At 71.0% G+C, this 56,878-nt stretch carries 51 protein-coding genes, 3 tRNA genes and 1 pseudogene (1 of these 55 cut by a window edge); 20 read left to right on the top strand and 35 right to left on the bottom strand.

The genetic code is table 11. From position 1 onward, the window contains the following. Both V6V89_RS24380 and V6V89_RS24375 read left to right on the top strand, forming a co-directional pair. Nucleotides 1–867 carry the 3' portion of a carbohydrate ABC transporter permease gene (locus V6V89_RS24380; protein ID WP_334621621.1) on the top strand. It extends 57 nt beyond the left edge of the window, so the window shows 867 of its 924 coding nt (coding positions 58–924); its start codon lies beyond the left edge, outside the window; the stop codon is at nt 865–867. Further along, the gene (locus V6V89_RS24375; protein WP_334621620.1) at nt 864–3,473 is read left to right on the top strand and encodes a beta-galactosidase; all 2,610 of its coding nucleotides are present in this window, start codon (nt 864–866) and stop codon (nt 3,471–3,473) included. The genes V6V89_RS24380 and V6V89_RS24375 overlap by 4 nt, the downstream gene beginning before the upstream one ends. A gap of 65 nt (nt 3,474–3,538) precedes the next feature. On the opposite strand, the gene V6V89_RS24370 is transcribed toward V6V89_RS24375, so the two are convergent. From V6V89_RS24370 to V6V89_RS24360, 3 genes are all read right to left on the bottom strand, one after another. Next, on the bottom strand, nt 3,539–3,964 hold the full coding sequence (locus tag V6V89_RS24370; protein ID WP_334621618.1) for a hypothetical protein: 426 nt from the start codon (nt 3,962–3,964) through the stop codon (nt 3,539–3,541). 97 nt (nt 3,965–4,061) lie between these two features. Then, nucleotides 4,062–4,205 carry a hypothetical protein gene (locus V6V89_RS24365; protein WP_334621617.1) on the bottom strand — a complete coding sequence of 48 codons (144 nt, stop codon included), beginning with the start codon at nt 4,203–4,205 and terminating at the stop codon, nt 4,062–4,064. A gap of 137 nt (nt 4,206–4,342) precedes the next feature. Next, on the bottom strand, nt 4,343–4,636 hold the full coding sequence (locus V6V89_RS24360; protein ID WP_334621616.1) for a sigma factor-like helix-turn-helix DNA-binding protein: 294 nt from the start codon (nt 4,634–4,636) through the stop codon (nt 4,343–4,345). Between V6V89_RS24360 and V6V89_RS41805 the strand changes: the two genes are divergently transcribed. Beyond that, nucleotides 4,574–4,918 carry a hypothetical protein gene (locus tag V6V89_RS41805; RefSeq protein ID WP_442935206.1) on the top strand — a complete coding sequence of 115 codons (345 nt, stop codon included), beginning with the start codon at nt 4,574–4,576 and terminating at the stop codon, nt 4,916–4,918. The genes V6V89_RS24360 and V6V89_RS41805 overlap by 63 nt on opposite strands. Nucleotides 4,919–5,469: 551 nt before the next feature. Here the strand turns inward: V6V89_RS41805 and V6V89_RS24355 are convergent. The 7 genes from V6V89_RS24355 to V6V89_RS24325 all read right to left on the bottom strand — a co-directional run bounded on the left by V6V89_RS24355 (nt 5,470) and on the right by V6V89_RS24325 (nt 11,390). Beyond that, nucleotides 5,470–5,544 (bottom strand) — tRNA-Val (locus V6V89_RS24355). Nucleotides 5,545–5,557: 13 nt separating this feature from the next. Further along, nucleotides 5,558–5,628, bottom strand: a tRNA-Cys gene (locus tag V6V89_RS24350). Between the two features lie 39 nt (nt 5,629–5,667). Further along, nucleotides 5,668–5,740: transfer RNA gene (locus V6V89_RS24345), tRNA-Gly, on the bottom strand. Nucleotides 5,741–5,848: 108 nt separating this feature from the next. After that, the gene (locus tag V6V89_RS24340; RefSeq protein WP_334621615.1) at nt 5,849–6,772 is read right to left on the bottom strand and encodes a CapA family protein; all 924 of its coding nucleotides are present in this window, start codon (nt 6,770–6,772) and stop codon (nt 5,849–5,851) included. 120 nt (nt 6,773–6,892) lie between these two features. Beyond that, nucleotides 6,893–8,230, bottom strand: a complete 1,338-nt coding sequence (locus V6V89_RS24335) for a sensor histidine kinase (protein ID WP_334621613.1) — start codon at nt 8,228–8,230, stop codon at nt 6,893–6,895. A gap of 158 nt (nt 8,231–8,388) precedes the next feature. Beyond that, complete coding sequence (locus V6V89_RS24330; RefSeq protein ID WP_334621612.1) at nt 8,389–9,399, bottom strand: TAXI family TRAP transporter solute-binding subunit; 1,011 nt, start codon at nt 9,397–9,399, stop codon at nt 8,389–8,391. Next, a complete protein-coding gene (locus V6V89_RS24325; protein WP_334621611.1) occupies nt 9,396–11,390 on the bottom strand; it encodes a TRAP transporter permease in 1,995 nt (664 codons plus the stop codon). Before V6V89_RS24325 ends, V6V89_RS24330 begins: the two co-directional genes overlap by 4 nt. Before the next feature lie 134 nt (nt 11,391–11,524). On the opposite strand from V6V89_RS24325, the gene V6V89_RS24320 reads away from it, so the two are divergent. Next, a complete protein-coding gene (locus V6V89_RS24320; protein ID WP_334621610.1) occupies nt 11,525–12,133 on the top strand; it encodes a TetR/AcrR family transcriptional regulator in 609 nt (202 codons plus the stop codon). Nucleotides 12,134–12,184: 51 nt separating this feature from the next. Here V6V89_RS24320 and tuf read toward each other — a convergent pair whose 3' ends face one another. Together tuf and V6V89_RS24310 are read right to left on the bottom strand one after the other, a co-directional pair. Continuing rightward, entirely contained in the window at nt 12,185–13,372 is a 1,188-nt protein-coding gene (gene tuf / locus V6V89_RS24315; protein ID WP_334621609.1) for an elongation factor Tu, read from the bottom strand. A 248-nt stretch (nt 13,373–13,620) separates the two neighbouring features. Beyond that, on the bottom strand, nt 13,621–15,225 hold the full coding sequence (locus V6V89_RS24310; protein WP_334621607.1) for a glycosyl hydrolase family 18 protein: 1,605 nt from the start codon (nt 15,223–15,225) through the stop codon (nt 13,621–13,623). A 186-nt stretch (nt 15,226–15,411) separates the two neighbouring features. Here V6V89_RS24310 and V6V89_RS24305 point away from each other — a divergent pair, with 186 nt between their 5' ends. Continuing rightward, complete coding sequence (locus tag V6V89_RS24305) at nt 15,412–16,317, top strand: hypothetical protein (RefSeq protein WP_334621606.1); 906 nt, start codon at nt 15,412–15,414, stop codon at nt 16,315–16,317. Nucleotides 16,318–16,502: 185 nt separating this feature from the next. After that, nucleotides 16,503–16,868, top strand: coding sequence for a VOC family protein (locus tag V6V89_RS24300; RefSeq protein WP_334621605.1), 366 nt, complete (start codon nt 16,503–16,505; stop codon nt 16,866–16,868). Between the two features lie 131 nt (nt 16,869–16,999). Here the strand turns inward: V6V89_RS24300 and V6V89_RS24295 are convergent, their stop codons facing one another. Next, on the bottom strand, nt 17,000–17,350 hold the full coding sequence (locus V6V89_RS24295) for a DUF2203 domain-containing protein (protein WP_334621604.1): 351 nt from the start codon (nt 17,348–17,350) through the stop codon (nt 17,000–17,002). A gap of 71 nt (nt 17,351–17,421) precedes the next feature. Between V6V89_RS24295 and V6V89_RS24290 the strand changes: the two genes are divergently transcribed. Then, complete coding sequence (locus tag V6V89_RS24290; RefSeq protein ID WP_334621603.1) at nt 17,422–17,862, top strand: hypothetical protein; 441 nt, start codon at nt 17,422–17,424, stop codon at nt 17,860–17,862. Between the two features lie 21 nt (nt 17,863–17,883). On the opposite strand, the gene V6V89_RS24285 is transcribed toward V6V89_RS24290, so the two are convergent. The 5 genes from V6V89_RS24285 to V6V89_RS24265 form a co-directional block, all read right to left on the bottom strand. Then, entirely contained in the window at nt 17,884–18,258 is a 375-nt protein-coding gene (locus tag V6V89_RS24285; RefSeq protein WP_334621602.1) for a hypothetical protein, read from the bottom strand. Between the two features lie 95 nt (nt 18,259–18,353). Beyond that, nucleotides 18,354–19,172, bottom strand: a complete 819-nt coding sequence (gene proC, locus V6V89_RS24280; protein WP_334621642.1) for a pyrroline-5-carboxylate reductase — start codon at nt 19,170–19,172, stop codon at nt 18,354–18,356. A 55-nt stretch (nt 19,173–19,227) separates the two neighbouring features. After that, a complete protein-coding gene (locus tag V6V89_RS24275; protein WP_334621601.1) occupies nt 19,228–20,256 on the bottom strand; it encodes a 6-phosphofructokinase in 1,029 nt (342 codons plus the stop codon). 144 nt (nt 20,257–20,400) lie between these two features. Then, nucleotides 20,401–20,892, bottom strand: a complete 492-nt coding sequence (locus V6V89_RS24270; protein ID WP_334621599.1) for a polyadenylate-specific 3'-exoribonuclease AS — start codon at nt 20,890–20,892, stop codon at nt 20,401–20,403. A 7-nt stretch (nt 20,893–20,899) separates the two neighbouring features. After that, the gene (locus V6V89_RS24265; protein ID WP_334621598.1) at nt 20,900–21,769 is read right to left on the bottom strand and encodes a phosphotransferase enzyme family protein; all 870 of its coding nucleotides are present in this window, start codon (nt 21,767–21,769) and stop codon (nt 20,900–20,902) included. A gap of 355 nt (nt 21,770–22,124) precedes the next feature. Here V6V89_RS24265 and V6V89_RS24260 point away from each other — a divergent pair, with 355 nt between their 5' ends. Next, nucleotides 22,125–22,817, top strand: a complete 693-nt coding sequence (locus tag V6V89_RS24260) for a Crp/Fnr family transcriptional regulator (protein ID WP_334621596.1) — start codon at nt 22,125–22,127, stop codon at nt 22,815–22,817. Nucleotides 22,818–22,904: 87 nt separating this feature from the next. Continuing rightward, nucleotides 22,905–26,408, top strand: a complete 3,504-nt coding sequence (locus V6V89_RS24255; protein ID WP_334621595.1) for an ATP-binding protein — start codon at nt 22,905–22,907, stop codon at nt 26,406–26,408. On the opposite strand, the gene V6V89_RS24250 is transcribed toward V6V89_RS24255, so the two are convergent. Together V6V89_RS24250 and V6V89_RS24245 are read right to left on the bottom strand one after the other, a co-directional pair. Continuing rightward, nucleotides 26,397–26,555 (bottom strand): hypothetical protein, encoded by a 159-nt coding sequence (locus V6V89_RS24250; protein WP_334621594.1) that lies wholly within the window; start codon nt 26,553–26,555, stop codon nt 26,397–26,399. The genes V6V89_RS24255 and V6V89_RS24250 overlap by 12 nt on opposite strands. Nucleotides 26,556–26,729: 174 nt before the next feature. Beyond that, the gene (locus V6V89_RS24245; RefSeq protein ID WP_334621592.1) at nt 26,730–27,434 is read right to left on the bottom strand and encodes a lysophospholipid acyltransferase family protein; all 705 of its coding nucleotides are present in this window, start codon (nt 27,432–27,434) and stop codon (nt 26,730–26,732) included. A 171-nt stretch (nt 27,435–27,605) separates the two neighbouring features. On the opposite strand from V6V89_RS24245, the gene V6V89_RS24240 reads away from it, so the two are divergent. Both V6V89_RS24240 and V6V89_RS24235 read left to right on the top strand, forming a co-directional pair. Then, on the top strand, nt 27,606–28,397 hold the full coding sequence (locus V6V89_RS24240; protein ID WP_334621591.1) for a DUF308 domain-containing protein: 792 nt from the start codon (nt 27,606–27,608) through the stop codon (nt 28,395–28,397). A gap of 125 nt (nt 28,398–28,522) precedes the next feature. Continuing rightward, nucleotides 28,523–29,935: an alpha,alpha-trehalose-phosphate synthase (UDP-forming) gene (locus tag V6V89_RS24235; RefSeq protein WP_334621590.1), complete on the top strand. Its 1,413-nt coding sequence runs from the start codon at nt 28,523–28,525 to the stop codon at nt 29,933–29,935. Here V6V89_RS24235 and V6V89_RS24230 read toward each other — a convergent pair. The 8 genes and pseudogenes from V6V89_RS24230 to V6V89_RS24195 all read right to left on the bottom strand — a co-directional run bounded on the left by V6V89_RS24230 (nt 29,925) and on the right by V6V89_RS24195 (nt 36,833). After that, nucleotides 29,925–30,422, bottom strand: a complete 498-nt coding sequence (locus V6V89_RS24230; RefSeq protein ID WP_334621589.1) for a winged helix-turn-helix domain-containing protein — start codon at nt 30,420–30,422, stop codon at nt 29,925–29,927. The two genes, V6V89_RS24235 and V6V89_RS24230, sit on opposite strands and share 11 nt — an antisense overlap. A gap of 46 nt (nt 30,423–30,468) precedes the next feature. Further along, nucleotides 30,469–31,275: an alpha/beta hydrolase gene (locus V6V89_RS24225; protein ID WP_334621588.1), complete on the bottom strand. Its 807-nt coding sequence runs from the start codon at nt 31,273–31,275 to the stop codon at nt 30,469–30,471. A 220-nt stretch (nt 31,276–31,495) separates the two neighbouring features. Further along, nucleotides 31,496–32,884, bottom strand: coding sequence for a flavin-containing monooxygenase (locus V6V89_RS24220; protein WP_334621587.1), 1,389 nt, complete (start codon nt 32,882–32,884; stop codon nt 31,496–31,498). 813 nt (nt 32,885–33,697) lie between these two features. Continuing rightward, a complete protein-coding gene (locus tag V6V89_RS24215; RefSeq protein ID WP_334621586.1) occupies nt 33,698–34,324 on the bottom strand; it encodes a hypothetical protein in 627 nt (208 codons plus the stop codon). Between the two features lie 49 nt (nt 34,325–34,373). Next, entirely contained in the window at nt 34,374–35,051 is a 678-nt protein-coding gene (locus tag V6V89_RS24210; protein ID WP_334621585.1) for an endonuclease/exonuclease/phosphatase family protein, read from the bottom strand. A gap of 10 nt (nt 35,052–35,061) precedes the next feature. Further along, nucleotides 35,062–36,009 carry an ROK family glucokinase gene (locus tag V6V89_RS24205; RefSeq protein WP_334621584.1) on the bottom strand — a complete coding sequence of 316 codons (948 nt, stop codon included), beginning with the start codon at nt 36,007–36,009 and terminating at the stop codon, nt 35,062–35,064. Nucleotides 36,010–36,132: 123 nt separating this feature from the next. Further along, nucleotides 36,133–36,379 (bottom strand): annotated as a pseudogene (locus V6V89_RS24200) (hypothetical protein); the annotation flags it as partial. Between the two features lie 10 nt (nt 36,380–36,389). Continuing rightward, nucleotides 36,390–36,833, bottom strand: coding sequence for an SRPBCC family protein (locus V6V89_RS24195; RefSeq protein ID WP_334621583.1), 444 nt, complete (start codon nt 36,831–36,833; stop codon nt 36,390–36,392). 94 nt (nt 36,834–36,927) lie between these two features. On the opposite strand from V6V89_RS24195, the gene V6V89_RS24190 reads away from it, so the two are divergent. From V6V89_RS24190 to V6V89_RS24180, 3 genes are read left to right on the top strand one after another with little or no spacing between them, the layout of a single operon-like run. Beyond that, complete coding sequence (locus tag V6V89_RS24190; RefSeq protein ID WP_334621641.1) at nt 36,928–38,724, top strand: AMP-dependent synthetase/ligase; 1,797 nt, start codon at nt 36,928–36,930, stop codon at nt 38,722–38,724. Nucleotides 38,725–38,755: 31 nt separating this feature from the next. Next, nucleotides 38,756–40,396 carry a sensor histidine kinase gene (locus V6V89_RS24185; protein ID WP_334621640.1) on the top strand — a complete coding sequence of 547 codons (1,641 nt, stop codon included), beginning with the start codon at nt 38,756–38,758 and terminating at the stop codon, nt 40,394–40,396. Nucleotides 40,397–40,403: 7 nt separating this feature from the next. Then, nucleotides 40,404–41,078, top strand: a complete 675-nt coding sequence (locus tag V6V89_RS24180) for a response regulator transcription factor (protein ID WP_334621582.1) — start codon at nt 40,404–40,406, stop codon at nt 41,076–41,078. 58 nt (nt 41,079–41,136) lie between these two features. On the opposite strand, the gene V6V89_RS24175 is transcribed toward V6V89_RS24180, so the two are convergent. Continuing rightward, complete coding sequence (locus V6V89_RS24175) at nt 41,137–41,538, bottom strand: DUF4395 domain-containing protein (protein ID WP_334621581.1); 402 nt, start codon at nt 41,536–41,538, stop codon at nt 41,137–41,139. Nucleotides 41,539–41,654: 116 nt separating this feature from the next. Beyond that, entirely contained in the window at nt 41,655–42,104 is a 450-nt protein-coding gene (locus V6V89_RS24170; RefSeq protein WP_334621580.1) for a TlpA family protein disulfide reductase, read from the bottom strand. Nucleotides 42,105–42,315: 211 nt separating this feature from the next. On the opposite strand from V6V89_RS24170, the gene V6V89_RS24165 reads away from it, so the two are divergent. Both V6V89_RS24165 and V6V89_RS24160 read left to right on the top strand, forming a co-directional pair. Next, a complete protein-coding gene (locus V6V89_RS24165) occupies nt 42,316–43,122 on the top strand; it encodes an SAM-dependent methyltransferase (protein WP_334621578.1) in 807 nt (268 codons plus the stop codon). A 104-nt stretch (nt 43,123–43,226) separates the two neighbouring features. Continuing rightward, entirely contained in the window at nt 43,227–44,897 is a 1,671-nt protein-coding gene (locus V6V89_RS24160) for a putative bifunctional diguanylate cyclase/phosphodiesterase (RefSeq protein WP_334621639.1), read from the top strand. Here the strand turns inward: V6V89_RS24160 and V6V89_RS24155 are convergent. From V6V89_RS24155 to V6V89_RS24135, 5 genes are all read right to left on the bottom strand, one after another. Continuing rightward, nucleotides 44,871–46,769, bottom strand: coding sequence for an ABC transporter ATP-binding protein (locus V6V89_RS24155; RefSeq protein ID WP_334621577.1), 1,899 nt, complete (start codon nt 46,767–46,769; stop codon nt 44,871–44,873). The two genes, V6V89_RS24160 and V6V89_RS24155, sit on opposite strands and share 27 nt — an antisense overlap. A 246-nt stretch (nt 46,770–47,015) precedes the next feature. Next, nucleotides 47,016–48,122 (bottom strand): glycosyltransferase family 4 protein, encoded by a 1,107-nt coding sequence (locus V6V89_RS24150; protein WP_334621576.1) that lies wholly within the window; start codon nt 48,120–48,122, stop codon nt 47,016–47,018. 10 nt (nt 48,123–48,132) lie between these two features. Next, on the bottom strand, nt 48,133–49,389 hold the full coding sequence (locus V6V89_RS24145) for a M48 family metallopeptidase (protein ID WP_334621574.1): 1,257 nt from the start codon (nt 49,387–49,389) through the stop codon (nt 48,133–48,135). 18 nt (nt 49,390–49,407) lie between these two features. Further along, nucleotides 49,408–49,635, bottom strand: coding sequence for a hypothetical protein (locus V6V89_RS24140; protein WP_334621572.1), 228 nt, complete (start codon nt 49,633–49,635; stop codon nt 49,408–49,410). A 457-nt stretch (nt 49,636–50,092) separates the two neighbouring features. Then, nucleotides 50,093–51,451, bottom strand: coding sequence for an NYN domain-containing protein (locus V6V89_RS24135; RefSeq protein WP_334621571.1), 1,359 nt, complete (start codon nt 51,449–51,451; stop codon nt 50,093–50,095). A gap of 149 nt (nt 51,452–51,600) precedes the next feature. Between V6V89_RS24135 and V6V89_RS24130 the strand changes: the two genes are divergently transcribed. The 4 genes from V6V89_RS24130 to V6V89_RS24115 all read left to right on the top strand — a co-directional run bounded on the left by V6V89_RS24130 (nt 51,601) and on the right by V6V89_RS24115 (nt 56,652). Continuing rightward, entirely contained in the window at nt 51,601–53,343 is a 1,743-nt protein-coding gene (locus V6V89_RS24130; RefSeq protein WP_442935205.1) for a DEDD exonuclease domain-containing protein, read from the top strand. Nucleotides 53,344–53,447: 104 nt separating this feature from the next. Continuing rightward, entirely contained in the window at nt 53,448–55,208 is a 1,761-nt protein-coding gene (locus V6V89_RS24125; RefSeq protein ID WP_334621569.1) for a RelA/SpoT family protein, read from the top strand. A gap of 59 nt (nt 55,209–55,267) precedes the next feature. Next, nucleotides 55,268–55,771 (top strand): NUDIX hydrolase, encoded by a 504-nt coding sequence (locus V6V89_RS24120; protein WP_334621638.1) that lies wholly within the window; start codon nt 55,268–55,270, stop codon nt 55,769–55,771. Beyond that, nucleotides 55,768–56,652: a nucleotidyltransferase family protein gene (locus tag V6V89_RS24115; RefSeq protein ID WP_334621568.1), complete on the top strand. Its 885-nt coding sequence runs from the start codon at nt 55,768–55,770 to the stop codon at nt 56,650–56,652. Before V6V89_RS24120 ends, V6V89_RS24115 begins: the two co-directional genes overlap by 4 nt. Nucleotides 56,653–56,878: the final 226 nt, after the last annotated feature.

Below are 56,878 nucleotides of genomic sequence, written 5' to 3'. Positions count from 1 at the left end.
CCCGGTAAGAACACGCGCACCCCCCGGGCCTTCCGGGCCACACCCTTCACGTACGCGACGCTGATGATCGTGTCGGCGCTGCTCTCCGTGCCGCTGGTGCTCGTCGTGTCCATCGCGCTGTCGTCGGACCAGACGGTAAACGCGAACACGTTCAGCATCATCCCGCGCGAGTTTCACTGGGATAACTTCACCCGGGTCTTCGACACCAGCTTGCCGATGGGCCGCTTCCTGCTGAACTCCGTGATCATCTCGGTCTTCGCGGTGATCGGGCAGATGCTGTCCAGCGGGCTGATCGGCTACGCCTTCGCGCGCCTGCGCGCACCGGGAAAGAACGTGCTCTTTATGGTGGTCATCGCGACGATGATGATCCCGACGCAGATCACCATGATCCCGCAGTTCATCCTGTTCAAGGAGCTCGGCTGGATCAACACGTTCCTGCCGCTGATCATCCCGAACTTCTTCTCGAACGGGTTCAACGTCTTCCTGGTGCGGCAGTTCGTGTCTCGGCTGCCGCGGGAGATCGACGAAGCGGCCATGATCGACGGGCTCGGCTTCTTCGGCGTCTACCGCCGGATCATGCTGCCGATGCTGATGCCGGCGCTCATCGCGATCGGCATCTTCACCCTGACGTACACGTGGGGTGATTTCATGGGTCCGCTGATCTACTTGAACGACGAGTCGAAGATGCCGCTGGCCCTCGGCATCCAGTACATCAGCAGCACATCGGCGGCGATGCAGGCGCCACCATGGAACCTGGTGATGGTGGGTTCGATCCTGCTCACGCTGCCCATGATCGTCGTGTACTACCTGGGCCAGCGGTACCTGTACGAGATGGACATCAGCGGTGGAAGCGCGGGGGTCAAGTGAGCGTTCAGACCATTGTCAGGAGCGGCGTCGAACTCGACGCCCGCGGCATCAGGATCGGCGGCCAGCCCAAGCTGCTGCTCTGCGCCTCGTTGTTCTACTTCCGCCTGCCGCGCGAGGAGTGGGTTGCGCGGCTGGCGCAGGTGCGGGCGTCCGGCTACACGTGCGTCGACGTGTATCTGCCATGGAACTTTCACGAGACGGCGCCCGGCGAGTGGTCGTTCGAGGGCCGGCGGGACGTCGCCACATTCCTGGATCTGGCGCACGCCGCCGGGTTGTACGTCATCGCGCGGCCCGGCCCGTACATCTGCTCCGAATGGGACGGTGGCGCGCTGCCGGCCTGGCTTGGCCTCGACCCGCAGCTACGGGTGCGGCAGAGCGAGCCGCGATACCTCGCCCAGGTGCGCGCCTGGTACGACCAGGTGCTCCCGCTGATCGCCGAACGGCAGTACGCCAATGGCGGCCCGGTCATCATGGTGCAGCTCGAAAACGAGCTGGACTTCTTCGACTGCGCCGACCGCACGGGGTACATCACCGCGCTGCGCGACCAGTCGGTCGGCTACGGCATCACCGTGCCGATGATCGCGTGTGCGGGGCAGGGCGACCTGACCGGGGCCACCGGTGACGTGGCCGGTGTCGTACCGGCCTGCAACTTCTACCCGGACGACGACTCGCCGCACATCGAGGGCGAGGTGCGACGGTACGCGGGGCTGCTCGCCGACCGCGGGCTGCCGCTGCTGGTCACCGAGACCAACCGGCGGCACCGCACGCTGCGGCGGCTGCTGGCCAGCGGCGCGTCACTGATCGCGCCGTACCTCCAGTCGTCCGGCTGGAACTTCGGGTACACGCCGTCGAGCGGCAACTGGGGCGCGCCGGGCAACCTGATGAGCCACGGGTACGACTTCGGCGGATACGTCTCGTCGACCGGTGTCGAGCGGCCGGAGTTCGTCGAGGCACAGGTGCTGGCGCGGGTCATCGACGCTCTCGGTCCCCGGCTGGCACTCGCCACGTCGGGCGTGCCGCGCCTCGATGTCACGGCCGACTTCCCGACCAGCACCTCGCTGGCGGCGCTGGACCTCGACGGCGGCGGGCAGCTGCTTGCCCTGCCCAACCTGGGCACCGAGTCCGGCACGGCAACGCTGGACGGGGTGACGATCGACGTGCCCGATGACGCGTGCCCGCTGGTCCTGCTCGATGTCCCGCTGCAACAGTGGGGCGCCGACCTGACGCTGTCCATGGCCTCCGCCGACCTCGTGGCGGTGGCCACCGAAGGCGGCCGCCTGGCGCTGGCGTTCTCCTCCACGGTGCCGGTGACGGTCGTCCTAGATGGACTCCCGCCGCTCGTCATTCCAGTGGGGACCGTCATCGAGGTGCCCGGCACAGCCGTCACGCTTGTGGTGCTGCCGCCGGCCGACGCGGCCCGGCTCACCGCGCTGCACGCCGACGGCGTCACCGACCTGGCTCCCGCACAGGGCGTGGGTCACCGCACCACCGCCACCGACGTGCTGTCGGGACAGCGGCGCTCCGGCGCGCCAGCGGGCTCGGCTGGTCCGGTGCACGAGCTGCCGCCAACGCTGGAGGCGCTGGGTGTCTACCGTGGACGCGGCACCTACACCACGACCGCCGACCTGACGGGGGTCGACGAGTTGCTCATCGTCGGCGCCGCCGACATGGTAGATCTGTCGATCGCGGGCCAGGCCAGGCCGACGATCGCCGGCTTCGGCGCCACCGAGCGGATCGACGTGCGCGACGTGTCGGGTACCGCCGACGTGCGGGCCACGGTCGAGATCTGGGGACACGCCAACTTCGACGATGACCGCCTGCCCGCGCTGAGGCTCGGCGGCCTGCGCGGTCTCGGCACCGTTTGGACGGTCGAGGCGGTGCGTGACCTGTCCGCCCTGTGGACCGTGAGCGGCGACGAGCAGTGGGCCGGCCAGCCCGCACCGACGCGCACGCTTGGCGGCTGGAGCAGCACCCGGGTGGGGCTTCCCACTACGTACACCCGAGTGATCCCTGGTGTTGGTGACTCGGCCCTGCACCTGGTCGGCTTGGCCGAGCCGGCGCGGGTCGCGGTCGACGGCGGCGAAGCGGTGACCGTCCACCCCGAAAACCCCTGGCTGCTGCTGCCGGCGGGCACCGATCGCGTGTCGGTGACGATGCCGCACAACCCCAGCGGTCCGGGCGTCCAGGCGGAACTGCTCGCCCTGCGGCCGGTGACCGGCTGGTCGTGCACGGTCGAGGACGACGCGGCGCTGACGGAATACGCCACGGCCGCTGGTTCGACGGGGACGCCGGTCGAGTTGCCGCTCGCCCTCGCGGCGGGCGCGGAAGCCTGGCTCGACGTCGACCTGCCACCGTCCACTGTGGGCTGGGTCATCCGGCTGGAGGGCGAGCAGGTACGGGCAACCGGCTGGGCCGCGGGCGAGTGCGTCGGGCGGGTGTGGCTCGACGACCCGCAGCGGCCGCGGTTCTCCGGCGGCGACGCCGAGATCCTTTGGGTGCCGGGCGCCTGGGCTGCCGCCGGCACCCGGCTGACCCTGCTGCTGCGCGGCACGGCCGGCCCGGTGGCGCCCGCGCTGCGCGCCATCCACCTGGAACCGAGCCTGTGAGCGCCGGTCACGGCCCAACGCTGTGAGCCTCGGTCACGGCCGCAATGCCGTGACCGAGGCCAGCTTCAGCCGTCGCTGCTCGTGCGGTAGATCACGCTGCCGCAGTCGTACGGCGTGCCGTACGTCCCGTTCTGCGAGCAGATCTGGATGCCGACTCGCTCGCCGGGAAGGACGTTTCCGAACGGGTCCCAGACCATGAACTCGTCGAAGCCCCGCCCGTTGTACTTGGGACCGTGCTTCACGCCCTTGTGCCACGCGTACGCGGCCACGCCGTCGCCGTCGGCACAGGTGTCCCGGATCGAGACGTAGTCGTCGTTCTTCGCCGGGTTGCTCAGGTCACCCTCGCCGTAGTCCACGAAGTAGACGTAGCCAGCGGGATCGTCGTCGTCCGGGCAGTTGCTCGGGGTGGCGCTGGTTGTGTAGAAGCTGTCGTCGACGGCCAGTGCCGGGGCACCGGTCGCGCCGATCATTGCCGCCACAGCCGCGAGCACCGTAAGAACTCTACGAAGCTTGATCATGGCCGCAGACGATAGATGATCACGCTCTCGTCCGGCCACTCCCCCGCCATCGCACCGCCGACGTGGATCGCTAGGGCGGGTTGACGCCCGCCGGCGACGCGGGCTCGTTGATGCGGGTACGGTCGTCGAAGATGACCGGGGTCCGGTCCTGCGTCTGGTTCAGCGCCCACAGCCCGATCAGGTCGGCCACAGCGAAGACGATCGCGATCAGCACGGCGAGGATGTGGCGGCGCCGGCGCTCCCACCGCCGCCACCGCGCGTGCGCAGGCCCCTACGCGGGTGGCGCCGCGTCGGCCTGCGCGGCGAGCGCGTCCAGCGTCTCCCGCAACCGCTCCTCGGTACTGCCGGTTGTCATCGCCTTTCCTCCAGCACGCGCGTGAGGGCAGCCATCCCGCGCGAGGTGTGTGACTTCACGGCGCCGCAGGAAATGCCCATCGCGGCGGCGATTTCGGCTTCCCGCAGGCCCAACCAGTGTCGCAGGACGAGCGCCTCCCGCTGCCGGGTGGGCAGTTCCTTGAGCGCCGCGACCAGCGCGCGCTGGTCGTCGTCGAGCGGCACCGGCGCCTCCACCCGGAGGAGCCGGTGCTGTCCCGGCGCGACTTCGAACGCCAACGCTGCGACCGCCGCGACGAAAACCCCCGACACCCGCTGCTGCTAACCCAACGCACCCCGCCCCGTCACCCCGCCCCGTCACCCGCCCGTCGCCCGCCCCGGCACCCCGCCCCGGCACCCCGCTCGGTCGCCCGCCCCGGCACCCCGCTCGGTCGCCCGCCCCGGCACCCCGCTCGGTCGCCCGCCCCGGCACCCCGCTCGGTCGCCCGCGCCGGCACCCCGCTCGTCGATCAAGGGCAAACGCACGTGGTTCGATCTCTTTTCCACGTGCGTTTGCCCTTGATCGATGCAGATCTCCTTGATCGACGCCGTTGAGTTGGGCGGTTCGGCGTCGCGTCACGGGTCCATCGCCGCAGTCGGGCGGGCGCCCGATCCCCCGACCGGATTGCACCGTTCCGCGCTGCCGCCGCTCGGCCATGCCGCACCGCGAACGTGGTCGCCACCCAGCAGCGCGGAGGACGCGCGCCGGCGCGTGGCCGACGGGGCGGCGGCAAGGCGGCGGCAGGGTCGTCGATCAAGGCGATCCGCATCGATCAAGGGCAAATGCACGCGGATCTGAGATCAAACCACGTGCATTTGCCCTTGATCGGCGGGGAGAGCGGAGGGCGCGGAGAGCGGAGGGCGCGGAGAGCGGAGGGCGCGGAGAGCGGAGGGCGCGGAGAGCGCGGAGAGCGGAGGGCGCGGAGAGCGGAGGGCGCGGAGAGCGGAGAGCGCGGAGAGCGCGGAGAGCGGAGGGCGCGGAGAGCGGAGGGCGCGGAGAGCGCGGAGAGCGGAGGGCGCGGAGAGCGGAGGGCGCGGAGAGCGGAGAGAGGGCAAGAGGAAGGCCCGGGCGAGAATCTCGACCGGGCCTTAGCGTGCTTTATAGATGGTGGGCGATACTGGGTTTGAACCAGTGACCTCTTCCGTGTCAAGGAAGCGCGCTCCCACTGCGCCAATCGCCCGAGCGTGGTGCCGAGGTGGAGACGGGATTTGAACCCGTGTACACGGCTTTGCAGGCCGTTGCCTCGCCTCTCGGCCACTCCACCGAGGTGACCCCCGACGTGTTGTGTCGCGGCCTCACTCCGAGCGGACGACGGGACTCGAACCCGCGACCCTCACCTTGGCAAGGTGATGCGCTACCAACTGCGCTACGTCCGCACTGGCCCCCAGTTTTGTTCCTGGCGACGGATGAGAACTTTAGCCCAGTCCCGAAGCAACTGCCAACTCGGTTCCCCTCCGGCGCGTCGTGCCGACAAAACGGGCAACTCACGCAACGCACTCAGCCAGGGCGGCATAGGCGGCGAGGATCCGGGTGCGGGCCGTCCCCGTGGCCAAGCGGGGCTGCCCGGTTTGGCGGGAGATGACCGCCGGCACCAGCTCGGTCCCGGCCACGCGGCCGCCGCGCAGGGTCACGCGCAGCACACCCGTGTCGTTGCTGAACGCGTCGTCGCGCCACCAGAGGAAGTTTCCCAGCCCGTACTGCACGTACGTGCGCCCCAGCCATGTCTCACCTAGGAGCAGGTGCGCGTGGGTACCGACCACGATGTCCGCTCCCGCGTCCGCGAGCGCCGCCGCGAACCCCCGCATTTCACCCGTCGGGCACTCGTTGCCCTCGAGGCCCCAGTGCACGTACACGACCACCGTGTCGGCGATCTGACGCGCGGCACGCACGGCGGCCACGGCGCGGTCGCGGTCGTGGGCCATCGCGATGCCGGGCCGGGTGTCGGTCGCGCGCCAACGCTGCCACAGCTCGTGGACCTGGCTGAACCCCAGAAAGGCGATGGTCGTGCCGCGCACCGTCGTGGTCCAGGCGGCGTTGGCGGCCGCGGCGTCCGCGCCCGCTCCGACGGTTGGTACGCCGGCGGCGCGGGCCGCCTCGACGGTGTCTGCCAGGCCCTGCTGGCCGTAGTCCAGGGCGTGGTTGTTCGCCAGGGAGACGACGTCGACGCCCGCCGCTTTCACGGCCGCGTACGTGCTCGGCGGGGCCCGGAAGAGGAACTGCTTCGGCTCGGGCTGGCCGCGCGTGGTGACGGCGGTCTCAAGGTTGATCATCGTCACGTCCGCCTCGGCGAGCGTGGTCGCGACCTCCCCGAAGGCGGTCTCCGGATCGTCGAGGAGGCGCTCGGTGCGGCCGGCGAAGTGGACGTCGCCCGCGAAGGCGAGGGTGATCTCAGCCGGCGTCGGTGCCACGGCGGGAGAGGCGGATGGCGGCGCTGCCACCCAATCGGGTGAAGCGGGCGGCGACCCGCAAGCAGTAAGCAAAACGACAAAAAGGGCATAGACCAGGAAACGCACCCACGCAGGGTACGGTCAGCGCAGCCGCCGAGGCCGCTGTTCGGGAACCTGTGGCACGACCGGTGCGGGGCGCGCCCCGGCCACCGGGCCGCTGGGCAGGGCGGCGGGGCGGGCAGCGGGGAGTGCGGCCGGCCGGCGAGGGCGGCCAGCGGGCTCGGGGACCGCCGGAAGTGACATCGGGGCGGGGACGGCCGGCAGGGCGTGCTGCTCGTACCGACCGCGACGTACCCGGTCGAGCGTGGGCAGGGGTGCTAGCACCGAATGCGGCAGCGCCACGAACGCGGCCGTGCCGCCGTCGGGCACGCTCGTCAGCTTGACGGTGATGCCGTGCCGCCGGGCCAGCCGCCCGATCACCAGCAGGCCCATCGTGCCGACCAGCGCGCTGGTCAGGGCAGACGGCTCCGCGAGCCGGCGGTTGGCCTCGGCGAGCTTGGTGGCCGCCATCCCGATGCCCTCGTCGAAGATCGTCAGGGTCACCTGGTCGACGTCCTGGTGGGTGTCGACGCGCACGTGGTTGGCTGGGTGCGAGAAGTTGGCGGCGTTTTCCAGGAGCTCGGCGAGCACGTGGATCACGTCGGCGACCGCGTCGGCGGCGATCGCCACCAGCGGCGTGGCCACCACCTTCACCCGATCGGGGTCGTCGAGCTCAGCCGCCGCCGTGCGGACCACCTCGCGCAGCGACACCGGCTCGGTCGGGCGGCGGCCAGGGTCACCACCGGCGAGCACCAGCAGGTTTTCCTCGTTGCGGCGCATCCGGCTGGCCAGCCGGTCGAGCGCGAGCAGCCGGCCACGGGCGGCCCGGTCGGTCTCCAGCCGCACGAACTCCTCGATCAGCCGGAGCTGCCGCTGGATCAGCGCCTGCCCGCGCCGCGAGAGGGCGGCCAGCGTCGCCTCGCTCTCCATGCGGGTGAGCGCCTCGTCGGCGGCGAGCCGCAGCGCCTGCCTGTGCACGGTGGCGAAGGCGCGGGCCAGCGCGCCGACCTCGCCGGCGCGCGCGGTGAGCAGAGCGTCGACCCTCGCGGTCGACTCGTCGACGGCGGCGCCGACGGCTTCCGCGTCGGTCGCTTTCGCGGCGCCGCTGACGGCCGTCGGGAGTTGGTGGTATGCCACGTCGAGGGCCACCGCGCGGAGCCTGCGCAGGTGCCGGCTGACCCGGATCGCGATGACCGTCATGCCCACTAGCGCCAGCCCCGTCGCGGCCAGCGCGGCATCGGCCCCGGTGATCAGGGCCGTCACCAGCCCGCCCGCGCCGAGAAGCGCGAAGAGAAGGCTGTGCAGCCCGATGGAGCGCGACAGGCCGCGGTGGCTTTCGTGGGCGGCGACGGCCGCCGTGAGGCCATCGACTGTCGCCATTGCCACGCTCCGTTCACCACGGCGGAGCGGACCGGCCGGCACGCCCCGACGTTCAACGCACAACGTTGCCTACAATCGACCCGTTCGGCCGTTTGCGACATCCGCCGCGCAGTCACCTCGGGCAAGCCGATCGTGCCAGCCGGTCGATGCGATGTTTTCTACTGTGGAGCGTTCAGCTTGTCGAGCGCGGCGACGGCGCCCCGGTGCAGCGTCACGGGATCGGTCTTGCGGGCGGTCTCCAGCGTGATGCCCTTGGCGGCGGCGTTCGCCTGCTCCAGCTGCGGCTTGCGGTCGAAGAGGGCCTTGGTCAGGGCGCACACGAGGTTGGCGTCGAGGTCGTCCTTTACGAGCAGCAGGTTCGGTACCACGATCGTCTTCGCGTCAGCCGCCATCCCGTACGTGGCAGCGGGGATCACGCTCTCCTCGTACACGGGATTGATCTTCTTCATCTCGGCGAGCAGCGGCGTGATGTCGACGAACGCGACCTTGTCTTTCGCCGTGGTGAACAGGTCGGTGATGCCCGGCGTGGGCAGGCCGCCCGACCAGAACATCGCGTCGATCGAGCCGTCCTTCATGCCGTCGACGGTCTTGGTCAGGTCGAGGCGCTGCGCCGAGATGTCCTTGGCCGGGTCGAGGCCGGCGGACTGGAGCAGCCGGTTGGCGATGACCTCGGTGCCCGACTTCGGGGAGCCGGTGGAGACCCGCTTGCCCTTCATGTCGGCGACCGAGGTGATCCCAGCCCCGGTGCGCACGATCACCTGCGTGTAGTTGGTGTAGATGCGGGAGATCGCCTGCACGGGCTGCTTCTGCCCGTCGAAGCTGCCAGTGCCCTGCACCGCGTCGGCGGCGGTGTCGGCGAGCGAGAACGCCACCGCGTATGTGCCGGCGACAAGCTGCTGGATGTTTTGCACGGAGGCACCGGTCTCCGCGGCGGTCGCCTTGACCTTGCCGCCGGTCGCGGCGCTGATCTGCTCCGCGTACGCGTTGCCGAGTGCGAAGTAGACACCGGTCGCGTTGCCGGTGGCGATGCCGACCCGGGTCTCGCTGGCCACCTCGCACGTCACGTCGCCGCCAGTATCGGTGCTCGCCTGGTCCTGCCGTCCTCCGCACCCGGTCAGCCCCGCACCGAGCATCAGCAGCGCCGCGAACCCAATCGTCGTACGCCTCATGTCTGTCTCCTCTTGTGGATGAGCGTCACCGCCACCGCGGCGACCAGAAGGACCGCGCCGGTCGCGATGGCGACCGGGTGCAGGTAGAGCAGCAGGATGCCGCCGGCGGCGGCGAGCACCCGCGCGACCGGGTCGGCGGGACCGACGCCGAGCACCCAGCCGCCGGTGGCCACCGCCAGCCCAGCCACCGCCAGGCAGGCCACGGCGGCCGCCCACAGCACGCTGAGCGCGGGACCGCGCCCGAGCAGGTACTCCCCCGGGCCGGTGAGAACGAACGCGACTGGCACCAGGAACGCGGGCAGCGCGTACTTCAACGCCTGCCACATCGTCGGGATCGTGCGGCCACCCGTGATCGCGGACGCGCCGACGGCGGCGAGCGCGGTCGGCGGGGTGACCTCGGAGAGCACCGAGAAGTAGAAGACGAACATCGCGGCCGCTGGCGCCGGCACGTCGAGCGCGAGCAGAGCCGGACCGATGATCACCCAACCGATGATGAAGGAGGCGGTGACCGGTACGGCAAGCCCCAGGAGCAGCAGCGCGACGGCGGCGAACAGGACCGTCAAGGCCAGCACGACGGTGTGGTTGTCGGACATCGCGCGGGCGCCGCGCACCATCAGCGAGGCCAACTGAGAGCCGAGCCCGGTCTTGGTGGTGACGGCCGTGATCACGCCCGCGGCCGCGCACACGGCGGCGACCGGGAGCACGCCACGAACGCCCGCGGAGAGCGCCTCGAAGAGCCGGCGCGGGGTGAGCCAACCGCGACGGTCCAGGAAGGACAGTGCGAACGCGAGCGCGGTGGCGTACACGACCGCCCTCGTGGCGGAGACGCCGATCGCGAGCAGCACGACGATCGCGACCAGCGACGAGAAGTGGTAGCCGAACCGCGCCAGCAGCCGCCACACCGACGCCGCCTCGACCTCGACCGGGCGCACGCCGTACCGCCGGGCGTCGATCTCGACCGCCAGCAGGATGCCCAGGTAGTACAGGACCGTCGGGATCATCGCCCAGCCGAGCACGGTGAGGTAGGAGACCTCCAGGTACTCAGCCACGATGAACGCGGCCGCACCGAGCGTGGGCGGTGACAGGATCGCGCCGACCCCGGCCGCCGCCAGCATGCCACCCGCCTGCTCGGGCGGGTAGCCGGCGCGGCGCAGGATCGGCCAGGTCACCGCGCCGACGCTGACCGCTGTGGCGGTACCCGATCCGGAAACCGTGCCGAGCAGGAAGCCGGACGCGACTGCCGTGCGCCCGGCGGCGCTGCGCGACCGCCGGAAGGCGGCGACCGACAGGTCGACGAAGAACCGGCCGGCGCCGGACAGGTCGAGCACCGCGCCGTAGATGGTGAAGAGCACGATGTACGTCGCGGCGACGTCGAGCGGGGTGCCGTAGAAGCCGCTGCCGGAGTTGTACAGCGCGTCGACGATCTGGGAGAAGTCGAGACCGGCGTGCGCGATCGTCCAGCCCTGCGGCAGGAAGCCGCCGTAGTAGCCGTAGCCGAGGAAGACCAGGCAGACCACGGGCAGCACCCAGCCGGTGGTGCGGCGGCAAGCCTCGAGCACGAGGATCAGGAGCGCGGCGCCCATCGCGACGTCGCGCGGGTCGAGCAGGCCCTGCCTATCGAGGAACCCGTTGTAGCCCCCGTCGATCGGCAGCACCGGATAGAGGCAGACGACCAGCGCGACCGCGGCCAGCGCCCAGTCTGCGAACGACGGCTGGTCGCCGCGGTCGAGCCAGCGCAGCCCCGACCGGTACGACAGGAAGACCAGCGGCAGCACGCCCGCCAGGAAGATGATCAGGTAGAACTGGCTGCCCTGCGCGAGTGGCCGGAAGACCTGCCAGAGCACCAGCAGCGCGACCACGAACGCCACCACGGCGACGGCCGTGCCGACCCAGCCGGAGAGCGGGCGAGCCGGTCGCTCCTCGTCATCAACCTGCACGGCAGCCTCAGGGGCATCGCCTGTTTGGGGGATGCTGACCTGGCTGCTCGGCATGACGAGACCATACAACGGGCCACCGACACCTCCGACAGATCCGTTTCTATCTTGTGATCTTCGGTTTTCGGGGTCCGACAAAGGAAATCGTTCCGGGAAAATGCCTCGCGCATTGATGAGTTACTGTGTCGGCTGTGACGAGACGTTCAGCGGAGGTTCGCCTGGAAACGTTGCTGCGCACAGCGTGCGACGTGATCGTGGAGCGTGGGCTGGCCAGCACCCGGACGGCTGACGTGGCAAACGCCGCGGGAGTCAGCCAGGCCCTGGTCTTCTACCACTTCGCGACCAAGGAACGGCTGCTCGCGCAGGCGTTCACGTACGCTGCAGAGCAAGATCTCGCGCAACTCCAGGCGGTCATGGACTCGTCGGCCAGACCCCGGGAAAAGCTCAAAAAGATCCTTAAGCTGTACGCGCCGACCGGCCGTTCGAAGTCGTGGGCAATGTGGATTGACGGTTGGTCAGAGTCGCAGCGCATACCCGAGCTGGAAAAGGTATCCCGGCACCTCGATCTTCGGTGGAAAGAAGCGCTCACCGAAGTGATCACTGCGGGAGTCACCGCGGGCGCGTTCAAATGCGACGATCCGGCCGGCGCGGCGTGGCGGATCCTGGCGCTCATCGACGGGCTCGCGGTGCAGGTCACCATTCATGATCGAGTGATCTCTCGGCGCCAGCTCACCGAGTGGGTACGCCAGACCGCCGCTCGCGAGCTCGGCCTGGAGCCGTCCGACCTAGGGCGTGTCTGACACGCCCCAGCCGGGCGAGGTGGGGAGAGCAGCACTCCCCCCACCTCCGGTCTAGCCCAGCACCTCGGTCACCGTGCCAGCGGCGACGGTGTGACCGCCTTCGCGCACCGCGAAGCCGAGACCGACCTCCATCGCGACCGGCTTGCCGAGCGCGACCTCCAGGTCGACGGTGTCGCCCGGCATCACCATGGTCACCGACCCAAGGTCCACCGACCCCGGCACGTCCGTGGTGCGGAAGTAGAACTGTGGCCGGTAGTTTCCGAAGAAGGGCGTGTGCCGCCCGCCCTCGGCGGTCGTGAGCGCGTACAGCCGCGCCCGGAACCGGGTGTGCGGCGTGACCGAGCCCGGCACCGCCACCACCTGGCCCCGCTGCACCTGGTCGCGCTTGACCCCGCGCAGCAGCACGGCGGCGTTGTCGCCGGCCTCGGCCCGGTCCAGTGACTTGCCGAACGTCTCGAGCCCGGTGGCCACGGTGGACAGCGTCGGACCGAGCCCGACCACCTCCACCGGCTCGCCGGCTCGCAGCGCACCGCGCTCGACCGCGCCGGTCACGACCGTGCCGCGCCCGGAGATCGTGAGCACGTTCTCGATGGGCATCAGGAACGGCTCACCCAGCTCGCGCGGCGGCACCGGGATGTACCGGTCGACCGCGTCGAGCAGGTCTTCGATCGAGCGCGTCCAGCGCGGGTCGCCTTCTAGCGCCCGGAGCGCCGATACCCGCACCACGGGCACCTCGTCACCCGGGAACCCGTACTCGCTCAGCAGTTCCCGCACCTCCAGCTCGACCAGGTCGAGCAGTTCCTCGTCGTCCGCGGCGTCGGCCTTGTTCATCGCCACCACCAGGTACGGCACGCCGACCCGCTTGGCGAGCAGCACGTGCTCGCGGGTCTGCGGCATCGCGCCGTCCTGCGCCGAGACCACCAGGATCGCGCCGTCCACCTGGGCCGCCCCCGTGATCATGTTCTTCACGTAGTCGGCGTGTCCGGGCATGTCGACGTGCGCGTAGTGCCGGGTCGCGGTCTCGTACTCGACGTGCGCGATGTTGATGGTGATGCCCCGCGAGACCTCTTCCGGCGCGCGGTCGATGCCGTCGAAGGCGACGAACCGGTTGACGGAGGGGTCGTGCGCGGCGAGCACCTTGGTGATGGCGGCGGTCAGGGTCGTCTTGCCATGGTCGACGTGACCCATCGTGCCGATGTTGAGGTGCGGCTTGGTACGCAGGAACTGGCTCTTGGCCATGGTGAAACCCCACAAAGGAGAAAGGTGGAAACGACAGCTGGAGAACCCCGGCGAAGCGGGGTCAGCTATCCAGCCGGACCGGCGTCGCGCACGCGGCGGCCACGACCGGCAGGCGGGTGCCTGCGGGACGTGCGAAGCCAACCGGGGCGAACATGACGATCACGGTACGCGCAAACGCCTGTGAGGCAACCGATATTCCAGCGGGGAGCCGGTCTCCCGACTCCCCGCCTCTGTGTGGGAACACGTGCCTAGCCGAGCCCACCCTTGACGGCGGTGATCAGCTCGCCGTTGGTGGTGTCGCCGGACAGCTCCCAGAAGAAGGCGCCGCCCAGGCCCTGGTTCTTCGCGTACGTCATCTTGCCGCCGATCGTGCCCGGTGTGTCGTAGCTCCACCACTGGCCGCCGCAGAAGGCGTACGCCGTGCCGCCCACGGTGCCGGTCGCCGGGCACCGGTTCTTGAGCACCTTGTAGTCCTCGATGCCCTGCTCGTAGGTGCCGGGCGCGGGACCGGTCGCGGTGCCGCCGGGCGCGCTCTGCGTGACGCCGGCCCAGCCGCGGCCGTAGAAGCCGACGCCCAGCAGCAGCTTGCTCGCCGGTACGCCCTTGCTCTTGAGCTTCTGGATCGCCGCGTCGGACCAGAACCCCTGCTGCGGGATGCCCGGGTACGAGGTGAGCGGCGAGTGCGGGGCGGTGGGGCCCTGCGGTGCGAAGGCGCCGAAGTAGTCGTACGTCATCGGCATGAACCAGTCGAGGCTGCCCGTCGCGCCCGCGTAGTCGGCCGCGTCGATCTTGCCGCCGTTGCTGCCGTCCGCGGTGATGGCCGCGGTCACGAGGGCGCTGGAGCCGAAGCGGCTACGCAGCGCGGACATGAGGTTCTTGAACGAGTTCGGCCCGCTGGAGTCGCAGGTGAGGCCGCAGGCGTTCGGGTACTCCCAGTCGATGTCGATGCCGTCGAACACGTCGGCCCAGCGCGGGTCCTCGACCAGGTTGTGGCAGGAGTTGGCGAACGCGGCCGGGTTCTGCGCGGCCTGCCCGAACCCACCCGACCAGGTCCAGCCGCCGAACGACCAGATCACCTTGAGGTGCGGGTACATCTTCTTGAGCTTGCGGAGCTGGCCGAAGCTGCCGCGCAGTACGCCCGTGTCCCAGGTGTCGGCGACGCCGTCGACGCTGTTCGCCGCGGTGTACGCCATGTCGTAGTCGGCGTAGGAGTCGCCGATCACGCACTGGCCGTTGGTGACGTTGCCGAACGCGTAGAGGATGTGCGTCAGCTTCGCCGCGGAGCCGCTGGTGTGGATGTTCTTGACGAAGTACTGCCGGCCGTAGACGCCCCACTGTGCGAAGTACCCGACGACCTTCTTGCCGCCGGGCGGCGGCGGGCTCGTCGGCGGCGGCGTGGTGGGTGGCGGGGTCGTGGGAGGCGCGCTGGTCGGCGGGGGCGCGGTGGTCGGCACGACGCCGCCGCCGCACGACGCGCCGTTGATCGTGCAGTTCAGCGGCGCTCTGAAGGCGCCGGCACCGATGTAGCCCCAGGTCTGGGAGGCGCCGGGAGCCAGGCTCCCGGCCCAGCTCTTCTTCACAGCCACGTAATGATCGCCGGTCCGCGTGACGTCCGCGTCCCATGAGCTGTTGATGGAGGTACCGGCTGGAAGGTCGAACTCGATCCGCCAGGTGCTCACGCTGGCGTCCGATCCGTTGGCCACCGTGACCCGCACCTCGTGCCCGGTGCCCCAGTCCGAGGTGGCCGTGAACTGGGCGGTCACACTGCCGGCGCCGAACGCCGAGGTCGCGACGGGCACCGCCGCGACGGCGACCGCTACGACGACACCCGCCCACAGCGCGCGTCTGCTCATATCGCGCCTCCAAACTGTTAGGAAAGTTTCCAAAAGGTTGTTGCGACGCTACTCAGATACATGCGAATTCGTCAAGATGTGCGAGTCAGATATCGATGCCTCTCGTAGGCATCAAACCGGTTGGCGTCACCGTACGTATTCCCCACTGGAGGTAAGGCAGGGCTCTCGCTGAGGAGGACGGGGACGATGGAAGCATCGGCCGGGCAAGCCGCTGAGCCAAGCGGTCGCACGCTGTCGTGGCTCGACGAAGACGGGCCGGAGCCGGCGCCCGTGCCCATGGACTTCACGCCGCTGCCACCACCGGTGCCGCCGCCCGAACCACCACCGCCAGAGGGTGGGTCACGGGCTCACCGGCGCCCGCGCCGCATCCTGCTGGTCGCGGCGTTCGGCGCGATCGTGCTGGTCATCGGCACAGCGGCCACGGCACTGCTGGTGCCGAGGCTGACCGGCCCGCCGCCGCAGATGATCGCGGCACCCGGCGACGTCGTGTCGACCCAGATCGGCAGCCGAACCGACGCCGAGTTCGACCTCGTCACGGGCACCACCACGGTCAACATCAAGGCCGCCGATCTCGGCACCGACCTGTACCGGATCAGCACCCCGCGCGGCGCCAACGGCGCACCCCGGCCCGTACACCGGGGCAAAATAGTCGAACTACACATCGTGCCCAGCGGGCAGGACGGTCCCGGCGCGATCGACATCCAGCTCAGCTCCAAGCTGCCGTGGCGGGTACGCCTCACCGGCGGCGCCGCCACCCACGCGCTCGACCTGCGCGCCGGGTCGCTGCTGGGGCTGGATCTGATCGGCGGCGCGACGCGTGTCGACCTGTCCCTTCCGCCACCCAAGGGCACCGTGCCACTCAAGCTGACCGGCGGCGTCAACCAGCTCTCGCTGCACGCGCCGCGAGACGTGCCGACGCGGGTGCGGGTGGGCGGTGGCGCCTCGAACGTGACGCTGGACCGCTTCAACCGCGCAAGCCCGTCCCCAGGAACGGTCTTCACCCCGAACGGCTGGTCCCGAGGCGCCGACCGCTACGACATAGACGCCGTAGCCGGCGTAGCCACCCTCCGCCTAGACCGCACCCCGCCCTAACACCCCCCGCCCCGCCGTCCGACGCCCGCCGTCCGACGCCCGCGTCCGACGCCCGCCCTCTCCCGTCGATCAAGGGCAAACGCACGTGGTTCGATCTCTTTTCCGCGTGCGTATGCCCTTGATCCGTGCAGATCTCCTTGATCGGCGGACGGGTGCGAGGCCTGCGTAGGTGGTAGGAAGGGCCCATGGTGGTCGGACCAGTTGCGCAGATCCACATCAGCGTCACCGACATCACCCGCTCGGTAGCGTTCTATCGGGACGTGCTCGGGATACCGCTGCTCTTCGAGGTGCCTGGGCAGCGGATGGCGTTCTTCGCGAGCGGCGACGTGCGGCTCTACCTGGGTGTACCGGAGTCGCCCGAGTTCACGAGCAAGTGCGTGCTGTACTTCCGCGTCGACGACATCGAGACCGAGCACGTTCGCCTGGTCCTGGCCGGCGTGCCCGCCCGGAGCGCGCCGCACATCGTGCACCGGGACGGCGACACGGAGCTGTGGATGTCGTTCCTCACCGACCCCGACGGACACACGGTCGCGCTCATGCAGGAGCGGTAGCAGCGCTCGGCGCGCCCTCGCCCCGATCAAGGAGGAGTCCATCGATCAAGGCCGAACGCACGCGGAAATGAGATCAAACCACGTGCGTTTGCCCTTGATCGGGGGAAAGGGGCGGGCGTCGCGGGGCGGGATCAGAGCTTGCGGCGGCCCGCGAAGCCGCATTCGAGGCGGTGATACCAGCCGATGTCGCCGTCACCCTCCAGCCAGCACCAGAGCACGGGCCGCCCCTCGCGCTCGCCCGCGAAGTCGAGCAGCACCGGCGCGTACCCCTTGACCTGAATGTCCTGCTCACCCAGCTCATCGATGATCCCGTAGATCCGGGCTTCGAGCGCTTTGATCTCGGGTAGGCCACCGTGCGGGCTGGCGCCGCCGTCGGCAAGGTCGGCGCGGAGCTCGGCGAGGTCGGCGCGGAGCACGATCAGCTCGTCGACCCGCGGGCGGAGCGTCGCGAGCAGGTGTCGGGCCTGGGCCAGCGTGAACACATCCGACAGTATGGTGCATTCGTTTTACAGGCATGCTACTGCCCGATTTGTCGGTATACCGAATCCATAAGGTGATCGACGATGTAGACCTGGACGGGATCGTGGTGCCGGGCCTGCGCGGGACGTTCCACCGTCGCGCCGAAGGGGCCCCGGCCAGCACTGCCCCCGAGGGAGGCCTGATCAGCACCGTCGGGCTGTACAGCTACGCCGGGATCGAGCTGTTCATGGCCTGGGGGTACGTCGGCGAGGCACACTGCCGGTACACGGCGCTGCGGGGGCCGGACGGCTCATGGGGGCCGCCCCTGCCAGGCTGCCCCCCGGTGTCGAAGGTATGCGACGGCGGGCTGGTCACCGCCCTCACGCTCGGCGGGTACGTTCTCCCAGCCGCTCCGATGACCAGCCCGCCGCCTGTGGGGACACCTGCCACGGTCCGGGTACCTGCGGCACGCCCTGCGGTCGGCGGGCTTGGCGTGCCGCCGCCGGCCGCATGCGCGGCCGACAGCGGGTCCTGAACCGGGGCGCGCCCCGGTGGGTCAGAGCCGGCGCACCGACTCCTGCGCCGGCGCTGGGGAAGGCGCGTACCGGCGCACGTAGGTCAGGGAGGCGCCCGTCAGGCCAAGGGCGATCAGGAACGCGACCAGGTGCACGATCGGGTCCACGATCGGCACGAACGCGATCACGGCCACCGGCACCTGGACGAGCGCCACGAGCGCCATCAGCAGCGCCCGGCGCCGCCCACCCCAGAGGTACGCCGTCCACACGGGCGCGGTCACCACGGCCAGCACGAGCGCGTCCAGCACGGTGTGCAGGTACGGGTTGGCCACCTTGTCGTGAGCGAAGGCGGACGCCGGTGCCGCGAACCAGAGGACCGATGCCGCACCGCCGAGGACTACCGCGAGACGTCGCATGGCCGTACCTCCCAGAGTGCCTTTGCCATTACTCCCTGTTACGAAGGTACGGGGATGTCGGCAGGGGCGGGAAGGGATGAGCGCGTGAGTGAATCCTATTTATTCTGGTCCGCGAGTTCCCTCGCGCGGTCCCGGGCAGCCTCAAGTGCGGCTAGCAGCGCCGCACGTACCCCATGGTTTTCAAGCTCACGAATGGCGGAGATCGTCGTGCCGGCCGGTGAGGTGACAGCCTCACGCAAGGTCACCGGGTGCTCCCCGGAATCGCGCAGCATGACGGCCGAGCCGATCGCCGTCTGGACGATCAGGTCGTGGGCCACCTGCCGGGGCAGGCCGAGCAGGATGCCCGCGTCGATCATGGCTTCGACGAGCAGGTAGAAGTACGCCGGACCGGAGCCGGACAGCGCCGTCACCGCATCCTGCTGCGACTCGGGCACCCGGAGCGTGGCGCCGAGCGGCTTGAACATCTCTTCGGCGAGCGCGAGGTGCGCCACCGTGGCGTGCGGGCCGGCCGAGATCGCGGTCATCGCCTCGTCGACCAGGGCCGGCGTGTTGGTCATGACCCGGACCACCGGGGTGCCCTCGGGCAGCCGCCGCCCGAAGAAGCTGGTGGGCAGGCCCGCACAGAGCGAGATCACGAGCTTGTCGCCCGGCACCTTCGGACCGATGTCGTCGAGGAGGGCCGCGGCGTCCTGCGGCTTGACGGCGATGGCCAGTACATCTGCCTCTGCCACGGCCGTGAGGTTGTCGACCACGCGGATGCCGTACCGCTGCGACAGCTCCTCGGCGCGCGCGGGGCGCCGGGCCGTGGCCATCAGCTTGTCGGCCGGCCATCCGGCCCGCAGCAGGCCGGAGAGCACCAGCTCTCCGATCTTGCCGGTGCCGATCACCGCGACCGTGTGCACGCCGGGCGCCATACCCCATCCTCTCGGGTCGCCGTGCCGGCCCTCCCGGGCCGGCACGGCACCAGCATCAGCTGCCGAAGAAGACCTCGGCCTCGGTGTACCGCTCGATCGGGACGGTCTTGAGCTCGCCCGTGCCCTCCTTCAGCGGCACCCGGACGATGTCGGTGCCCCGCAGGGCCATCATCTTGCCGAAGTCGCCTTCGTGCACCGCGTCGATGGCCGCCAGGCCGAAGCGGGTCGACAGCACCCGGTCGAACGCCGTGGGCGTGCCGCCGCGCTGGATGTGACCGAGGACGACCGTGCGGGCCTCCTTGCCGGTCTTGGTCTCCAGCTGCTCGGCCAGCCACTGGCCGATGCCGCCCAGGCGCACGTGCCCGAAGGAGTCCAGCTCCTGGTTGTGCAGCACCATCTGGCCGTCGAGCGGCTGGGCACCCTCGGCGACCACGATGATCGGCGAGTACTGGTGCTGGAAGCGCTTCTCCACGTACTGGGCGACCTGGTCGATGTCGAACTGCCGCTCGGGGAGCAGGATCACGTTGGCGCCGCCGGCGATGCCTGCGTGCAGGGCGATCCAGCCGGCGTGCCGGCCCATCACCTCGACGACCAGCGTGCGGTGGTGGCTCTCGGCCGTGGTGTGCAGCCGGTCGATGGCCTCCATCGCGATGTTGACCGCGGTGTCGAAGCCGAACGTGTAGTCGGTCGCGTTGAGGTCGTTGTCGATGGTCTTCGGCACGCCGACGACCTTGACGCCGAGCTCGTCGAGCTTGGTGGCAACACCGAGGGTGTCTTCGCCGCCGATGGCGACGAGCGCGTCGACCCCGAGGTTGGCGAGGTTCTCCTTGATCTTCTCAACGCCCCCGTCGATCTTGAACGGGTTGGTGCGAGAGGAGCCGAGGATGGTGCCGCCGCGCGGCAGGATGCCGCGAACCTCCGCGATGCCCAGGGGCTTGGTCACACCCTCCAGCGGGCCGCGCCACCCGTCACGGAAACCGACGAACTCGTGCCCGTAGGTGGCGACGCCCTTACGCACCACCGCGCGGATCACCGCGTTCAGACCTGGGCAGTCGCCGCCGCCGGTAAGCACGCCGATACGCATGATGTCCTCAATCCTCCTGATTGTGTTGCGATCCCACCCGCCGTCGTGGGCGGGCGCAGTTGCCCGTCGGCGTCGTTGCCGGCCCGGGGCGGAGCCGTCAATTGCGCACTGTAGTCGCCTCGTCTGAACACCGGGTGGCCGGGTTCAGCCCATCGCGCGCCAGCGCGCGAGGTTGTGGCGGGCGTCCACCAGGGCGTCGTGGCGATCCGCTTCGGCGTTCGGCAGCGGCGGGCGACCAACGTCGTCCCAGCGCTGGCGAAGGTCTTTGGTGAACCGGGGGATCTCGCGCGGCAGCGCCGGCATCGAGCCCCACAGCTGGGCGAGCGCCACGTGGTCGTACGCGGCGTACCAGGCCCACAGCTCCAGCTTCTCGTTCGGCCGGCCACGAACCGGCTCGACGAGGAACTCGTACAGGTCGTCGCGGATGCGTTCGCGCGAGCGCCACGCGGGGTCGGCCGGAGACGGCAGCCGGTCGAGCACGTTGCGCCGCACCCACGGCACCGCCCTGGCACCGTCGAACTCGGTCGAGACCGCGTAGAACTCCCGGCCGTACTCGTCGACCACGCCAATCGACACGAGGTCGACCAGCCGGCCGTCCTCGATGAACTCACAGTCGTAGAAATAGCGGTAGACCATCGAGGGCCTATCCTGCCAGGGCCTCCTGAGCGCGTCGCAGCCCGTCCTGATGATGGGCCGCCGCGCCACCGGCGTCCACTGCGCGCGCGTGCCAGTCGGCCTGCACCGCCCATCGGAAACGCAGCAGCACCGGCAGCGCGGCGTCCAGCTCTTCCCTGGACACCGGGGCTGTGGCGGCGTACGCCTCCAGCAGGTCGGCCGCCGCCGGCACGCCGCCCGCGTACAGCACGGCGGCGGCGACGTCGTACACCAGCGGACCGGAGGCGGCGGCGCCCCACTCCAGCAAGCCGGTGCGCCCGGTCTCGACGTTCATCACGAACGCGCGGGGCATCGGATCGCCGTGCAGCACCCCGTACGTCAGGCGGTCGGTCACGCACAGCTTGGTCATGGCGGCCACCGCCTCGGCGACCGCCGGCCGCAGCCACGGCTCCACTTCCAGGTGATCGGCGTCCGGCCGGAGCCAATGCCATGGGGTGACACCCGGATGAGTGAACCCGTTTCCCTTCCGGTGTACCCGGCCGAGGTGGTCGCCCCACCACTGCTGGTCGAGGTGGTCGGCGCCGTCGAGCGGGCGCCCCGGCACCGCGCGCAGCAGTGCCAGTACCCCATCGTCAGTGTCGGCGCAGAGTGCGCCGTCGGCGGTGCGCACCGGGGTGCCGACATCCACGCCCTGAACGCGCAGGTGCTCCGCGGCAGCGAGGCCGGCCTGGACTTGGGCGCGGTCGTCGGCGCGAGCCCGCTTGGCCACATAGCGCTCGCCGCCCGCGCTCACGAGCCACGCGGTGGTCTGTAGTCCATAGGGCAGCGGCTCGACCGAGTCCGGATTGATGTGCCACACCCTGCGGATCGTCGCGCCAACTGGGTCGACAAATGCCACCTCGGCGATTATGCCGGGCGGCAAGCGGCGCGTCCGTTAAAAGCGACAACCGGCCGGAGAAAGCATGCCCCCACCCTTTCTCCGGCCGGTTCTGGTGCAGCGCCTTGCCGCCGAGATCAGCTGATGCCCCCGTACTCATCCCCGCCCGTCAGCAGATCTACCGGCAAGCCTGCCCTTAGGGTGGACGGATAACTGTCACCGATGCGATTGCGGGGGTGTACACCACCCGACAGACGGGCCATGATCTGGAGTTGACAGGTCCGCCATCGGCGGTGATTGTTGTGTGTTCGACCTGTTTCTGCCGGCCCCATCGGACGAGACGGGAATATGGTCCTTACCGGGGAGGGGTTGGACCGTGGAGGGACGCCTGCCGGAACCCGGCGACGCGCTCACGGGAGTCGAGATGTTCGCCGGCCTTGAGCCGGAGGTGCGGCAGCGAGTCATCGCCGCCGCGGTTCCCCGTACATATCGCAAAGGCCAGTTGCTGTTCGTCGAGAACGACCCTGGCGAGTCGCTGATCGTCCTACGTCGCGGGGCGGTGGCGGTGTTCCGCACCTCGCCCACCGGCGAGCGCGCCGTGCTGCACGTGATCCGCCCGCCCGACGTCCTCGGCGAGGTGTCCCTTCTGGACGCGTCCACCCGGTCGGCGTCCGCCGAGGCCATTGAGGACTGTGCCGCTCTCGCCTTGTCACGCCACGCATTCATGGACCTCGTGCACTCCAACCCACGCATCCTCGACGCCGTCATGCGCTCGCTGGGCGCGCTGATCCGCCGCCTGACCGAGCAGAACGCCGACCACGTCTTCCTCGACCTGCCGGGCCGGGTCGCCAAGACATTGGTGCGCCTCGCCGGCGAGAGCCAGGCTCCGATGATCACCATCGAGCTGAACCAGAGCCAGCTCGCCGAAATGGCCGGCGGCTCGCGGCAGAGCGTCAATCAGGCGATCGGTTCCTTCGCCAGCCGAGGATGGCTGCGCACCGAAGGTCGCCGCATCGTGGTCACCGACGTGGCCGCCCTGCGCCGACGGGCGGGCATGGCCGAACGCTGAGCTGCCAACCATGATTGGGCCGTCCACCCGCTTCCGGGTGGTCGGCGGGGACGAGATACTCGGTATTCGGCAGAGTTGCCGGCGATCGTGCAGCCCCCACCTCAGGAGGACGGCATCACCGCCCCATGTCCCCGGTGTGCCCGGGCAGCCGCACTCGACGACCGCTTCTGCGCGTCCTGCGGCGCCGAGCTTCCAGCCGCCTGCCCGCGCTGCGGGCGGCAGCACGCCGCGGGGACGGCGTTCTGCACCGGATGCGGCGCCGCGCTGCGCAGTGCGCCAGCCACACCGGTACCGCAGGAGGACCGCCGCCGCATCAGCGTGCTCTTCGTAGACCTGATCGATTTCACGCCGTACGTCGAACGCGCCGACCCGGAACAGGTGCGCGGCCTGCAGACCGGCTTCTTCTCCGCCGCCCGCCGGGTCATCGGGCAGTACGGCGGCGTGGTGGAGAAGTACATCGGCGACGCCGTGATGGCACTGTTCGGCGCGCCGGTGGCCACCGAGACAGACGCGCTTCGCTGCGTACGGGCGGGTCTTGAGTTGCAGCGGGTGCTGGCCCGCTTCGCCCCGCCAGGCGCCGGCGACCTGCGCTTCCGGGTCGGGGTGGCGACCGGCGAGGCACTCGTCGACGTGGCCGCCGCCCGCGACGGCGGCCAGGCGATCGTGGCCGGCGACGTGGTCAACACCGCATCACGGATGCAGTCGATCGCGCCGCCCGGCGGCGTGCTGGTCTGCGGCACCACGCACGCGCTGACCCGGTCCGGCATCAGATACGCCGCGCACGAGCCGGTGACACTGCGCGGGCGCTCGGCGCCTACCGAGGTCTGGCTCGCCGCGGCACCCCTGCGCCGCCCGGGGACCGACCGCCCTGCCGACGCCACCCCACTCACCGGCCGCGAGCACGAGGTGAGCCTGCTCACCAACGCCCTGCAGCGGGCCCTGCGCGACCGCACGCCGCAGCTCGTCACCGTCTTCGGGCAGGCGGGGATCGGCAAGAGCCGCCTCGTAAACGAGCTGCGCGGCCTCGTCACCGAGCCGATCACGTGGCACGTCGGCCACTGTCCCCCGTTCGGGGAAAACGTCACGTTCGCCGCGCTCGCCGACATCGTCAAGGCCGAGGCCGGCATCCTCGACACCGATCCCGCACCCACCGCCGAACGGCGGCTGGCGGCGACGGTACGCGAGCTCGTGCCGCCCGCCGAGGCCGAACGCCTCGTGGGCGCGCTGCGCCCGCTCGTCGGCCTGCGAGGCGGGCCGAGCCGGGTCGACCTCGACAACGCCCGGACGCCCGCCGAAGAGGCCGAGTCCGCGTGGCGGCGCTTCCTGGTCGCGCTGGCAGGGCGCCGGCCGACGGTACTGGTCTTCGAAGACCTGCACTGGGCCGACGAGACCATGCTGCGCTTCCTCGACCTGCTCGCCGGCGCCGCCCGCGACGTCCCGCTGATGATCCTGTGCACCGCACGCCCCGAACTGGCCGACCACGCACCGGCATGGGCGCGCACGATGGCCGGGGCACTCAGCATCACGCTGCCGCCGCTGCGCGACGCCGGGATCGCGGCGATCTACGGACACCTGTTCGGCCAGCCGGCGTTCGCGGCCGACATGCTGCACCGGCTCATCGAAATGGCCGACGGCAACCCGCTCTACGCCCACGAGTACGTGCGGATGCTCATCGAGCAGGGCGCGCTGCGCCAGTCCGGGCGAGGGTGGTCACTGGACAAGGCGCGCGACCTGCCAATGCCCGACGGGGTACACGCCATCATCGCCAACCGGGTCGACCTGCTCGACAGCACCGACCGCGCCGCCCTGCTCGCCGCGGCGGTCGTGGGCAGCCACTTCTGGCCGGGTGCCGTCGCCGCCTCGCTCGGGCAGCCCGTCGAGCTGGTCGAGCGCTCGCTGCGCCGCCTCGTCCAGCGCGACTTCGTGCACGAGCTGCCCGAGTCGACGATCGCCGGGCAGCCCGAGTTCCGGTTCCGGCACGTGCTCGTGCGAGACGTCTGCTACCAGCGGCTCCCCCGCACCGAACGGGTCGCCCGGCACGAACACACCGCCGACTGGCTCGACGCGCTCTCCGGCACCCGCGACACCGACCTCGCCGACGTGCTGACCCACCACCGCTGGGCCGCCCACGAGACCGCCCGGGCCCTCGGGCTGCCCGCTGGGCGGTACGCCGCCGCCGCGCGCGACGCGCTGCACCGGGCGGCCCGCCGGGCGTACGCGCTGCACGCCCTGGACGCGGCCGGCGGCCACGCCGAGCGAGCGCTGGGCCTCCCCGAGGCCGGTGACGACCTGCGACTCGACCTGCTGGCCACCGAGATCGCGTTCCGCCGCGACGGGCACCTGGACGGCACCGACGGCCTCACCGACCTCGCCGGCCGCCTCCTCGCCGCCGGCGACCACGCCGGTGCCGCGCGCGCCTGGACGCTGCTCGGCCAAGCCGCCTGGCTGCGCGCCGACCGGCCCGCGGCACTGTCGTGCCTGGACCGGGCGGTCGAGCTCTTCGACAGCCTGCCCGACACCGTGGTAAAGGCCGACGCGTACGCGGAACTGGGCCGCTCGCACATGCTCAACTACGAGGGCGAGCCAGCCATCGCCGCCGCGGGCGCGGCGGTCGAGATCGCCTCCAGGCTGCCCGCCCCGGACGCCGCCGAGGTACTGGCGAACGCGCGCATCACCGTCGCGATGGCGCGATACCAGCTCGGCGACCCCGCCGGGCTCGACGAACTGTGGGCGGTCACCCGGCTGTGCCGGGAACGGCGGCTGCGGGCGCTCCCCCGGGCCGTGCAAAACCTCGCGTACGCGGTGCGCGAGGAAGGCGACTGGGTACGCTCCGACGAGCTGCTCCGCTCCTCCTCCAGTTCCTCCGGGACCGGGCAGACGCTGGCCACCGGGTACTCCGGCGAGGCCATGCGGGCGTACTTCGCCGGTGACTTCGGTGCCCTTCTGGCCGCCGCCGACGCCTTCCTCGAAACCCCGGGCGGGCGCTGGGACATCCAGGTACGCGGACTGCGCTCCGCCCTGCGGGTGCTGCGCGGCGACCAGAGCGCCGACGACGTCGACGCCACGCTCGAAGCGGCCCGGGGCAGCGGCTTCCACCGGCCACACTGGACCGCGCTCGGGCTCGGCGCGCTGTGCCGGGCGCTCCAGGGGCGGCGGCGCGAGGCGGGTGCGCTGCTCACCGAGCTGGCCGACTCGTGGCGCCGCGTTCCGGTACTGGCCAGCGGCGAATGGGTGACGGCGGCGGCGTACGCGGCCGTGCTGACCGGCGCCGACGCCACCGCCCGGGTCGCCGGCATGCTGGCCGAGGTGAGGCACCGCACCCCGTGGGTCGACGCGGCCCGGCACACGCTCGCGGCCAACGCGGCGGGGTATCTGGCTGCCGCCGAGATCTATGCCGGGATCCCCGACGCTACCGACCGGATACTTGCCCTGACGCTGGCGGTTGGGGAGCTGAGGCGTGCCGGCGACCGGGCGGGCGCGGACGTGGCACTGACGGAGGTGCGGGCGTTCGCCCACCGCAACCGCGCGCCCGGCCTCCTCCGCCTGGCCGAGGCCGGCACCCACCCCCGCTACGCGCCTCTAGCCTCCTAACGGCGCCCGCATGCCGCGCCCGTCCCGCATGCCGCGCCCGTCCCGCACGCACGCCGCGCCCGCACGCCGCGCCCGCACGCCGCGCCCGCACGCCGCGCCCGCACGCCGCAGGCGCGGCTTCGCCTCGTCGATCAAGGAGATCTGCATCGATCAAGGGCAAATGCACGCGGAAAAGAGATCAAACCACGTGCGTTTGCCCTTGATCGGCGGCAAGGGGGCGCGGGCGCGCCGCGGAAAGGGCCGCGGGCGCGCCGCGGAAAGGGCCGCGGGCGGCCGCGCGCGCCGGCACGCCACGGCGCGGTGCGCCGGCGCGGTGCGAGGTCAGGCGGCTATGGGGGTCGAAGGTTCGGGGGCGGGCTTGGACTTGACTTTTTGGGCGTAGATGTCCACGTACTCGCGCCCCGACAGCTCCATCAGCTCGTACATGATCTCGTCCGTGATCGCCCGCTCGACGAACCGATCGCCCGCCATCCCCGCGTACCGGCTGAAGTCGAGGGGCGCCCCGAACCGGATGTGCACCCGCTTGACCTTCGGAATGATCTTGCCTGGTGGCTGGATCTCGTCGAGGTTGAGCATGACGACCGGGATCACCGGGGCGCCGCTTTCCAGGGCGAGCCGGGCGACGCCCGTCTTGCCCCGGTACAGCCGGCCGTCCGGGGAGCGGGTGCCCTCCGGGTAGATGCCGGCCAGCTTGCCCTCGCGGAGCACGCGGAGCTGAGTGTCGAGGGCGGCCTGGGCGGCTCGCCCGCCGGACCGGTCGACGGGGATCGTGCCGGTGCCGACGAAGAACATCTTCACGAGCCAACCCTTGATCCCTTTACCAGTGAAATACTCGGCTTTGGCGACAAAGGTGACTTTCCGCTTCACCATCAGCGGCATGAAGATCGAGTCGGAGAACGACAGGTGGTTGCTCGCGATGATCGCCGGCCCGAAGTCAGGAACGTGCTCCCGACCCTCGACCCGGGGCCGCCAGATCAATCTCAGCCATGGCCCGAGCAGGATGTACTTGAGCAACCAGTAGAGCACGCGCGTCCTTCCCGCAGAGTTCCGCGCCGGGAACTGTCGGCAATGAGCCTACGAACCAGGTACACCGCACCACAACGCACTCCCCGAACCTGTCCTCGCCGTGTCACGATTCAGAGCACGGCGAGTGTTGCCGTGAGGGAAGCAGAGCAAGGCGCGCGAGGAGGACAAGCGGTGACTGCGGGTGGCGCGCGGCGGGGTCGGCGGGACAACGGGCTCGACGCGACCGAGTACGCCGTCGCCGGCGACGTCGATCCCCGGGTCGGCGAGCACCTGCTCGACGTGCTCGCGGCGGGTGGCATCGCGGCGTACCTCCAGCCGTCGTCCGACCTCAACCCCGTGACGCGCACCACCACGATGCCATCCCGGCCGACCGACCGCCTGTATGTCGACCGTGCCCATCTGGCCGTGGCCCGCGACTACCTGACGCGGCTGACCGACGAGGCGGCAGCCGCCAAGGAGCCGGACGTCGAGACCGAGTGGGCGCGCATCGTGGCTGGGTACCATGCTGACGTGGACACGCGGACGCCGCCCTGGCCGGCGGTGGAGGACGTGCCGAGTGGCCGGGCCCCTGAGGTCCGCACCGAGAGCGACGGCCTCGCGGACGCGACCCATATCACAGACATAACGCTCACGCCCCCGAAGCTGGCGCCCGCGAAGCCCGAACCCTCCCTACTGGACGGTCTGGACACGTTCGGCGCGCAACTGCCGGCGGACGACGACGAGAGCTACACGCCACCGCCACCACCACCGCTGCCGCGCATCTCCAAGTACGCCGTGGTCGGCATCCTCGCCATCATCGGCGGCTTCCTGCTTTTCCTGTTTCCCGACCTGGCGCCCATCGACCGGGCCGTCGCGACCGTCCTGGGTTTCGCGGCGATCCTCACCGGGTTTGTCACGCTGGTGCTGCGGCTGCGCTCCGGAGATGACGAAGAGGATGACCCGGACGACGGCGCGGTGGTTTGAGGATTCAGCGAAATTCATCGACCTCTGTTGTCACTGCGTAACACTCGCGTAACTTCGCGTCAGTAGGAATACTCCTAATAGGCGAAGACCCCAACCGATGCGCGCGCACCGAGACGAGGTGCCCAATGCGGCAGAGTTCCCTCGTGGTGGTGGCCAACCGCTTGCCCGTCGACGACACCGTGGCGCCCGACGGCGCTTGTGAATGGCGTCGCAGCCCGGGCGGCCTGGTCAGTGCCCTGCACCCGATCCTCCAGCATGCGCCGGCCATCTGGGTCGGCTGGGCGGGCGGCACCGACACCGCGCCGACCCTGCCCGACATCGACGGCGTCCGCATGCGCACCGTCGCCCTCTCCGAAGACGACGTGCGCCAGCACTACGAGGGCTTCGCCAACGCGACCCTGTGGCCGCTGTACCACGACGCGGTCGAGCAGCCCGTCTACCACCGCCGCTGGTGGGAGTCGTACCAGCGGGTCAACCAGCGGTTCGCCGAGGCTGCGGCCGAGGCGGCCGAGCCCGGCGCGGTCGTCTGGGTGCAGGATTACCATCTTCAGCTCGTGCCGGGGATGCTCCGTGCTCTCCGGCCCGACCTGCTGATCGGCTTCTTCCTGCACGTGCCGTTCCCGCCGCCAGAGCTCTTCATGCAGCTGCCCCGCCGCGCCGAGCTGCTGCTGGGGATGCTGGGCGCCGACCTGGTCGGGTTCCAGCGTGCCCAGGCGGCGCACAACTTCGCCCAGCTCGCGGCCAAGGTGCTCCAGGTGCCGGCCACCGACCGGCGGATCGCGGTCGAAGACCGGGTGGTCCGCATCGGTGCCTTCCCGGTGTCGATCGACATGGCCGAGATGGAGGTGCTGGCGGCACGCCCCGACGTGGTGGCCCACGCGAACCAACTGCGTAAGGACCTCGGCGAGCCACAGCACATGATCCTCAGCGTCGACCGGATGGACTACACCAAGGGCATCGAGCACCGGCTCAAGGCATACAGCGAACTGCTCGCCGACGGACACATCAAGGTGCGCGACACGGTGCTGGTCCAGGTCGTGGTGCCGAGCCGCGAGCGGGTCGAGCAGTACCAGATCCTCCGCGACCGGGTCGAGCGCGAGGTGGGCCGCATCAACGGCGAGTTCGGCCGGGTCGGTGAGCCCGCCATCCACTACCTCAACCAGCCCTTCGACCGGGCCGAGCTGGCCGCACTGTACCGCGCGGCCGACGTCATGATGGTCACCCCGCTGCGCGACGGCATGAACCTCGTGGCCAAGGAGTACGTCGCCGCCCGCGTCGACGGCGACGGCGCGCTGGTGCTCAGCGAGTTCGCCGGGGCCGCCGCCGAGCTGACCCAGGCGTACCTGGTCAACCCGCACGACCTCGACGGGCTCAAGCTCACGCTCATGCACGCGCTCGAAGCCGCACCGAGCGACGTGCGCGGCCGGATGGCCGCCATGCGCGCGCACCTGCGCACCCACGACATCCAGGCCTGGGCCCGGTCGTACGTCACCGCGCTGGACCGGTCGGGCTCGCTGATGACCCGCCTTACGAGCTGAGCCGGTACCCGACGCCGCGCACCGTCTCGATCCCCGGTGCCCCGTCGGCGCCCCGGAGCTTGCGGCGCAGCCGCTTCACCGCCGAGTGCAGTATCGACGAGTCGCCCAGGTACGAGCCGCCCCAGACCTCGACGAACAGCTTCTCGTACGGCCACACCGCAAGCGGTGGACGGGCGAGCCGGGCGAGCAGTTCCCGCTCCCGCCGCGTCGTCGCCACCACGCCGCCGCGCCACGTGACCTGGTGACCGTCGACGTCGACGACGAACTCGCCGTGACTGACCGCCGCCGCTGGCTCCGCCGCGCCGCCTGCCGGTCTCGGCGCCTCTCCGGCCGGTCTTGTCTCGGCCGGGAAGAGCGTGGCACGCAGCTCGTCCAGGTCGGTGCAGACCAGCACCGGCGTACGCCGGTCGATACGTTGCACGATCCACTTGCGTAGTTCGAGGTCGGCCGACACGCAGACCACCAGCGGGACATCACCGTTCGCCATAGCGCCTCCCCAGGACCGCTTTATGTCTACAGTGGACCGGATGCGCTCACATGGTGGCGCCCTTGTCCAGCCAGTCCAGGATGGCGTCGACCGGCTCGCGCCAGCGCGCGTCGAGCATTAGGTCGTGACCCATACCGGGAAACATCAACGGCGCACCACCGTACCGGCGAGCCGCCTTCGTCAGCGCCGACGCCGGCACCACACGGTCGTCGGGGCTGCCTACCACCAGTACCGGCGGATCACCGACCGGCGGCTCGGTCGCGCGATGCGCGAGCAGCTGCCACTGCGCGCGCGCCGAGGCGCGGCCGAGCCGCGCTGTGTAGGCCTTCGCCGTCGCCTCCGGGACCTCGCGGCTGAAAAGCTGGCGGCGCCCCATCCGCAACCGCCCGCCGAACACCGCCGGCGCCGTCCCCGCCGGATTGCGCCGCAGCGCCGTCGCCAGCGTCACCCACCCGCCGAGCACCGGCGCCGCCAGCACCGCGGCGCGCGCCGGGTAGCGCGCCAAGGCGCGCTCCACCACCAGAGCCCCAGCCCCCTGCCCGACCAGCACGGCCTGGCGCGGCAGGCTCGCCGCCACCTGCACGACATCATGCGTGTACGCCCGAAGCGTGGCCTTCGGCCCAGGGCCGCTGCCGCCATGCCCACGCAGGCTGACCGCGTGCGCAGGGAACCCGCGGGACGCGGCATGCTCCAGCCAGTGCTCGGCGAACACCCACGCGCCGTGCCCGAACCCGGGCACGAACAGCACCGGCGGCTTGCCCTCGTCGGACTCCGGGGTCGCCGACAACACCTCACGGCGTACCGGCCGCACCGGACGCGCCCAGTCACGAAAACGAATGATCCTGGTGCTCATGCGGGGCCCCCGCGGAGTCGTGGAGCGAAGCGGAAGGACTTCGTGGGGTGCTTCATGCGGGGCCCCCGCGGAGTCGTGGAGCGAAGCGGAAGGACTTCGTGGGGTGCTTCATGCGGGGCCCCCGCGGAGTCGTGGAGCGAAGCGGAAGGACTTCGTGGGGTGCTTCATGCGGGGCCCCCGCGGAGTCGTGGAGCGAAGCGGAAGGACTTCGTGGGGTGCTTCATGCGGTCGCCATCTCGTTCAGGGTCTTCTGCAACGCGCGCAGATAGTCCACGTGCGCGATCTCGAACCAGTGCCGCGGCGTGTCCTTGACGTTCGCACCGAGGAAGCGGCGCTCTGGCGCCTTCGCCACCCGGCTCGCCCAGAACTCGCCCGCCCGCTGCGGTGCCGCCTCACGCATCCGCAACCACCGCGCGACCGCCACGCTCTGCCAGTGCGTGAGCGTTGGCAGGCCCGAGTCGGACTCCAGCAGGCCCACCACGGCCAGCGTCGGGTGCTGCCGGGAGAACGCGTGCATGTGCAGCTTCGGCCGGCCGTCGGCGCCGATGCCGAGCAGCTCCGGCGCCAGGAACTCGAACCGCGGCTGGTATCCGGTAGCCAACACCACCAGATCCGGCTCGATCTCGGTGCCGTCGGCGAGCTCGACACTGTACTGCCGGAACCGCTTCACGTCGGGCGCCGGGCTGATCCCGCCGTGCCCGAGGTGGTAGACCACCTGGCTGTTGACGATCGGGTGCGTCTCGTAGATCTTGTGGTCGGGCTTGCGCAGGCCGAACCGGGTCAGGTCACCCACGGCCAGCCGCAGCGTCCACTGCAACAGCCACTGCCGCACCCGCAGAGGCAGCCGCAGCGCCAGGATCGCGTCGTTGACCTGGTCGGCGGGGCGCCCCAACACGTACTTGGGCGCGTACCAGTATCCGCGGCGGGTCGAGTGCCAGCAGCGGGCCGCCTGCTGCGCGGCCTCGACCGCGATGTCGCACCCGGTGTTACCACCACCGACGACCAGCACCCGCTTGCCCCGCAACTGGGCCGGATCCTGGTACGCCGACGAGTGCATGATCTTGCCGCGGAACCCGTCGATCCCCTCGTACTCAGGCATGTTCGGCGACCAGTTGTGCCCGTTGGCGACCACGACCGCCGCGTACCGGTGCGTGCGCTCCGCGCCGTACCCGCCCGTGCTGCGCGTGGTCACATCCCACTTCTGCTCGTCGGCAGGCTCGACCTTGACCACCTCGGTGCCGAACCAGACGTGCGGGCGCAGGTCGAAATGGTCCGCGTACCGCTCCAGGTAGGCGAGCACCTGGCTGTGGTGCGGATAGTCCGGCCAGTCGTCCGGCATCGGAAAATCCGGGTACTGGGTGAACGGCTTCGACGAGATCAGGTGCGCGCTCGCGTAGACGGGGCTGCGATCGTGCCGCCAGTTCCACGCGCCGCCTACGCCCGTTTCGCGCTCGTAGCAGTCGACGCCGAAGCCGTGCTCCTTGAGGTTCTTGATCGCGACCAGGCCGCTGACCCCGGCGCCTATGACGCACACGGTCTCACCGCGGTCGTAGACCGGCCGCCCGTCGCGCCAGAGGGTAGCGCCGTCATGATCGGTGGAGGTGGGCACCGAGATTCTCCTTTTGTGTGGCTGCGAAATCCTCTCGACTGTGCGCCCCCTTTGTCCACCCCCCACCCCATCCGATACCGCTCGCCCCCCGGCCATCCCACTTTTCCGCCCCTCCCCCCACCGTTCTCCCGCCCTTTCCTCTCCGCCCCTTCTCCCGTCGATCAAGGGCAAATGCACGTGGTTTTGAGATCGAACCACGTGCATTTGCCCTTGATCGACGCAGATGCCCTTGATCGCCGACCGCGGTCTCGGTCCGACGCTGGCCGACACCGCGCCGCAGCCGCCTCGCCGGCGGCCGGGCCGGCGGCAGCCGCGCCGGCGGCGGGCAACTTCCCCGAAATCGCGCCCTCCGGGGCACGCTGATGCCGCACTGTCCCTCGAAGTGCGGCGCCCAGGCCGCCGATCGACGCGGCTCACGTGGCGCGCACGCTTGGGACGACCTCCGGATCGCCGTCGCATCAGCCTCCGGTGACCCTGCCCCGCCACCCAAGGCCGGTCGACAAGCCGGACGACGCGGGTCAACAGGCGAGCGAACGACGCCGCGGCGGGTGAGCCAGGGTCGGCGCCGGAAGCGGCGCGGCCTCCAGACATGGCCCGGCAGCGGGCGACGGCAGTGGGCGGCGGAGAAAGGGGGACGCAGCGATCAAGGGCATCCGCATCGATCAAGGGCAAATGCACGTGGTTTTGAGATCGAATCACGTGCGTTTGCCCTTGATCGACGGGAGAGGAGGTTCTCCCCGGCGCGTGAGGGGCGGCGCCGGGGCGGGGCGGGGGCGGGCGCGGGGGCGGCGCGGGGCGGGGGCGGCGCGGGGGCTAGGCGGGGGGCGAGAGGGGGCGGAGGACTACTGCGCGGAGGAGGACCACCGACAGGGCCATCAGGCCGATGTACAACGGGACGCCCGCGCCCAGTTGCTGGCTCATCGCGGCCAGCGGTGGGTAGTCGGCCACCGGGGTCAGGGGGGCGGACGAGTCGCCGACCATGTCGGTCACGCGGTTGGCGACCCAGGTGCCGCGCCCAACGATCATGTCGTGCGCGATCGGGCCCGGCGTGGTGACGAGCGCGAACATGGTGCCGGCCACGGCGGCGTACAACCAGGGGATGAGGCGGGCTGACGCGGGCGCGAGGGCACTGGCCGCCCACACCGAGAACGGCAGGATCAGCGCGAGCGCAGGGGTCAGCGCGACGAACGCGAACGACGAGTCGAGCAGCCAGTGCACGACCCAGCTAATTGCCGGTCCGCCTTCGTCGAGGTAGACGGCGTGGAACCAGAACATCGCCGCGCCGCCGACGTAGCACATGACCACGGCGGTGAGGAGCAGGGCGAGCTGGGACGCCGGATCACGGTAGAACGCGACGAGGCTGCGCGGTAGCGCGCGTAGCGGAGGTCGGGGGGCGGGGGACAGGTCAAAGATCGTACGGATGGTGGGAGATGCGGACATACCTCCATCAGATCGATGAACATCTCTACATCACAACCCCCTGGGGGTTTTATGGGAGCAGAAGGTCGGCCAGTACGGGGAAATGGTCGCTGGCCTGTCGGGTTTCTGGCGTGTCGACCACGTCGTACTCCAACACCTGGATGCGCGGGTCGACGAAGAGCGCGTCGATGCGGTCTCGCGGGTTGGCGCACGAGAACGTGAGCCGGTCGGCCTGGTCGGCGGCGACCGCCGTGTCGGTGAGGCCGTCGGCGATCGTGCGCCAGGCCGCCCCGCCGGAGTTCTCGTTGAGGTCGGCGCCGACGATCACCGGCAGGTCCACTTTCGACAGTTCGGCGCGCAGCAGCGCCGCCTGAGCGGGGCGCTCGGCCGCGTCGGTCGACAGGTGCGAGCCCACCAGGACGAAGCGCGCCGGGCCCACAGAGCACTCCGCGAACGCCGCCCCGCGCAGGTGCCGCCCGGGCGTCAGCGGAAACCGCAGGCACCACGCCCGGTGTACCCGCACGCGGAGCGTCGTCAGCAGCAGGTTGCCGAGCGAGGGCAGGCCGCCCGCAGCGACCACCATGCCGAACGAGTGAGCGAGCGCGGCGCCCTTGGCGCGCCAGCGGAAGCGGCGCGGCCCCTCCTGCACCACGACCACGTCTGGCGCGACGTCGCGGACCACGCCGGCCAGCGCCTGCTGGTCGTCACGCTGGCTGTGCACGTTGTACGACAACACCCGCAGCTTCACAGTCAAAACCCTAACGGCGGCGGGCGAGGTCTCCCGCTCCCACCACGCCGGCCGCGTTACCCATCTGGGCCGGAGCCAGGTCTGCGACGGCTATCCGGCCGCGCTGCGCAAGGGCGTCTACATAGGACTGCCGAGTCGGGCCGAGCAACAGGTCGCCGGCCTCAACGACGCCGCCACCCACGACGAGGATCTGCGGGTCGAGGATCTGCACCATGTCGGCGAGCGCGATGCCGAGCCAGTGACCGATCTGGGCGAACGCTTCCCGGGATACCGGATCACCCTCTTTGGCGGCGGCGGTGACCATCGGTCCGCTGATCTCCTCCGCGTCGCCGCCCGCGAGATCGAGCAGCACGACGGCGCGCCGCGGCTCCTGCCGCGCGCCCGCCCGGGCGAAGCGCACGAGCGCGTTGCCGCTGGCGTACTGCTCCAGGCAGCCGTGCCGCCCGCAGCCGCACAGGTGACCCTCGGGCACCGACAGCATGTGTCCCAACTCGGCGGCGATGCCGTGGGCGCCTCGCACCAGCTCGCCGCCGAAGACGATCGCGCCACCCACACCGGTGCCGATCGTGAACATGATCATGGAGTCGTCGGCGTGCCGGGCTGCGCCGAAGCGGAACTCGGCCCACGCGGCGGCGTTCGCGTCGTTCTCGACGATGACCGGCAGCCCGACGGCCTCGCTGACGTAGTCGCGCAGCGGCTCGTCGCGCCAGGCGATGTTGGGCGCGAAGAGCACCGTGGAGCGGCTGGCGTCGATCCAGCCGGCGGCACCGATGCCGACCGCCTCGACCTGGTGCGCCGCGGCGAGCTCGGCCACCGCTTCGACGATCACGTCGCGGGTCTTGGCGACGTCGTCGGCCGGCGTGTCGCGGCGCGTCTGCGCCACCACCTCGCCGGCCAGGTCGACGACACCAGCGGCGACCTTCGTGCCGCCGACGTCGACTCCGATGGTCAGCGTCACGCCGCCACTCCCCTCTCAGAACCCGCAGTCAGGAATCATCGCTGGCACGGGTGGCCGCGCGCCAGGGATCATCATGCGAATCACCCTGGTCAGAGGGCGGGGCAGGCGGGGGCGGCTCGGACAGCGAGCGCAGCAGGCTCGCCACCCCGGCCGCGAAGTCGCCCGCACCGGTGGCCAGGCGCTCCGCGAAGTCGGGGCTCGGGTCGCGCACCGACGCGACGACCCGGCATATCGGGCAGACGCAGCATTCGGGGTCACCGGTGGCGAACTGCCCGCCGAAGAACGACCGACCCGAGGACAGCGCCGCCAGAGCGGTCGCTACCAGCCGCTCGGCCTCCTCGCGGGCCGACGCCGGCTCGTCCACACGCATGGGGTACCCCCTAACCGGCCTCTACCCGCCGCTTGAGCTGCTTCAATGCCGTATCCATGATCATCTTCTCGGCCTTGCGACGGAACATCCCCAACATGCCGACGGCCAGTTCCACCGAGAGGGTGTACGTGACGGTCGTGGTGCCATCGCCGTTGTCGTCGATGTCGTACGACCCGGACTGCGACTTCTGCATCTTCGAGGGCTCGACGAGGCTCCACTCGATACGCGAGATGTCTTCGGCGTACTCGTAGGCCAGCGTGTACTCGTCGGCCAGTACCCCGGCGTCGAGCGTGAACCGCACCTGGCTCGCGTACCCGTCTTCGTACTCCTCGAGCACCTCGACGCGCTTGAGCGCCTCGGTCCACTCGGGGTAGCTCGCGAAGTCGGAGATCACCGCGGCTACCCGCTCGGCGGGCGCGGCGATGACGATCGACTGGGTGGAGGAGTCCGCCATGCTGGGCAGGCTACCCGTACCGGGCGCTCCGCCAGCGATCTGGTCGCGATAGGTTGCTCAAAGCACAAACGTAAGGAGCGCTGTGCCCACAAAGATACGCGAGTTCTCCGTCCCGCCGGTCGTCACGATCGGCGACAGCGCCAACCTCACCGACCCCGTGTGGGACAACGCCGCCGAGGCGCCGGACGCGGTCCAGTTCGCCCGGCGCGCCAGGACCGGGTGGGTCGACGTCACCTGCGCGCAGTTCCGCGACGAGGTGATCGCCCTGGCCCGCGGCCTGATCGCCGCCGGCATCCAGCCGGGCGACCGGGTGGGTCTGATGAGCCGCACCCGGTACGAGTGGACGCTCATCGACTACGCCATCTGGGCGGCCGGCGCGGTGACCGTACCGATCTACGAGACGTCGAGCGCCGAGCAGGTGGCGTGGATCCTGTCCGACTCGGGCGCGGTGGCCTGCGTGGTCGAGACCAGCGCCCACGCCCTGCTGGTTAGCGGCATCCGCGACGGGCTGACCGAGCTGCGCGAGGTGTGGCAGATCGAGCTCGACGACCTCGACCGGCTCCGCGAGCACGGCGCCTCCGTCGCGGCCGACGAGGTCGAGGCGCGCCGGCGGGCCACCGGCGCCGGCGCGACCGCCACGATCATCTACACCAGCGGCACCACCGGCCGGCCGAAGGGCTGCGTGCTGACCCACCGCAACCTGTACGCGGACGTAGCCAACGCCCTCCCCGGGCTCTCGCACATCCTCCGCGAGGGCGCGTCGACGCTGCTGTTCCTGCCGTTGGCGCACTCGTTCGCCCGGCTGATCCAGATCGGCGTGGTCTGCGCCCGGGCCAAGATGGGCCACACGGCCGACATCAAGAACCTGGTGCCCGAGCTCCAGACGTTCCAGCCGACCTTCGTGCTCTCCGTGCCCCGGGTCTTCGAAAAGGTGTACAACACCGCCAAGCAGCGGGCACACGCCGACGGCAAGGGCGCGATCTTCGACCGTGCCGAGGCGGTCGCCATCGCGTACAGCGAGGCCGTGGACTCCCGCGGCGGGCCCGGCCTCGCGCTCAAGCTCCAGCACGCGCTCTTCGACCGCCTGGTGTACGGCAAGCTGCGCGCCGCCCTCGGCGGGCAGTGCCGCGACGCCATCTCGGGCGGAGCGCCGCTGGGGGCGCGGCTCGCGCACTTCTTCCGGGGCATCGGGATCACGGTCCTGGAGGGGTACGGGCTGACCGAGACCTCGCCGGCGGTGGCGGTCAACCTCCAGAACGCCGCGCGAATCGGCACCGTCGGGCGACCCCTGCCCGGTGTGACCGTCCGCATCGCCGACGACGGCGAGATCCTGATCAAGGGTGACCTGGTCTTCCAGCGGTACTGGAACAACCCGGACGCGACCGCGGAGGCGCTCCAGGACGACGGCTGGTACCACAGCGGCGACATCGGGGAGCTCGACGGCGACGGCTTCCTCACCATCACGGGCCGCAAGAAGGAGATCATCGTGACCGCCGGGGGCAAGAACGTCGCTCCCGCCGTGCTCGAAGACCGGCTCCGCGCGCACCCGCTGATCAGCCAGTGCGTGGTTGTTGGTGACCGGCAGCCGTTCATCGCCGCCCTGGTCACCATCGACGAGGAGGCGTGGCCCAAGTGGCTGGCGGCCAACGGCCACCCCGAGACCGCCACCGTGGGCGAACTGCGCGAGGACGCGGCCCTGCGTGCCGAGGTCCAGGGCGCGGTCGACGAGGCCAACCGTGCCGTGTCCGGCGCCGAGGCCATCAAGGTCTTCCGGGTACTCCCCCAGGACTTCACCGAGGCGACCGGCGAGCTGACGCCGTCCCTGAAGGTCAAACGCAACGTGGTCCACAAGACGTATGCCGACGAGATCGCCGCGATCTACGGAGGCTGACGTGACCCATCCACTGGCGCTGGCGGCGCGGCTGATCGTCCTCGCGCTGGTGGCTGTGCTAACGCTCATCACCACCGAAGACGTCGGCCAGTTGCGCTGGATCGCACTGCTCGCGCTGGCCGCCGTCCCGGCGGTGGTCGCTCCCGAGCACCGGTGGCTGGCGCCGATCGGCCGCTTCGCCGAGGTGATCGTCGTGGGGCTGGCCGCGAGCGCGATCGCCGCCGCCGCCAGCTTCGAAGACACGCTCAACCCGGGCCTCGGCGCCTCGGCGATCCTGCCGTACCTCGCGGTGCCCCTCACCGTCGCGGCGCTGCACCGGCGCGCGCGGGAAGGGGGCGCGCTGCTCGCCGTGGCCGCGGCGACGCTGGCGCTCGGCGGGCTGGTCACCAACGACGACGGCCGGCGCCAGATCACCGAGGTCGGATACCTGGTGGTGTCGGCGCAGTGGCTGATCCTCGCCGCGGTCGGCACGGTCGCCGCCGGCACCCTACAGCGCGTCATGCAGGCCCGCGGAGAGCCCAAACCCCAGCCGTACGCCGAGGCAACCCGCCTGCTCACCCAGCTGCGCAGCGTGGCACGGCAGCTTCCCGGCGCCACCCTCGACCCGGGCGGCATCGCCGAGCACCTCTTGGAGGATCTGCGGGCGGTGGCCCGGGCCGACCGCGCGGCCGTGCTCACCGCGAGCGGGGGCGGGCGGCTGGTCGTCCTGGCCCAGTCCGGAGCGGACCGGGTCGACTGGGAGACGACGCTCGACGCCGACTCGGCGATCGCCGACGCGTGGGCGAGCCAGCAGCCGCAGACCGCCCACCGCTCGCAGGCGCGGTCCCGCCGGGCGGGCGACGTTTCGGCCCTGGTGGTCCCCCTTGTGGCGGGTGTACGCACTGTCGGATTAGTGACTCTGGAAGCTGACGTCACGGGGGCGTACCCGTCTTCCGTGGTCGCCAGCGTGACCGCCCTGACGGGCCCCGCGGCCCTGCGTCTGGAGGCCGCCCTGCTCTTCGACGAGGTGCGCTCGCTCGCCACGAACGAGGAGCGGCAGCGCCTCGCACGCGAGATTCACGACGGCGTCGCGCAGGAGCTCGTCATGGTCGGATACGGCATCGACAACGCTCTCGCGACCCTCCCGGAGGGCGCCGACGAGACCTCGGAAGAGCTGCGCTCGCTGCGCGCCGAGGTCACCCGCGTCATCACTGAGCTGCGACTTAGCCTTTTCGAGCTGCGCAGCGAGGTCGACCGGCACGGTGGGCTGGCGGCGGCGATCGCGGAGTACGCGCGGCAGGTCGGCGCCTCCGCGGGGCTGCGCGTGCACTACACCCTGGACGAGTCGACGGCCCGCCTCCCGGCCGCCACGGAGGCGGAGCTTCTCCGCATCGCTCAGGAGGCGATCACCAACGCGCGCAAACACGCCGGCGCGGCGAATCTCTGGGTCACGTGTGCGGTCGATCCGCCATACGCTCAAATTGAAGTGTCGGATGACGGTCAGGGCATAGCTGACCAGCGGCCGGACGGGAGGTACGGTCTTGCGATCATGGCAGAGAGAGCGGAACGTATCCGGGGCCGGCTAGAGATCAGGCCACGCGACCCCAGCGGCACCACTGTTGCGGTAGTGCTGGGAACCTCGCCCCGACGCGATACGGTGCGCGATAGCGTGACAGCACCAGAAGGGGAGTAACCCGAGCATGACCACCAGCCCCACCACGCCGCCCGCGACGCGTACGAAGGTGCTTCTAGTCGATGACCACGACCTGATCCGCAAGGGTCTTCGGCACGCGTTCGAGCGCGACCGGCAGTTCGAGGTCGTGGGCGAGGCGGCGACAGCCGCCGAAGGGGTACGCCAGGCGGGCGCGCTCCAGCCCGACGTTGTGATCATGGACCTGCGGCTGCCCGACGGGAGCGGCCTGGAGGCGACCCGGGCACTGCGCAAGTCGAGCGCCACGATGGGCATCGTGGTCCTGACCATGTACGCCGGCGACGACCAGCTCTTCGGTGCGCTCGAGGCGGGGGCCAGCGCGTTCGTGCCCAAGACCGCCCCGGCAGACGAGGTCGTGGCCGCGGCCCGGCACGCCGCCTCCTCGCCGAGCGCGTTCACGGCCGCCGACCTCGCCGAGGCTATGAAGCGTCGCCTCGCGCCGTCGGGTCCGCAGCTGTCCCCACGCGAGGGCCAGGTGTTGCGCCTGCTCGCCGACGGCATGAGTGTGGCCGGCATCGCCAAGCAGCTGTTCGTCAGCGAGTCGACGGCCAAGACGCACATCTCGAAGCTGTACGAGAAGCTCGGCGCCGCCAACCGCGCGCAAGCCCTGATGACCGCGCTGCGGCTCGGCCTGCTCGAAGCGCCCGACGCGCCGAAGTTCTAGCCCTAACACGCTCAAGGCGTCCCTCAAGTTGGTTCCAACGACTTGAAGGACGCCTTGATCATGGAGTGGTCCGGCGCAGCGCCAGGTACGCCTCGCAGCCCAGGCACAGCCCGAACGCCGCGTTGAGAAACGCGGCCGCAAGCGCGAACGCGGTCATCACGACACCGAGCACGGTCGCGCCGGCCAGGAAGCCGACCGCGGCCACGAGCGTGAACACCAGCCCGACCGCCTGCGCGAAACGCACCGGGGCGACCGGCTCCCACTCGGTGGGGCGACCCAACCGCGGCGCCACGAGCGCGCGGAACAGCAGGCCGTAAGGCCCGCGCCGGGGATCGGCGGCGGTGACGGCGAAGACCGCCGCCTGCGCGAGGGCCAGCCAGCCTGAGCCGGTAATCAGGACGAGGACGAGGACGACGACGGTCAGGGCCGCGGCGAAGCGCGGACCGCGTGGATCGAGCATGAAAGGGCCTTTCGGGTACAGGGTGACTGCTGGGCCTGGTGCGTTTCAGGCGCGACAGAGGCTCGCCGCCAGCCGCCCGTGGTCCACGGCGCGGCGGCGAGTCAACAGCGGTCGCCTCATGCCGCCGGCTCCAGAAGCGGAGCCAGCGCGGCGATGACCTGGCCCTTGGCGGGCACACCCGAGGCCCGCTGGACGATCCGGCCGGTGCGGTCGACGACCAGCACGGTGGGGGTACGCCAGATGCCCAACTCGCGGACGGCCTCAAGGTGGCTCTCGGCGTCGACCTCGATGTGGCGTACCCCGTCAAGGGTTTGTGCGACGTCGGCGCACACGCGCCGGACGGCCCGGCACGGTGCGCAGAACGCGGAAGAGAACTGGAGCAGCGTGGCCGGCGTGCCCGCCTCGACGCCGAGCGCGGCGAGCGCCGGGTGTCCCGCCTCGGCGGGCTCGGCGGGTGCGGCAGGCTCGGCGCGCAAGCGGCCGTCGCGGGCGCGGCGCCAGAGCCCGAACGCGGTCGCGGCGACGATCGTCACCCCGGCCACGCCCAGTCCCGTCAGCGCCCCCATGTCCATATCCACCACGGTGACATGTGCCCCGCCGTAATGACCATGATGTCCCGCCGGCTGGGCGAACCTCACACTGGCCGATCACGGCGTACGCTGCCGGTTACGGCCGGCGCATAGCGTCCGGTCTGGATGGCCGGGCATACGACGGGCAGAATGGCGGCGACCCACCAGGGAGCCACCAAACACCCGGCCACGGGCAGAAGGGACGGGCATGCGACGTCCGGACTGGGCACCGGAAAGCATCGATATCGAGCGCCCAAGTGTCGCCCGCATGTATGACTACTACCTCGGCGGGTCGCACAACTTCGCGGTGGACCGCGCCGCCGCGCAGGCGCTCATCGCCGCCATCCCCGAGGCTCCCCTGATGGCCCAGGCCAACCGGGCGTTCCTGCGCCGCACAGTGCGATACCTCGTCGAGGCGGGCGTCCGGCAGTTCCTCGACATCGGCTCCGGCATCCCGACGGTCGGCAACGTGCACGAGATCGCCCAGGAGGTCGCCCCGGACGCCCGCGTGGCGTACGTCGACGTCGACCCGGTCGCGGTCGCGCACAGCCGGGAGATCCTGTCCGGCAACGACCAGGCAGTGGTGATCCAGGAGGACATCCGGCACCCGGAGCGCATCCTCGACCACCCCGACATACACAAGCTGATCAATTTCGACCAGCCGGTGGCGCTGATGATCGTGGCTGTTCTGCACTTCGTATCGGACGACGCCCAGCCCGCACACATCGTCAAGACCCTCCGCCGTCCGCTGGTGCCCGGCAGCTACCTGGTGCTGTCGCAGGCGAGCCACGAAGGGCGCAGCGACGAGGAGCGGGAGCAGGCGATCGCCATCTACGAACAGACCGACAGCCCGCTGGCGTACCGCGGGCGCGACGAGGTGGCACAGTTCTTCCACGGCTTCGAGATGGTCGAGCCGGGGCTGGTCTGGGTGCCCGAGTGGCGCCCAGACACACCAGAGAGCGCGGAGGACGCCGAGCGTGCCGTCTACATCGGTGGCGTGGGCAGGCTGACGTGAACGGGCCGTCCGACTCCGCGCCGGCCCGTGGCACGCTCGCCGCCCGGGCCGGATACGCCACATTCGCGCGAGCCTGGGCCAAGGCGATCACGGGCACCAGCTACATGCCGGTCACCCAGGCCGAGCTGGAGGCGTTCCTGGAGAGCCTCACCGTGCGGCTGGTCGACGCGCTCTTCGCCGAGCCGTTCAGCCTGCGACATGGATACCAGATCGGCGCCGACCTGGTGGCCGCGCACATCGCCTCCGCCGAGGGCCTGGGCCGCACGATCGAGGTCATCGACCTGCGGCTGCTGCGCGACCTCGGGCTGTCCGGCGACGATGTGCGCGACCGGATGGCGCGGGTGCTGGGCACGGTCGCGATCGGGTACGCCCGCGCGCTACGCGACCGCACGCTGGACGAGCAGGAGTCGATCCGGCGAGCCGCGCTGGTGGCCCGCGAGCAGGCCGAGCACGCCCTACGGGAGAGCGAGGCGCGCTTCCGGCACCAAGCCACCCACGACCCGCTCACCGACCTGCCCAACCGCACGCTCTTCACCGAACGCCTCGACGCCGTCTTCGGCCGGCAGGGCACGGGCCGCCGGCTCGGCCTGTGCTTCGTCGACCTCGACGGCTTCAAGATGGTCAACGACACGCTCGGCCACCACGTCGGCGACCTGCTCCTCGTCTCGGTCGCCGACCGCCTCCGCCGCGGCCTCGGCACCCACCTGGTGGCCCGGATGGGCGGCGATGAGTTCGTCATCCTCGTCGAAGACACCACCTGCACCGACGACGTGCTCAAGGTCGCCGACGCGGCGCTCGCCGCCATCACCGAGCCGTCCACTGTCGACGGTCACGAGCTGCGGGTGTCCGCCAGCGTCGGCATCGTCGAGCGACCGGTCGAGGGCACCAGCCCGCGCGAGGTCATGCGCGACGCCGACATCACGCTGCACTGGGCCAAGACCGCCGGCAAGGGCCGGTGGGCGCTGTTCGACGCAGGCCGCAACCAGCGCGAGCTGACCCGGTACGCGCTGTCGTCGGCGATGCCGTCCGCGCTCGACCGTGGCGAGTTCTGCCTCGACTACCAGCCACTCGTGTCGCTCACCGACGGCGCCCTGCTGGGCGTCGAGGCCCTGGTGCGGTGGCGCCACCCGCAGCTCGGCGTGCTGCGCCCAGACCACTTCATCGGGCTGGCCGAGGAGACCGGGCTGATCGTGCGGCTGGGCAGTTGGGTGCTCGCCGAGGCGTGCCGTCAGGCCCGGCGGTGGGCCGACTTGAGCCCGACCGCGCCGTTCGTGAGCGTCAACCTCGCCGTCCGGCAGGTGCGCGAGCCCGAGCTCGTCGACGAGGTCACCGCCCTGCTCCAGGAGCACAGCCTGCCGCCCGACCGGCTCCAGCTGGAGATCACCGAAAGCGCGATGATGAGCACCGCCGACGAGTCGGTGGGCGCGCTGCGCTCGCTGGCCGACCTCGGAGTACGGGTCGCGATCGACGACTTCGGCACGGGGTACTCGAACCTCGCGTACCTGAGCAAGCTGCCGGTGTGCGAGTTGAAGGTGGCCGGCTCGTTCGTGGAAGGGCTGCGCGCGCCCGCCGCCGACCCAGCCAGCCTCACCGACGAGCGCATCCTCGCCACGCTCGTGTCGCTGGCGCACACCCTCGACCTCACCGTCACCGCCGAGGGCGTCGAGACCGCCAACCAGGCCGACCGGCTCCGGGCGATCGGCTGCGACGCCGCGCAGGGCTGGCACTTCGGCCGACCCGGCTCGCCGTCACACGTCGAGGCCCTCCTCCTCTAGCGCGGCCGTCTGGTAGGCGCTGGCCTGCAACGTGAAGAGGCTGGCGTAGGTGCCGTCGCGCGCCATCAGCTCGTCGTGCGAACCCTCCTCGATCAGCGCGCCGTGGTCGAGCACGTAGATCCGGTCCGCCTCGCGCACGCTCGCCAGCCGGTGCGTGATCAACACGACGGTGCGGCCGGCGGCCAGCTCGCGCAGGCGGCGGTACACCCGGTGCTCAGCGCGCGGGTCGAGGTTGGCGGTCGGCTCGTCGCAGATCAGCAGCGCCGCGTCCCGGTAGAACGCCCGGCTCACCGCCAGCCGCTGCCACTGCCCGCCGGACAGGTCCGCGCCGTCCGTGAAGTGCCGCGACAGCAGTGTGTCGTACCCGCGGGTCAACTCCACGATGAACTCATGCGCGTCGCCCCGCTCGGCGGCCGCCTCCACGGTGGACTGTTCCGCCGGTCGCTCGTACCGGCCGATGCTGATGTTGTCGCGCGCGGAGAGCGGCCACCGCGTCGGTTCCTGCATGACCACCGCGACCTGATCGCGGACGCTGACCGGGTCGACGCCCGCGAGGTCGACGCCGTCCCAGAAAACGGTGCCGCGGTCGGGGTGGTAGAGGCCGGCCAGGAGCCGGGCGAGCGTCGACTTGCCCGAGCCGTTCTCCCCCACCAGGGCGATCGTCTCGCCACATCGGACGGTCAGCGACACGTCACGTACCGCCGGGCGCTCGGCACCCGGGTACGCGAACGTGACGCCCCGCAGCTCGATCCGGTCCGGGCCGAGCGGGGCCCGCTGTGGCGGCGCCGCCTCGGCCCGCTCCTGCGCCAGTGCGCAGAACCCCTCGTAGTCGCTGAAGTACAGGCCCTGCTCGTAGAGGTGGTTGACGGAGAAGGCCACCTGGGTCAGCCGCTCGATGCCGGTGCTGATCGCGTACGCCGCCGCGCCGCCGACTGCGAGATCCATCCGGCCGGTCAGCAGCAGGGCGAGCAGAGCGGCGTACGTCAGGCCGGTCGCCACACTGCCCAGCGCGGTGCCGACCAGGTTGGTGCGCACCTGCCGGGTGGAGACCTTCATGTACTCCCGGGTCGCCACATCGAGCAACCGCCGCACCTCGGCGAGCAGGTACCGCCGGACCGTGAACGCGCGCACCTCCGGCGCCGGCTCACGCTCTGCGAGCAGGTTCGAGAGCATCCACTTGCGCCGCCACACCGCCACCAGGCGCAGCTCCTGCCAGTACCCCAACCGCGCCGCCCGCACCGCCGCCCAGCCCCGCGGCACCACCGCCAGCACCAGCAGCGGCAGCAGCACCGGATGCAGTACCGCCAGCACACTTCCGACCGCCGCCAGGCCGATCAGGTTCGTAGCCAGCTCGGTGCCATGGTCGACGATCCGCTGGGCGGCGTCGATCCCCCGGTCGCGGGCCCGCTGCATGGCGTCCCGCCAGTCCGGGTCGTCGAACGTGGCCAGGTCGACCCTGGTGGTGAGGTCGAGCAGCTCCATCTCGGCGGCCTGCAGCACCTGCGGCGACAGCCGTCCCTGCGCCGCCGTGGCCGCCGACGTAAGCAGCGTCTTCAAGGCTCCCGCAACCACCATGACGAGCAACGACGGCACGGCCGCGCGGATCCGGTCGGGCGTCGGGCCGGCCCGCAACAGTCCATCCAGGACACCGACGACGCTGACGAGACTCACGGCGCTCGCGACACCGCCCGCGACCTGGAAACCAACCAGAGCCAGGGTGGTGCCGGGGCTGGCGCGCCAGGCCAGCCGCCAGGCTTGGGCCAGCAGGCTCGGGAGGCGCCGCAGCATCCGCCAGAACGTGGCGTTGGCGGCTTCCGCGGTGGCGGTCAACCAGTACGGCACCTTCAGCTCGTCGTCCGAGGGCGACTCCATGCCTTCCTTCGTACGGCACGACGCCCCATACCGTCCAAGCCTTTCCCGCCCCCACCGCACCCACCCGCCGCGCCCGCCCAGCCGCCACGCCCGCCCCGCCGCGCCGCCGCCCCCGCCGGCGCGCCCGCGCGCTGCGTCCCCTTCCGTCGATCAAGGGCGAATGCACGTGGTTCGATCTCTTTTCCACGTGCGTTTGCCCTTGATCGATGGAAACGGCCTTGATCGACGGCCTCGCCGCGCGCCGGGTCAGGGGTTGAGAAGCTCCGACAAGTGGGTCGCCTGCGTTTCCCAGCGCCATTCGCGCTCCACCCAGGCGCGGCCCGCTTCACCCATCCGGGTGGCCAAGGCGCGGTCCGACAGCAAGGTAGCCACGCGGTCGGCGATCCGCGGGATGTCGCGGCCGTCCACCACGTATCCCGTCTCGCCCTCGCGGACCGCATCGGGCGCGCCGCCCGAGTCGCCGGCCACCACAGGCAGCCCGCTCGCGGACGCCTCCAGATAGACGATGCCGAGGCCCTCCACGTCGAGGCCGGCGTTGCGGGTGCGGCACGGCATCGCGAAGACGTCACCGGCGGCGTAGTGCGCGGGCAGTTCCTCGTGCGGCACCGAACCCGTGAACACCACGCCCTCGCCAGCCATCTTCGCGAGGCGGGAACGGTGCGGCCCACCGCCGACCAGCAACAGCACCGCGTCTGGCACCCGACGCCGGATCAGCGGAAGGGCCCGGATCAACGCGTCCTGGCCCTTCCGAGGCACCAGCCGCGAGACGCAGACCACGACGGGCCGATCGCCGAGGCCGTGCCGGCGGCGGATCTCACCACCATCCACCCGGGGGTGGTACGCGTCGACGTCGACCCCCGGCGGAAGCCGGCGCAGCTCGGTGAGGCCGTGCAGCGCCCGGTCGAGGCGCACCCGCTGGTACTCCGTCAGGTAGGTCGTCACGTCGACGCCGCGCGCGATCCGGCGCAGCAGGCCCCGCGCGCCCGGCAGCGCCGCCCAGCCGATCTCGTGGCCGTGGGTGAGCGCCACCGCCCGCTCCACACCCGCCCGGCGGCGCAGCCCGGCGGCGAGCAGGCCGAGCGGGGCGGCGGCGCCGAACCACACCGAGTCACAGCCGTACGCCTTCGCCAGCTCGGCCGAGCGGCGCGCGGCCCGGCGGGTCGGCAGCAGGATCCCCGTCGACTCTCGGACCACCTCGAAGGGCTGCTCCGCGTCGAACTTGGCCGCGCCGCGCCAGGTCGACGCGTACACCACGAGCGAACCGGGCGGCTGCCGGATCGCGAGGTTGTGCACGAAGGACTGGATGCCGCCCGGCCGCGGCGGGAAATCGTTGGTGACCAGAAGCGTGGTCATGCGGGGTGTCTCATCGCTCTCCCCGGGCGTAGGCACGCGCCGCCGCCATCCGCTCCACCGTGGACGGATGCGAGGCGGAGTACAGGTATTCCCAGCGGGGCGGGTCTGGGTCGCCCAGGTTGACCGTGGAGAGACGACGCTGCATCGCCTCGAAGGTCGCCGGATCACCAGTCAGCTCGAGCGCGTGCTGGTCGGCGCGCGCCTCCACGCGCCTGGACACCAGGCTCTGCACCGGCGCGGAGGCCAGGCCCACCACCGACACGATCGCCACCATCAGGGCGAGTGCCCGTGGCTCGCCCATCGAGTCGACACCGGCCGCACGCAGCAGCCACCCCCAACCGCCCAGCACGTACAGGGCGATCACGGCCGCCGCCGCGCCGAGGGCACCGATCAGCGTGCCGGTGAAGACGTCGCGGTCTTTGGCGTGGCCGAGCTCGTGCGCCACCACGCTCGCGACCTCGGCGGGCGGCGCCTCGCGCAGGAGGGTGTCGTAGACGACGATGCGGCGGGTCGGGCCGAGCCCCGAGACGTACGCGTTGACCGCTCGGGTGCGACGCGACGCGTCGGCCACCAGCACGTCGCGCACCGGCACGCCGTCACGCTCGGCGAGCGCCATCAGCTCGGTGCGCTGCGGCCCGGGCTCCATCGGGGTGAACTTGTTGAAGACCGGCTCGATGAGCACCGGCACCACGAACGACAGCAGCACCACCAGGCCAGCCGCCCCTGCGGCGCCGAACGCCCACCACCAGCGCGGCGCGAACCGAGTGATCGTGTAGAAGCCGAGAAGCGCGACGGCGCCGATGACGGCGCTGACCGCGTAAGACTTGAGGACGTCGACGCCCCATCCGCTCCAGCTCTGCGTGGAGAGCCCGTATTTCACCATGACGGTGTGCCGCCAAGCCGCGAACGGAAGCGTGGCCAGCTCGGCGACCAGGACGATCGCGAGCCCGCCGACTAGGGCCCGCGCCACCCAGTGGTCGCCGAACGGGCGGCCGCCCAGCTCGACCAGGCGGGCGCCCAACGGGGTGAGCCCCAGGACCAGCGCCACCAGCAGGCCGACGGCCAGCGCACCGTACGAGCCAGGGCGCAGCGCCGCGTGGAATGCCCGGCCGCGGCTCACCTGAGCGGCCGGCAGGTCGCGCAGCGCCGCGAGCTGATCGGGGCGCGGCGCCGGCGGGCGGTGCCACGGCACGAGGAGCGCGGCGGCCACGAGGAGCGCGATGACAAGCCCGCCCAGTGCCACGACCGCCCAGAGCCTAGGGGTCATGCGAGCCGATACTAGTGGTCATGCCACGTGCCGCCTGCGGCGTCCACCGGGCATGAGCCGCAGCGGCGGCCGTGCCGGCTCGGAAATCACCTCGACCTCGAAGCCTGCGCGCGCGAACACCTCGATCGCCTGGCGCTCCGCCTCGGTGAGCTCGCCGTATCGCGGCGGCGTGTCGATCAGGGCGCTCACCAGGCACCCGCCACACGCGTTGCCCCGGACGGCGCAGCTGTCGCAATCGATAAGCATGCCCTGACGCTATGTGAGGGGTATGACAAAATCGCAACCCGGCAAGATCCATGTCCATCATCGCGTCGTGACCTGGTGGGACGCCGGGCCGGCGCGCAATGTCCCGGAACTTGCGGCATCGGACGCGGGTCGAGGCCACGACATCCCCGAAACCGCGCCCTCACCCGGACATGCCACGCCCACACCCGGTGGGCGTGGCGGCGACGGCGCGTGAGCGACGGCGATCAAGGCCATTCGCATCGATCAAGGCCGAATGCACGTGGAAATGAGATCAAACCACGTGCATTTGCCCTTGATCGACGTGCCGGGAGCGCGCTTCGCGCGCGACCCGCGCTCGGGGACGCGACCCGCGCTCGGGGGCGCGGCGTGTGCTCGGGGACGCGGCGTGTGCTCCGGGCGGGGTCGCGGTCCGGGCGGCGCGGGGCGCTTGGCATGGGGCGGAGCGGGGAGCAGGGGGTTAGGAGCGGGCTAGGCGGCGGAGTAGCGCGTCGGCGCCCAAGGGGTAGGCGCCGTGGCGGCGGACGCCGTCGGCTACCTCGCGGTCGGAGGAGACGACCACGACGGGGCGGCCCGTCGGCTCGGCGCGGACCAGGCGGCGGATCAGATCGTCGGCGGTTTCGCCCTTGCGGGAGAAGAGCACCCGCACGCCGCGCGGCGCCGGTGGCAGCCCGTGGACGCGTTCCGCCCCGTCGAACACCACAGTCACCTCGTCGCCGGTCTGGGCGGCGATCCCGCCGAGCCCGGTGATCAAGCGTTTGCGCTGCTGCTCCAGCGACATCTCACCGAACCCGCGCTTGGTCACGTTGTATCCGTCGACCATCAGATGCGCCCTGGGCAGGGCGAGCAGCTGGTCGAGGCGCGCCGGGTCGTCGGCGTCGAGCCCTCGGGAGCTTGACACGGACTCGGGCCGGTCGGCGTACGTGTCGGCCACGAAGTCGGCGGGGTTGCGTTCGGCTGGGTCGAGGGCCAGCTCGCGGCGCAGCCCCACGGCGGCGCGCCCGATCGTCTCCAGGAGCAGCCACAGCCGGGCGTCGTCGACAGCGCGCGTTTCCTTGGCGGTCGCTCGGACGCTGCCCGCGGCAGCCTCGGCTTCGGCAAGCTTCGCGCGTACCCGACGAAGCTCCGCGTCGTGGTCGGCGGCTGCGCGCGTGGCCCGGCCACGCTCGGTTGCCAGCATCTCGCTGGCCTTGCGCTCGCGCCCCTGGGTCTCGCGCAGCGACCGGGAGAGCTGGCGGGCCTCCTCGCGGAGTTGGCCGAGCTCTTCGCGGACCCTGGCCAGCTCGTCGCGGAGCTTGTCGGCCTCGACCTTGGCGACGGCGCGGTCGTGCTCGGCGCGGGTGGCGCGCTGCTCGGCCTCGCGGATCAGCTCGGTGACCATTGCGCTGTCGGCCTCGGCGCGGACTGCTTCACCGGCGGCTTCGACCAGGTCGCGCCAGTTTTGTGGGCGGGCGAGGTAAGCCAGGGCGGCCACCTCGACGGGGTCGGCGGCGGCCGGGCACACCCCTTCGAGCACGGCGACCCCCAGCTCACCGGCCTCGTCGAGGATCCGGCCGGTGACGCGCTGGCGGAAGAGCGGGTCGGCGGCTAGCTGGGCCGCGATGGCCTGGCCGCCGAGGCGGGCCCGCCGGTTGGGCGCGAACTTCGCCACCCGGCGCAGCGGCACGGGCAGCTCGTCGACCGGCACGCTGGGCAGGGCGGCGGCGGTCAGGGCGACGACGCGCTGCCGGACGGGCTCGGGAAGGATCGGCTCCGGCGCATGCGCCGCCGCCGCATCGTCACCGATGCGGTGGTCGTCGTGCGGAACCGGGTCCGACATCAGTCAAGTCTCCCACCACATGAGGCGTCGCTGCCCAGGTCCGATGACGATCTTTTCCCGATGGTGACCGGCGGGCCCCGCGAAAACGTCGAGTGACGCGGAGCGTTTCGTGGGGTGCCATGTCATACCTGAGTCTTAGTGTGCCGCGCGTGGCAGATGTGGAGTACGTCCAGGGCACCTTCGACACGCTGCTCGACGATCCTGGCGCCCTCTCGCTGCGGGAGACCACGTTCGTCGTGGTCGATCTTGAGACCACGGGCGCGGCGCCCGACGGCGGCGGGATCACGGAGATAGGGGCGGTCAAGGTCCGCGGCGGCGAGGAGCTGGGGGTACTCGCCACGCTGGTCAACCCGGGTACCTCGATACCGCCGTTCATCACCGTGCTGACCGGCATCACGCAGGCGATGCTCACCCCGGCGCCGCCGATCGAGGAGGTCCTGCCGAGCTTTCTGGAGTTCATCCACGGTGCCGTGCTGGTGGCGCACAACGCGGCATATGACGTGGGGTTCCTCAAGGCGGCGTGTGCCAAGCACGGGTATCCCTGGCCGCAGCCCAAGGTGCTCGACACGGTGGCGCTGGCCCGACGCGCCCTGGTCCGCGACGAGGTGCCCAACCACAAGCTCGGCACCCTGGCGACGTACTTTCGCACGCCCCGCCAGCCCAGCCACCGGGCGCTTGCCGACGCCGAGGCCACCGTCGACGTTCTGCACGCACTCATCGGGCGCCTGGGCAGCTACAAGGTGCACACCCTGGGCGACGCAATCGAGTTCGCCAAGGCAGTCACGCCCACGCAGCGGCGCAAGCGGCACCTCGCCGAGGGTCTGCCGCACGCGCCGGGGGTCTACATCTTCCGAGCCGCCGACGACCGGCCGCTCTACGTCGGCACGTCGGGCGACATCGCCACCCGGGTGCGCAGCTACTTCACCGCCGCCGAGAAGCGGGCCCGGATGTCGGAGATGCTGGCCGCCGCCGAGCGCGTCGAGGCCGTCGAGTGCGCGCACTCGCTGGAAGCCGAGGTGCGCGAGCTGCGGCTGATCGCCGCACACGCACCGCCGTACAACCGGCGGTCCAAGTACCCCGAACGCGCCGTGTGGCTCAAGCTCACCGCGGAGGCGTACCCGAGATTGTCTCTGGTCCGCGCGCTGGGTGAGCTCGACGGCGCCTATCTCGGGCCTTTCACCTCGCGCCGGGCGGCCGATCTGGCCGCCGCGGGGGTGCACGACGCGCTGCCGCTGCGCCCCTGCACGCTGCGGCTCTCCGCACGCACGACCACGCCGGCATGCGCGCTAGCTGAGCTGGGCAGATGCGCCGCGCCGTGCGAACACCGCATCTCTGTCGAGGAGTACGGCGAGCGCGCGGCCGCCCCGTTCGCGCGAGCCACGACCGGCGACCCGGCGCCGCTGGTCGACGCCCTCATGGCTCGCATCGAGGTGCTCTCCGACGCCCAGCGCTACGAGGAGGCCGCGGTCGTGCGGGCCCGGCTGGCCGCGGTTCTGCGTTCGACCGTGCGGCTCCAGCGGCTTGTCGGGCTGACCCAGATCGCCGAGTTGGCCGCCGCCCGGCGCGCCTCCGACGGCGGCTGGGAACTCGCCGTCGTGCGCCACGGGCGGCTCGCGGCGGCCGGCGTGTCGGCGCCCAAGGTGCATCCTCGGCCGGTCCTTGAGACACTCAAGGCGACGGCCGAGACGGTCCAGCCGGCACCCGGGCCGCTCCCGGCCGCTTCGGCGGAGGAGACCGAGCGGGTCCTCGCCTGGCTCGAACGGGCCGACACCCGGCTGGTCGAGACGTCGTCCGGCTGGGGGTCACCCGTCCGGGGGGCAGCTCGATACCGGAACCTGCTCACGCTGGCCGAAAGGGCATCTTCCGGTAAAGACTCGACCGAAAGCTCATGAGTAAGTAACCATTCGTACTACGGTTGCTCACATAGGCTGTTAGGCAAGTGCATTCCTGACAGCCAACGCCCGATTTCGGGGCCTTCGGTGAGGGAGGTGTCCGAGTGGACGTCGACGCCGGCCACGGCGCCGCACTTGGACGCGCGTTCTCAACCGACGTGAGCGACATGCCGTTCACCGCGCGGCTCCGCTCGTTGCTGTCCTGGCAGACGTCCGATGACGACCCGGTCACGACTCTCACCCGCACCCACCGCGCCATCCACCCGTACGCCGACGTCACGGTCCTGCGCCGCGGCTACGCCATCGCGGAAAACATGCACAGAGGACAGTTCCGCAAGAGCGGCGAGCCCTACATCACTCACCCGCTGGCGGTCGCGCAGATCTGCGCGGAGCTGGGCATGGACACCACCACGCTGGTCGCCGCCCTGCTGCACGACACGGTCGAAGACACGGCCTACACGCTGCAGGCGCTCGACGGCGACTTCGGCCCCGAGGTGGCGCACCTTGTCGACGGCGTGACCAAGTTCGACAAGGCGTACTACGGCAAGGCCGCCGAGGCCGAGACCATCCGAAAAATGATCATCGCGGCCGGCAAGGACGTACGTGTACTGATCATCAAGATGGCCGACCGTGTGCACAACATGCGCACCCTCGACGCCCGCTCCGCCGCCTCCCGGGCCCGCATCGCGCGGGCCACACAAGAGGTGCTGGTGCCGCTCTGCGACCGCCTCGGCATCCAGGCGCTCAAGCGCGAGCTCGACGATATCGTGCTGTACCACTTGCACACCGAGGAGTACGAGCGGATCGAGCGGCACGTGCGCAACCGGCCGCAGTGGGCCACCTACCTCGACAACGTCGTCGCCTGCGCCCGCACCGCCCTCAAGCGCAGCAAGGTCACCGCCGCGGTGGCGCCGCGCCCCCGGCACCTGTACTCGATCTGGAAAGACACAGTGGCCGGTGGGCACCGCGAGCCGTTCGACCTGCCCCGCATCGCGGTGGTGGTCGACGGGCCGGAGACCGACTGTTACGCCGCCCTCGGCGCGATCCACGGGCTTTGGCGGCCGGTGGCCGGGCGCTTCAAGGACTTCATCGCCTCGCCGAAAAACAACCTCTACCGCTCCCTACACACCACGGTGATCGGCCCCGACGACCGCAGCGTCGAGGTGCTGATCCGCACCGAGTCGATGCACCGCTCCGCCGAGTACGGCATCGCCGCCAGCTTCCGCTACCGCCGCCCCTCCGATCAGAGCGATCGGGCCCGCGCCGACGAGCTGGCCTGGCTACGGCGGGTGCTCGACTGGGAGCAGGAGACGTCCGACTCGGCCCAGTTCCTCGAATCGCTGCGCTGCGACCTCGCCGAGACGCAGATCCAGGTGTTCGCCGAAGGCCTCCAGGTGCTGTTGCCGGCTGGGGCGACCCCGGTCGACCTGGCGTATGAGCTGAGCACCGAGACAGGCGACCACTGCCTCGCCGCGAAGATCAACGGTCGCCTGGCGCCACTCGCCTCCGAGCTCGACGACGGCGACGTGGTCGAGCTCTTCACCGAAGACGGGCAGGAGCCGCAGCGCGAGTGGCTCACGTTCGTCAAGTCGCCGCACGCGCAGATGCAGATCAACCGGTGGTTCGCCGACCACCAGGAGCCGGGCATCAGCATCGCCGACAAGGTACGCCTCGGCCGCGCCACGATCGGCCTCACGCTTCGCAAGCACGATCGCGGCCTGGCCAGCGAGATGCCATTGCGCACGCTGGCCGACGACCTCGGATACCCCGATCTGGAAACCATGCTGGTGGCGATCGTCGACCGCACGATCTCCCCCGATGAGGTGGTCGAACAGCTCATCGCGCTGGTCGACCGTCGAGACTGAAGCTCTAGCCTGTGCTGGTGACTCTCCGCCGCTCTCCCCTGCGTGCCGTCGTCTACGGAATGTTCTATCGCCTGCCGCACCGGGTACGCCGGCGGATCGTACGGACCTTCGTCCCCAAGTACATCGTGGGCGCGGTGACCCTCGTACGCGACTCCGAAGCGGCCGCACCCGGCCGTCTCCTGCTGCTGCGGCAGCCGCCCGGCCGTGGCTGGGGACTCCCCGCTGGCCTGCTGCAACGCGCCGAGCCACCCGTCGTCGGGGCCGCGCGCGAGTTGGAGGAGGAGTCCGGTGTCGATCTCGATCCATCGGAGCTCGCACCGGCCGTGCCCAACGCCGTGGTGCACGCCAAGGGCTGGGTCGACATGGTCTTTGAAGCGTCGGTGCCCGCGTCCACAACCGAGCTCATTGTGGACGGTGCCGAGGTACTGGAAGCGGCGTGGCATCCGATCGACGACCTGCCCCGGCTGACGACCGCCACGGCGCGGCTGCTCGCCTATTACGGCATCGGGCCGCTGGCGGGCACGCCGGGGCCATGGGCGCCCGCGGACCCCGCGGACAGATGACCGCGCTCTGCGCGGTGGTGCTGGCCGCTGGTCAGGGCACGCGCCTTCGTCCGCTCACCGGGTACCGGCCAAAGGCGCTCTGCCCCGTCGGCAACGTGCCACTGCTCGACCGGGCTCTCGCACACGTGACCGCCCTGGGCATCGCCGGCCCGCCATCCGTCGCCGTCAACGCCTGCTACCTCGCCGAACAGATCGTCGAGCACGTCGGCGACCGGGCCCACGTCTCGGTCGAGCCCGGCGACCCGCTCGGCACCGCGGGCGGCATCGGCAACCTGCGAGAGTGGATCGACGGCCGCGGTGTGCTGGTGGGCAACGCCGACGCGTACCTCACCGGCGACATCGCACCGCTCCTGGCCGGCTGGGACGGCGAAAGCGTACGCCTGCTGGGCCGCTGGGCGCCCGACGAGCCGTACGGATTCAACGGTCACCAGTTCGCCGGGTTCTCGCTGCTGCCGTGGCGGTACGTGCGCGATCTTCGTCCGGAGCCCGGCGAACTGGTCAAGGCGGCGTGGCGACCCGCGGAAGCGGCCGGCGAGCTGACGGTCGTGACGTATGAGGGCACCTTCTTGGATACCGGCACGCCGGGCGACTACCTGGCGGCAAACCTCGACGCGGCCGGCTTCCGAAACCTTTTCGCAAATGGCGCGACCGTGACCGGCGCATGCGACCAGGCCGTGATCGGCGAGGGCGCCATCGTCCACGGCAGGGTGACCCGGGCCGTGGTCTGGCCCGGCGCCTATGTAGCCCCAAACGAACACCTGAGGGACGCGATCCGCACAGCCCCCGGCGTAACCGTCCCCGCTCCGCCTTCTCCCCTCGCCCTACGGCGGCCCGCGCCGCCTCCCCCTTCCGTCGATCAAGGCCAAACGCACGTGGTTTGATCTCTTTCCGCGTGCGTTTGCCCTTGATCGATGCGAATGCCCTTGATCGACGAGCCGTTGCCCGGCGTCAGTCGCGCTTGACCGAGGAGATGTCGCGGTCGTTCTCCGGCGGCTTCGCGGCTAGCGCACACGGCACGGCCCAGTCGGCGCGGCCCGGTCGGCGCGGCCCGGTCGGCGCGGCCCGGTCGGCGCGGCCCGGTCGGCGCGGCCCAGTCAGCGCGGTCGG

The organism is Micromonospora sp. CPCC 206061, assembly GCF_036906915.1.
GTDB lineage: Bacteria > Actinomycetota > Actinomycetes > Mycobacteriales > Micromonosporaceae > Phytohabitans.
The sequence above is the reverse complement of the archived record's forward strand: the minus strand, read 5'-3'. Positions and strand labels throughout refer to the sequence as shown.

What these genes read in the sequence shown, in the direction of transcription:
- V6V89_RS24335 (WP_334621613.1), bottom strand. Translation starts at nt 8,230, where the DNA reads ATGGCGACAGTCGATGGCCTCACGGCGGCCGTCGCCGCCCACGAAAGC.
- V6V89_RS24330 (WP_334621612.1), bottom strand. Translation starts at nt 9,399, where the DNA reads ATGAGGCGTACGACGATTGGGTTCGCGGCGCTGCTGATGCTCGGTGCG.
- V6V89_RS24325 (WP_334621611.1), bottom strand. Translation starts at nt 11,390, where the DNA reads ATGCCGAGCAGCCAGGTCAGCATCCCCCAAACAGGCGATGCCCCTGAG.
- tuf (WP_334621609.1), bottom strand. Translation starts at nt 13,372, where the DNA reads ATGGCCAAGAGCCAGTTCCTGCGTACCAAGCCGCACCTCAACATCGGC.
- V6V89_RS24310 (WP_334621607.1), bottom strand. Translation starts at nt 15,225, where the DNA reads ATGAGCAGACGCGCGCTGTGGGCGGGTGTCGTCGTAGCGGTCGCCGTC.
- V6V89_RS24305 (WP_334621606.1), top strand. Translation starts at nt 15,412, where the DNA reads ATGGAAGCATCGGCCGGGCAAGCCGCTGAGCCAAGCGGTCGCACGCTG.
- V6V89_RS24300 (WP_334621605.1), top strand. Translation starts at nt 16,503, where the DNA reads ATGGTGGTCGGACCAGTTGCGCAGATCCACATCAGCGTCACCGACATC.
- V6V89_RS24285 (WP_334621602.1), bottom strand. Translation starts at nt 18,258, where the DNA reads ATGCGACGTCTCGCGGTAGTCCTCGGCGGTGCGGCATCGGTCCTCTGG.
- proC (WP_334621642.1), bottom strand. Translation starts at nt 19,172, where the DNA reads ATGGCGCCCGGCGTGCACACGGTCGCGGTGATCGGCACCGGCAAGATC.
- V6V89_RS24275 (WP_334621601.1), bottom strand. Translation starts at nt 20,256, where the DNA reads ATGCGTATCGGCGTGCTTACCGGCGGCGGCGACTGCCCAGGTCTGAAC.
- V6V89_RS24270 (WP_334621599.1), bottom strand. Translation starts at nt 20,892, where the DNA reads ATGGTCTACCGCTATTTCTACGACTGTGAGTTCATCGAGGACGGCCGG.
- V6V89_RS24250 (WP_334621594.1), bottom strand. Translation starts at nt 26,555, where the DNA reads ATGCAGATCTCCTTGATCGACGAGGCGAAGCCGCGCCTGCGGCGTGCG.
- V6V89_RS24235 (WP_334621590.1), top strand. Translation starts at nt 28,523, where the DNA reads ATGCGGCAGAGTTCCCTCGTGGTGGTGGCCAACCGCTTGCCCGTCGAC.
- V6V89_RS24230 (WP_334621589.1), bottom strand. Translation starts at nt 30,422, where the DNA reads ATGGCGAACGGTGATGTCCCGCTGGTGGTCTGCGTGTCGGCCGACCTC.
- V6V89_RS24225 (WP_334621588.1), bottom strand. Translation starts at nt 31,275, where the DNA reads ATGAGCACCAGGATCATTCGTTTTCGTGACTGGGCGCGTCCGGTGCGG.
- V6V89_RS24215 (WP_334621586.1), bottom strand. Translation starts at nt 34,324, where the DNA reads ATGTCCGCATCTCCCACCATCCGTACGATCTTTGACCTGTCCCCCGCC.
- V6V89_RS24195 (WP_334621583.1), bottom strand. Translation starts at nt 36,833, where the DNA reads ATGGCGGACTCCTCCACCCAGTCGATCGTCATCGCCGCGCCCGCCGAG.
- V6V89_RS24180 (WP_334621582.1), top strand. Translation starts at nt 40,404, where the DNA reads ATGACCACCAGCCCCACCACGCCGCCCGCGACGCGTACGAAGGTGCTT.
- V6V89_RS24175 (WP_334621581.1), bottom strand. Translation starts at nt 41,538, where the DNA reads ATGCTCGATCCACGCGGTCCGCGCTTCGCCGCGGCCCTGACCGTCGTC.
- V6V89_RS24170 (WP_334621580.1), bottom strand. Translation starts at nt 42,104, where the DNA reads ATGGGGGCGCTGACGGGACTGGGCGTGGCCGGGGTGACGATCGTCGCC.
- V6V89_RS24165 (WP_334621578.1), top strand. Translation starts at nt 42,316, where the DNA reads ATGCGACGTCCGGACTGGGCACCGGAAAGCATCGATATCGAGCGCCCA.
- V6V89_RS24160 (WP_334621639.1), top strand. Translation starts at nt 43,227, where the DNA reads ATGCCGGTCACCCAGGCCGAGCTGGAGGCGTTCCTGGAGAGCCTCACC.
- V6V89_RS24155 (WP_334621577.1), bottom strand. Translation starts at nt 46,769, where the DNA reads ATGGAGTCGCCCTCGGACGACGAGCTGAAGGTGCCGTACTGGTTGACC.
- V6V89_RS24150 (WP_334621576.1), bottom strand. Translation starts at nt 48,122, where the DNA reads ATGACCACGCTTCTGGTCACCAACGATTTCCCGCCGCGGCCGGGCGGC.
- V6V89_RS24145 (WP_334621574.1), bottom strand. Translation starts at nt 49,389, where the DNA reads ATGACCCCTAGGCTCTGGGCGGTCGTGGCACTGGGCGGGCTTGTCATC.
- V6V89_RS24140 (WP_334621572.1), bottom strand. Translation starts at nt 49,635, where the DNA reads ATGCTTATCGATTGCGACAGCTGCGCCGTCCGGGGCAACGCGTGTGGC.
- V6V89_RS24135 (WP_334621571.1), bottom strand. Translation starts at nt 51,451, where the DNA reads ATGTCGGACCCGGTTCCGCACGACGACCACCGCATCGGTGACGATGCG.
- V6V89_RS24120 (WP_334621638.1), top strand. Translation starts at nt 55,268, where the DNA reads ATGTTCTATCGCCTGCCGCACCGGGTACGCCGGCGGATCGTACGGACC.
- V6V89_RS24115 (WP_334621568.1), top strand. Translation starts at nt 55,768, where the DNA reads ATGACCGCGCTCTGCGCGGTGGTGCTGGCCGCTGGTCAGGGCACGCGC.